The following is a 57168-nucleotide window of genomic DNA, read 5'->3' on the forward strand; positions in this document are numbered from 1 at the left end:
CAAGCGCTCCTGCGGGCCGGGCAGCTGGACGAGATGGAGATCCACCTGGTCCAGGTCCTCCTGGGCGGCGGCCGACGTCTCTTCGACCACCTCGGCGGCAAGCACATCGAACTCGACCTCGTCCGACGACTCGAGGACCGCGACGTCACGCACCTGCGCTATCGGGTACGCCGCCCCGGGGAATCCGCATGAAGACGCTCTTCGTCTCCTACCGCGTAACCGACCTGGACCGCTCGCTCGGCTTCTACACCGCCCTGGGCTACGCCGAATTGGGCAGGGTCGACGGCGGCGACGGCAACCACCTCGTGATCCTCAAGTTCCCCGGCGAACCTGCGGCTTCGCTCGAACTGGTCCACCGTCCCGACGGCGGACGCGTCGATGTGGGCAGCGGTTTCGACCACCTCGCGATCCAGGTGGAAACGCTCGCCACCACCCTGCAACGGCTGACCGACGCCGGTCTGGAGCCGGAACCCGTCCAGTACCCGGGCGGCCCGCACGGGCCGAAGACGTCATGGCTCACCGACCCGGACGGCTACCGGATCGAATTGGTCGAGTGGCCGTCCGGACATCCCGACGGCATCACGGAGGCCGACTTCTCCTGAGGCGCTACCGGTGAGTGGAGTGGGGCATCTCTTCTCCCGACAGGCGGGGATTTCGGTGTGCCGTCTCCGGCCCGGGACACCTGTAGATGCGCAGCCAGCGCGGAGCGCAGGGCCCGGGGCTGCTCGCAGGCCAGGTGCCCGCAGTCGATGATTTCCGGCACGGCGCCGGAGATGCCCTGCGCGAGTTCCTTCGCGTGCTCCACGGGGGTCGCAACGTCGCGGGAGCCTCCGATCACGAGAGTGGGTGCGGAAATCTTCGCCAGGTCGCGGCGCAGGTCACAGGTGGCCAGGGCATCGCAGCAGGCCGCGTAGCCCTCCGGGGCGGCCGAGCGGAGGGTGTCCAGCAGCCGCCCGGCCAAGGGGGTGCCCGCCGTGGCGGGGGAAGCGAACCAGCGGTCCGGGCTGCTCCGCAGCAGGGGAGCGGTGCCTTCCCGGCGTACGAGGTCGGCGCGCTCGCGCCAGGGCCCGGCCGTCCCGAAGTGCGCCGAGGTGCACACCAGGGCGAGGGAGGCTACGCGCCCGCGATGGTGGGCGGCCAGGTGGGTGCCGATGGCTCCGCCGAGGGAGATGCCCGCGTAGTGGAAGCGGTCGCCGCCGTGGTGATCGGCGAGGTCGAGGACCAGCGAGGCGATGTCGTCGACCGTTGTACGGCCCGGCGCCGGATCACGCAGCAGGCCGGTGGGCGAGCCGCCGTGGCCGGGCAGGTCGTATCGCAGCACTCGGAAATGACGTGCCAGGAAGGAAAGATGCGGCTCCCAGATCGCCGTCGACGTGCCCAGGGACGGGCCGAGGAGCAGCAGGGGTGCGTCGGCTGGGCCCTGTATGTGGTGGTGGAGCAGGTGGGGTGGGGGCACGGTGTCTCCTGAGAGTGCCGGTCGGGCGGCCGGGCGCGGGGCGGCTCGGGGGCGGGGTGCGTGCGCCTGGCCGCCCCCGGTTCCTCACTGCGCCGGGGCGTGGGCGGCGAGGTCGGAGGGGTGCTGCGCCAGGGGAGTGACCTCGATCTTCATGAACGGGAACAGGGGCAGTCCCCACAGGAGTTGATGGAGTGCCTCGTTGTCGGCGACGTCGAAGACGCTGATGTTGGCGTACTGGCCGACACACCGCCAGATGTGCACCCACTGGCCCGCCTTCTGCAGATCCTGGCAGTAGGCCTTCTCCCGGCCCACCAGGTCCGCGCGGAGGTCGGGCGCGAGGTCACGCGGGATGTCGACGTCCATGCGTACGGCGAAGAGCACGGTGCATCACGCCTTGTCGAGAACGAAGTCGTAGGTCACTTCGCGGCCCTGGCCGTCCGCGACCGGCGTCGGGGCGAGAATCAGCTCGGGCTTGACGGCCGTGGCGATGTCGTCGCCCACGTGCTCGCCACCCTGGAAGTACAGCTGGGTGGTGATGAGTTGGTGGCCCGGGGCCGCGACTTTGAGGTGCAGGTGTGCGGGGCGCCAGGCGTGCCATCCGGCTGCTTCGATCAGCTTGCCGCAGGAGCCGTCGGTCGGGATCTGGTACGGAGCCGGTTCGATCGTGTGAATCTTGAAGTTGCCCCGGGCGTCGGCGACGACCGTGCCGCGCAGGTTCCACTCCGGCAGGCCGGGGGCGAACTGGGAGTACAGGCCGTCATTGTCGGCGTGCCACATCTCCACGACGGCGCCGGACAGGGGAGTGCCGTCGACGGCGCGGACCTGGCCCCGGAAGAGCAGCGGCGTCCCCTGCTCGCTGTCGCGCGTGGGCAGGGACGCCTCGGCGGCGAAGCGCGGGGAGCCGGGGATGTAGTACGGGCCCTCGATGGTGCCCTTGCTGCCCTCCCTGCTCTCGCCCGCGACCTCCTCGACGGCGTGCTCGATCCACACGTCCAGGAAGAGCGGCCACTCGCCGTCCTCACCCACCTGGATCAGCCACGCCTTGAGCGCGTCGTACTCGGCGTACGTCACCTTGTGGCGGCGGACGATGTCGTGGGTGGCGGCGAGGAGTTCGGAGACCAGCGTGTCGACGCGCTCGGTGTCGGCCGCGGTGTTCTCGGTGCGCTGCTTGCTGCGGAACTGCTCGGTGGCGGCGGCTCCGGAAGCGGCCGCGGTGGCCTGCTCGGTGATGAGGTCGGTCATGATCGTCCCGTTCTGTTCGTCAAGTCCGTGCGGTTTGTTGAAGAGGTGCCGTTCGCTGAGGCCGTGCAGTGTGTGGAGGTCAGCGGTCCTGGCGGTAGCGCGCCAGTTTGCCGGGGTCGATGTCGATGCCGAGTCCGGCGCCCTCGCGTACGCGCAGGGTGCCGTTCTCGATGGTCAGCGGCTCGGTGAGGAGGTCGTCGGTCATGTCGAGGAAGTTCGACAGCTCGCCGGCGTGCAGCGAGGCGGAACGGTGGGCGGCTCCGAACGCGGCCGCGCACAAGGTACCGATCTGCCCGTCGATCTGATTGCCCATCACCACTTCGACGCCGAGCGCCTCGCAGGTGTGCAGAACGCGCTGGGAGGCCGTGAAGCCGGTGCGGGCCGTCTTGATGCTGATGGCCGTGGCGGAGCCGCCCAGGAGTTCGCGGGTGACCTCGGCGGCCCGGGTCGCGCTCTCGTCCGCGATGAAGGGGACCGGGCTGCGGGCGACGAGCCAGCGGCGCCCCAACACGTCGTCGGCGGGGCAGAGTTCCTCGGCGAAGGTCAGGCCGAGGTCCTCCATGTCGCGCAGCGCGCGGGCCGCGTCGGAGGGTGACCAGCCGCGGTTGCCGTCGATGTAGAGCTCTACGCCGGGTCCGAGGGCCTCGCGCAGTGCCCGGCATGCGGCGACGTCCAGTGTGTACGGCTGACGGCCCACCTTCACCTTGAACGTGGTGATGCCGTACGTGTCGCGGATGCGCTGGGCCTCGGCGACCATCTGCTCGGCGGGTGCGAAGCCCACCATGTGGCTGACGCGCATGCGGTCCGTGCAGCCGCCGAGCAGTCCGTTCACCGGTAGGCCGGCACACTGGCCGAGCAGGTCCCACAGGGCCATGTCGAGGGCGGCCTTGGCGGTCGGGTTGCCGACGGTCCGGTCCAGGTGGGCGTGGATCGCCTCGCGTTCCAGTGCCGACATGCCCAGGAGCTGCGGGGCGAAGATCTTGCCGATCACCGCGATGATCGACTCTTGGGTCTCGCCGTACGTGAAGGGGCGCGGCGGTGCCTCGGCGGTGCCGGTCAGTCCCTCGTCGGTGTGTACGCGGACCAGGACGTGCTCGGCGGTGTGCACGGCGCCGCTGGCGAACTCCAGGGGTTTCGCGTAAGGAATGGCGAAGGGGATGGCCTCCACCTGAACGATCTTCATGTCAGTCCTTCGGTGGCAGGGGGAAGGCGTCTGCCTCACGTGAGCCGTCCGCCTCGCGTGGCCCGTCCGTTGCGAGGAAGGCCCCGTTTCGTTCCAGCACGTCCAGCAGGTTGCGCAGCAGCGGTGAGGTGTCATCGGCCCGCCAGGCCAGGACCAGGGGCACGCTGAGCGCGTCTTCGATCGGTTTGCACACCACGCCCTCGCGCGGTGCGGAGCGGATGGAGTCGGGGAGCACGGCGATGCCGAGTCCGGCGGCGACCAGTGCCAGTGCGGCAGAGGTCTCGGTGATCTCGTACGCGCGGTGCGGATAGAAGCCGGAGGCCAGACAGCTGCGGACGACGGCGTCGTTGACGACGGAGCCGAGCGCGGCACCGTACATGATGAAGTCCTCGTGCCGCAGCTGCTCGATGCGCAGGGATTCGGCGTCGGCCAGCCAGTGCTCCTCCGGTACGGCCGCGATCAGCGGCTCGTCGGCGAGGCGCCGATGCGCGATGCCTTCCTGGCGGGTCGGCGGGCGCAGCAGTCCGACGTCGAGGCGCCGCTCGGTCAGTGCGAACTCCTGGGCGGGTGTGAGCATCTCGGTGTGCACCTCCAGCATCACGTGCGGCATTTCCCGTTTGACCATCCGTGCCAGCAGGGGCAGTTGGCGATACGAGGCGGAACCCGTGAGGCCGACCCTGAGCACCCCCTCCACTCCGGCGCCGAACCGCCCCACCCGTGCCACCGCCTCGTCGACGGACTTGAGGATGCGTTCCACGTCGGTGCGGAACACCTCGCCGGCGCCGGTGAGGGCGACCTGGCGTGTGGTGCGGGTGAACAGCTCCACCCCCAGTTCCTTCTCCAGTCGGCGGATTGCCTGGGAGAGCGGGGGCTGGGCCATGTGGAGGTGTTCCGCGGCCTTTCCGAAATGCCGGGTCTCGGCTACGGCGGCGAAATAGCGGAGGTGTCTGAGTTCCATCGGGCTGCCCCATTTCCTGTGTCCGGGGCCCTCGAATGCGCTTCAGCGTAGGGAGCGAACCCCATACTCCACAAATATCCGCTCACACCGTATTGAGACGGCAGGGATATCAATACCCCCCTGGGTCAACCCCGGGGAAATACCCGGGGCCGTCTCTTCACCGCGCTGCCATGGTGCTGAAAAGCACTGGCAACGCGGCCGCCGTCCAGGCAGGCCCGGTCGAGGCGAAAGGGACGCGAACATGGCGGAGGACTTCAGCCGCGCACGGACCATCCTCGAAGGCGCCCTGGTGGAGGACCCGGAGCAGGGGGTCCACCGCATCAGGCGAAACGTCTTCACCGACGAGGAGCTCTTCGAACTGGAGATGAAGCACATCTTCGAGGGGAACTGGGTCTATCTCGCGCACGAGAGTCAGATTCCCGGGATCGGCGACTACTTCACGACGTACATAGGCCGTCAGCCCGTCGTCATCTCCCGTGACAAACAGGGGGAGTTGCACTGCCTGATCAACGCGTGCAGCCATCGTGGCGCGATGCTGTGCCGCAGGAAGACGGACAACCGCACCACGTTCACCTGCCCCTTCCACGGCTGGACGTTCAACAACAGCGGCAAGCTCCTGAAAGTGAAGGACCCGCGCGGGGCCGGCTATCCCGAGCAGTTCAACACCGACGGTTCGCACGACCTGAAGAAGGTCGCGCGCTTCGAGAGCTACCGCGGCTTCCTCTTCGGCAGCCTTGCCCCGGACGTCAAGCCGCTGCGCGAGCACCTCGGTGACGCGGCGGTCGTGATCGACATGATCGTCGACCAGTCCCCGGACGGCCTGGAAGTACTGCGGGGCGCCTCCACGTACGCCTACGACGGCAACTGGAAGCTCCAGGCGGAGAACGGCGCCGACGGCTACCACGTCTCCGCCACCCACTGGAACTACGCCGCGACCCAGGCCCGGCGCACCTCCGGGGAGTCGAAGAACGACACCAAGACGATGGACGCCGGCGGCTGGTCCAAGCAGAAGGGCGGCTTCTACTCCTTCGACCACGGCCATCTGCTGCTGTGGACCCGCTGGCTCGATCCCGCCAACCGGCCCCTGTACGCCAAGCGCGCGGAACTGGCCGCCGAGGTCGGAGAGGACAAGGCGGACTGGATGATCGGCGTCTCCCGCAACCTGTGTCTCTACCCCAACGTGTACCTGATGGACCAGTTCAGCTCGCAGATCCGGCACTTCCGCCCGGTCTCCGTGGACCGGACCGAGGTCACCATCTACTGCATCGCCCCCAAGGGCGAACCGGCCGGGGACCGCGCCCGGCGCATCCGCCAGTACGAGGACTTCTTCAACGCCACCGGCATGGCCACCCCGGACGACCTGGAGGAGTTCCGCTCCTGCCAGAAGACCTACCAAGCCCGGTCCATGCCCTGGAACGACCTCAGCCGCGGCGCCGTGCACCAGATCGAGGGACCCGACGAGGACGCCAAGAAGATCGGCATCAACCCGATCGCCAGCGGGGTGCGCACCGAGGACGAAGGGCTCTATCCCATCCAGCACAGCTACTGGCTCCAGACCCTGCGCACGGCTCTGGACGCGGAGGGGGCCAAGTGAACACCGCGACCGAAGCGAGCACGGCGGTGGCCCAGGAGACCACCCTCGAAAGCATCCGTCAGTTCCTGTACCGCGAGGCCCGCTACCTCGACGACCGCGAATTCGAGAAGTGGCTGGAGTGCTACCGCCCCGACGCCGAGTTCTGGATGCCCGCCTGGGCCGACGACGACGAACTCACGCGTGACCCGCAGACCGAGATCTCCCTCGTCTACTACTCCAGCCGGGCGGGCCTTGAGGACCGTGTCTTCCGCATCCGCACCGACCGCTCCAGCGCGACCAGCCTCCCCGAGCCGCGCACCGGCCACAACATCACCAACGTCGAAGTCACCGGCAGTGAGGGCGACGTGCTCTGCGTGCGCTTCAACTGGTTCACGCTGTACTACCGCTACCAGACGACCGACACGTACTTCGGCACCTCGTACTACACCCTGGACCTGTCGGGCCCCGAGCCGCTCATCGCATGCAAGAAGGTCGTCCTGAAGAACGACTTCGTGCATCACGTCGTCGACATCTACCACGTCTGAAGCGACGCCGCTCCCCGCCCGCTTTCCCGCTCGCCCGCACGTCGAAAAGAGCACCCGTATGTCCTTCCAGGTCGCCCTGAACTTCGAGGACGGCATCACGCGGTTCATCCAGTGCAGCCCCGATGAGACCGTCGCCGAGGCCTCCTACAAAGCACGTATCAACATCCCGCTGGACTGCCGCGACGGCGCCTGCGGGACCTGCAAGTCGATGTGCGAGTCCGGCCGTTACGACGGCGGTGACTACATCGACGAAGCACTCACCGACGACGAGGCAGCCTCAGGCCTCTGCCTGCCCTGCCAGATGACCCCGCACAGCGACCTCGTGCTGCGCGTTCCCTCCTCGTCGGCCGCCGCGAAGACCGCAGCGGCCACACACCGTGCCACCCTGGCCGCCCTCACGCACCACTCCGCCACCACCGTCGAGTTCACGCTGGAAGTCGAGGACCGCGAGGCACTGGACTTCCTTCCCGGCCAGTACGTCAACATCGCCGTCCCCGGCACCGACCAGGCCCGCTCGTACTCCTTCAGCTCCGGCCCCGGCCAGCAGCGGATCTCCTTTCTGGTGCGCACGGTCGACGGCGGCGCGATGTCCGGCTATCTCACCGACCGCGCACGGATCGGCGACCGCCTCGACGTCACCGGACCCATGGGCAGCTTCTACCTGCGCGACATCGCCCGCCCCGCACTGCTCCTTGCGGGCGGCACCGGTCTGGCCCCGCTGCTGTCGATGCTGGAACGGCTCGCACAGCACCCCGCCGCCCACCCCGTGCACCTGATCTACGGCGTCACCACCGACCAGGATCTCGTCCACCTGGACACCCTGGAGGACTACGCCGGCTTCATCCCCGGCTTCACCTTCGAGCACTGTGTCGCCGACGCCGCAAGCACCGCCCGCAACAGGGGCTTCGTGACCGGCCTGATGGACGCCTCCACCCTCCACGACGGCGATGCCGACGTATACCTGTGCGGACCGCCCGCCATGGTCGAGGCCGTGCGCGAGCACATCGCGGGGCTCGGCATCGCCCCGGCGAGCTTCCACTACGAGAAGTTCACCCCGGCCGCCGCGCGCGAGACGGCCCGCGCCGCATGAGCGCCCACCCCGACCGGTTCGCCGGCAAGACCGCTGTGGTCACCGGCGCCGCGCAGGGCATCGGGCTCGCCGTCGCCCGGCGGCTGGCCGCCGAGTCCGCCCGCCTGACCCTCGTGGACCGCTCGGAGCTGGTCCATGAGGTGGCCGCCGAGCTGGGCGCCCACTCCGTCACCGCCGACTTGGAGACCTACGCGGGCGCGGAGGACGCGCTCACGGCGGCACGCGAGCACCACGGCCACATCGACGTCCTCGTGAACAACGTCGGCGGCGCGATCAACTTCAAGCCGTTCACCGAGTTCACCGCGCAGGAGATCCAGGCGGAGCTCACCCGTTCCCTGCTGACGACCCTGTGGGCCTGCCGCGCGGTGCTGCCCGCCATGACGGCACGCGGGCACGGAGTGATCGTCAACGTGTCCTCGGCCGCGACCCGCGGCATCCACCGCATCCCGTACTCCGCGGCCAAAGGCGGCATCAACGCGCTCACCGCCTCGCTCGCCCTGGAGTACGCCGAGCACGGCATCCGCGTCGTGGCCACCGCCCCCGGCGGAACCGACGCGCCCGCGCGCCGTATCTCCCGCGGCACGCCGCCGCAGCGCACCGACCAGGAGAAGGCCTGGTTCCAGGCCCACATCGACCAGACCATCCGGTCCTCCCTCCTCAAGCGCTACGGCACCCTGGAGGAACAGGCCGCCGCCATCTGCTTCCTCGCCTCCGACGAAGCGTCCTACATCACCGGCACGGTCCTGCCCGTCGCGGGCGGCGATCCGGGTTGACCGATATCCGGCCGCGACCGCGCGTGGGCACACACCCACGACGTCCGGATGGCCGCGTCGGGGGCGGTGCTAGCGTGCGAGCCCATGGATGACCGCCCTGAGCTGCAGCGCAGCCTGATCGGGCGGGCCGGTGAGAGTGCCCTGCTGGCCCGTGCGATCACCGCCGCCCGCTCCGGTCGCCCCCAGCTGCTCCTGGTCGAGGCCCCGGCGGGCATCGGCAAGACGGCACTGGTCGAACACGCGCTGGCGCAGGGGGACTGCGACACCGGCATCGTGCGCGTCGCCGGAGTGCCCTGGGAAGCGGGCCTGCCGCTGGCGGTCGCCGACCAGATCGTCCGCGCCCACGGCAGCGCCGCCGACCTGCCCGATCCGGCGGCACCCGACGCGGTGCTGGACACCGGCAGCCTGCTGTATCGCCAGTGGTCGGCGCGCCAGGAGAGGCAACCCGTGATCGTCGTCGTCGACGACGCCCACTGGGTCGATGCCGAGAGCCTGCGGGCCATCCGCTCGGCGCTGCGCCGGATGTCCACGCAGAGGGTGCTCGCGGTGCTCGTCGCCCGGGACGAGGTCGACGACGTCCCGGACGGGCACAGCCACCTGTCCGAGCCGTTTCTCGCCACCCAGGAATTCCTCGACGGCTGCCGCGACCATGCCCTGCGGCCACCGCCGCTCACGCCGCCGGAGGTGGGCGCCCTGGCACGCGAGACGGCCGGGCTCACCCTGGGCCTGCCCGCCGCCCGCGACTTGTGCCGCCACACCCGGGGCAACCCGCGCCACACCATCCGGCTGCTGCGCGAGCTGCCGGGGGAGACCTGGCAGGACTGGCGCCCCGAACTTCCCGCTCCGGCGCGCTACGCCGCCACGGTCCGCCACCGTCTCGCCGGATGCGGGCCGAGCGCCCGGGCCCTGGTCGAAGCCTGCTCCGTGCTCGGCCAGGACACCACGCTCGCCGAGGCCGCCGCCCTGGCGGGCCTGGATACGCCGCTGCCCGCCGTGGACGAGGCCCGTGCGGCCGGGTTGCTGGCCGTGACGCTCAAACCGGCACGCCCCCAGCTGGCCTTCCCGCACCCGCTCACCCGGGCGGCCGTCCTCACCGGGATCGACCTGCCGCGACGGGCGGCGTTGCACACGCGTGCCGCGCGGATCACCCCGGACCGGGGGCGGCAGCTGACGCACCGGGCGGTCGGCGTCATCGCGGCCGACGAGGATCTCGCGGACGAACTCGACCGGTATGCCGTCGAGCGCGCGTCCGCGGGGGAGTGGTCGGCCGTGGCCGACGCCCTTGTGCGTGCGGGCCGGCTGAGCAGCGGCCGCAGGGCGCGCGAGGAGCGGCTGCTGCGCGCCGTCGACGCGATGATCGGGGCGGGCGATGTGCCCCAAGCGGCCGCGTTCGCAGCGGAGTTGGAGAGCTTCGCGGCGACGCCCCTGCGGGACGTGGTGCTCGGCTATCTGGCCATCATGCGCGGTCGCCCGGCGGAGGCCGAGTCCTTCCTGGCCGCCGCGCAGGAACACATCGACCCCGAAAGCCAGCCCGAACTGATGGCGAAGGTCTGCCAGCGCCGCGTGCTGCACGCCTTGGCCCGCTGGGACGGCGAGGCGCTTGTCGCCTGGGCCCGGCAGGGCGTCGAGCTGGCGCAGCAGGACGATCCCTCGGGCATCGAGTCAGAGGCGGTGCTCGGTCTGGGCCTTGCGATGGCGGGCCGCACCGACGAGGCCCTGGCCGCCTATGACCAGGCGGCCGCCGGCTTCACCCGAGGGGCGCAGCCGCAGCGCTTCCAGCTGGGCCGCGGCTGGGTCGATCTGGCCATAGACGAACCCGAGGCGGCCCGCCGCCGCCTGGAGGCGGCCGTCCCCACCGGCTACCGGATGGGCTCCACCCGCATCTCGCTGTGGGCGCAGGGCTGGCTGGCGCGCACCCAATTCGCCCTGGGCGCCTGGCCCGAGGCCCTGGACACGGTGCAGCGGGCCGGCGCCCGGCTCGCGGACGTCCGTATCGAACTGGTCCGCCCGCTCGTGCACTGGACGGCCGCGCAGATCCACGCCCTGCGCGGCGACTGGGAACTGGCCGACCGGCACGTGGACGAGGCCACGGCCGACCTGCACCACTACGAAGCCATGCTGGCCCCGGCCTGCCTGGCCCGCGCGCAGGTGGCCGAGGCGCGCGGCGACTACGAACGCGTCATCGAGGCGCTGTCTCCGCTGGTGCAGCTCACCCCCCGCGGCTCCCTCGACGAGCCGGGGTTCTGGCCGTGGCCGGACGTGTACGCCAACGCGCTGGTGATGACCGGCCGGCTCGATGAGGCCGATGCCTTCCTCACGCCGCACGAAGAGCGTGCGGCGTGCCGTGAGCGCCGCTCCGCGCAGGCCCGCCTGGCCCTGGCCCGCGGGCGTCTCACCGCCGCGCGCGGCGACGTCGAGGCGGCCCGCGGGCAGTTCGAAGCGGCTCTGGCCCGTCTCGACCACCTCCCGCTCCCGTTCGACCGGGCCCGGGTCAACTTCGCCCACGGGCAGACCCTGCGCCGCGCCGGCAAACGCCGCGAGGCCGACACGGTCCTGAAGAACGCACGGGACGCCTACGCCACGCTGGGCGCCCGGGCCTACGTGGAGCGCTGCGACCGCGAACTGCAGGCAGGCGGAGTCCACCTCAGCCGCGCCACGACCGGGATGACCCGGCTGACCCCGCAGGAGCAGGCGGTGGCGGTCCTCGTCGCCGCGGGCGCCACCAACCAGCAGACGGCGCTGGAGCTGTTCATCTCGGTCAAAACCGTGCAGTACCACCTCACGCACGTCTACTCCAAGCTCGGCATCCGCTCCCGCAGCGAACTGGCCGCCACCTTCCGGGACGCACCCCCCACCGCCTGACGGTGCCACCGCCCCGGACCCCGGGGGCGGACCGCGCGCCCGCGGTCAGATGCCGCTCACGCTCTGCTCGATCACGGCGGCCACCTGCTCGGACGCGGGGGAGTTGCGGTGCGCCCGGCGGGCGAGGAGCAGGTCGACGGATTCGGGTTCTTCCAGCGGTACGTAGGTGACGCCCTCGAGGCTGAGGCTCTGCACCGACTGCGGCACCAGAGCCACGCCGTGACCGGCGGCCACGAAGACGACCAGGGTGGCCGTCTCCCCGACCTCGGTCAGCGAGGCGGGCCGGAACCCCGCCCGCTCGCAGGCGTTCAGCACCCGGTCGTACATCGAGGAGCGGGACTGCGAGGGGTGGACGACGAACGGCTCGTCGGCCAGCGCGGCCAGTGCCAGGCTCGGGCGGCCCGCCAGCGGGTGGTGCGAGGGCAGCACGGCCACCAGCGGCTCGGACCGCAGCGGCGTCAGGCGGATGTCCGGGTCGGTGACCGCACCGCGGATGACCGCGAGGTCGTAGGTGCCGGCCAGCAGCCCCTCGACCAGCTCGGGGGCCAGCACCTCGCCCCGCAGGTCCATGGTGATCCCCGGCAGCTCGGCGCGTACGGTGCGGGCGACCTGCGGCAGCACGTCGTAGGTGGCCGTCCCGATGAACCCCACGGCGACCCGTCCCGCGTGCCCGGTCGCCAGTTCCCGCATGCGGGCGCGGGCCCGCTCCTCCTCCAGGACCACCACGCGCGCGTAGCCGGTCAACTCGCGTCCGGCCTCCGTCGGTTCGACGCGGCGGGTGGTGCGCGTGAAGAGGTCCACCCCCAGCTCGCGTTCCAGCTGCTTGATCTGCTGGGACAGCGCCGGCTGCGCCACGTGGAGTCGGGCGGCCGCGCGGCCGAAGTGGCACTCCTCGGCCAGCGCGAGGAAGTACCGGAGCTGACGCAGTTCCATGCACCCACCCTAACCGCATTCATAAATCGTGCTTATTAATTCATGCGAACTAGGTCTTGGACGTGATGAAGCGTGCGCTCCTACCGTGAGCGTGTGACCGACAGCTATCTGTACGCAGCAGCACGCACCCCCTTCGGGCGGTTCTCCGGGGCCCTGGCGAACGTACGCCCCGACGACCTCGCCGCCTCCGCCATCACCGCAACCCTGGCCAAGACTCCCGGCCTCGATCCGGCGGAGATCGGCGACGTCGTGTGGGGCAACGCCAACGGCGCCGGCGAGGACAACCGCAACGTCGGCAGGATGGCCGTCCTCCTGGCCGGGCTGCCGACCTCGGTCCCGGCCACCACCGTGAACCGGCTGTGCGGATCGTCGCTGGACGCGGCGATCATCGCTTCACGCGCCGTCGAAACCGGCGACGCGGACATCGTGCTGACCGGCGGGGTCGAGTCGATGACCCGGGCACCCTGGGTCCTGCCCAAGCCCGCCAAGGAGTTCCCGGCCGGCGACATGACGGCTGTGTCCACCACGCTCGGCTGGCGTCTGGTCAACGCGCGCATGCCCAAGGAATGGACCGTCTCCCTGGGCGAGGCCAACGAGCAACTCGCCGAGCGCTTCTCCGTGACCCGCGGCCGGCAGGACGCCTTTGCCGCCCGCTCCCACCACCTCGCCGACGACGCCTGGAACACGGGCTTCTACGACGACCTGGTCGTGCCCGTCGCCGTGGACGCCAAGGGTGCCGTGCTCGACCGGGACGAGGGCATCCGCCCCGGTTCCACGCCCGGGAAACTCGCCGCCCTCAAGCCCGTGTTCCGCCCCGACGGCGTCATCACGGCCGGCAACGCATCCCCGCTGAGCGACGGCGCCTCCGCGGTCCTGCTCGGCTCGGGCGCGGCCGCCGCACGTATCGGCACCGACCCGATCGCCCGTATCGCCGGACGCGGTGTGTCCGCACTGGACCCGCAGCAGTTCGGCTACGCCCCCGTGGAAGCGGCGAACCGGGCCCTGAAGCGCGCGGGCATCGCCTGGTCCGACGTCGCCGCCGTCGAGCTGAACGAGGCGTTCGCCGTCCAGTCCCTGGCCTGCGTCGACGCCTGGGACGTGGACCCGGACATCGTCAACGCCAAGGGCGGCGCGATCGCCCTGGGCCACCCCCTGGGCGCCTCCGGAGGACGGCTCCTTGCCACCCTCGCCCACCGGCTGCGCGAGACCGGCGAGCGGTGGGGCGTCGCGGCCATCTGCATCGGAGTGGGCCAGGCGCTCGCCGTGGTCCTGGAAAACGTGACGGGAGACGCCCGATGACCGCTGTGACATGCGCCGACGCCGACGAGGCCGTGGACGGCATCGAGGACGGATCCACCGTCCTGGTCGGCGGCTTCGGCATGGCCGGCATGCCCGTCGACCTGATCGACGCGCTCATCCGGCAGGGCGCCAAGGACCTCACCGTGGTGTCCAACAACGCCGGCAACGGCGACACCGGCCTCGCCGCGCTGCTGGCCAAGGGACGGGTCCGCAAGGTGATCTGCTCCTTCCCGCGCCAGACGGACTCCTGGGTGTTCGACGAGCTGTACCGCGCGGGCCGCATCGCACTGGAGGTCGTCCCGCAGGGCAACCTCGCCGAACGCATGCGGGCCGCCGGAGCGGGCATCGGCGCCTTCTACTGCCCCACGGGCGTCGGCACGCTGCTCGCCGAGGGCAAGGAGACCCGCGAGATCGACGGGCGTGCCTACGTCCTCGAATACCCGATCAAGGGCGACGTCGCGCTGATCGGCGCCCACCGCGCCGACCGCATGGGCAACCTCGTCTACCGCAAGACCGCCCGCAACTTCGGGCCGGTCATGGCCACCGCGGCGACCACGGTCATCGCCCAGGTCCGCGAGATCGTCGAGACCGGCACGCTGGACCCCGAAACCGTCGTGACCCCGAGCATCTATGTCGACCGAGTGGTACAGGAGGCGGCCCGCGCATGACCCCCGCACACCGAACGACGACCGAGCAGGGCCCGCTCAGCAAGCACGACATCGCCGCCCTCATCGCACGCGACATCCCCCAAGGCGCCTACGTCAACCTGGGCATCGGCCAGCCGACCCTCGTCGCCGACCACCTGCCCGCCGACTCCGGCGTGGTCCTGCACACCGAGAACGGCATGCTCAACATGGGGCCCGCCGCACAGGACGACCAGATCGACCCCGATCTGACCAACGCGGGCAAGGTCCCCGTCACCGAACTGCCGGGAGCCGCGTACTTCCACCACGCCGACTCCTTCGCCATGATGCGCGGCGGCCATCTGGACATCTGCGTCCTGGGAGCGTTCCAGGTCTCCGCCGCGGGCGACCTAGCCAACTGGCACACCGGCGCGCCCGACGCCATCCCCGCCGTCGGCGGCGCCATGGACCTGGCCATCGGCGCCAAGCAGGTCTACGTGATGATGACCCTCTTCACCAGGGACGGCGCCGCCAAGCTGGTCCCCGACTGCACCTACCCGCTCACCGGCCCGGGCTGTGTCGACCGCGTCTACACCGACCTCGCGGTCTTCGACATCACCCCGCAGGGCGTCAGCGTCGCCCGCACCTTCGGGATCACCCCGGACGAACTCACCGCCCGCCTCGACATCCCCCTGACCTTCGCCTGACGCTCGCATGGGCATGGGCATGGGCATGGGCATGGGCACGGGCAGGCCCCGTAGGAACTGAGGCCGGGGGAGAGTCGACCCGGCGTGCGGGACCTACGGGGCATCCGCCTTGGCAAGCACCACGGACGGCGGTCCGTCCGGATCGGGATGGAGCTCCACCACCTGCGAATCCTTCGGGTAGAGCTGGATGCCACCTACCTTGCCGAGGCCACCCTCCTTGATCGTCAGATAGACGAAGTCGCTGGCCTCGTCCCGGGCGACGAACTCCCATCGGCCGCTGAAGTCGATGGGGTCGGTGTCTCCGCTCCCCGTGGCTTCGTCCGCCGAGATGTCAGTAGCGGTGAACGTTCCGTCGGAATCGAGCCGGATCTTCCCGCCCGTCTTGTCGCTGCGGTACACGCCGGGCAACTCATCGGCGTCGACCGAGGTCGCGCACCCCGAGGTGAGTACCGCAGCAGCGCTCAATGCGGCGACGAACCACCGCCCGCCTATCCCCCTGATGATCACGGCGCCAGCATAACGGCAGCACTCACAGCCGAACCCGGCCGCTCAGAAGTAGCCGTTGTCGTCCTCCCGCTCTTCCTCGGGGGTCCGCCGGATACGCCACGCGGCGAAACCGGCTCCGAGAGCCCCGCCGACGAGAGCGGCCACGCCTCCCCACAGATCGCTGTGCGAGAGCCCCACGACGAGCAAGCCGGCCACCAGGGCTCCGGCCATCAGATACATGACGACGATGAAGCCCGCGGCGAGATACCGGTCCCGCAGCGGCGGCAGGCCCCCGCTCACCGGCCCCGCCCCTCAGCGGCGTGAGAGGCGGGGGCGTTGACCCGCCTGAAGTACTGGGTGCGACGGCTTCGTTGCATCAGGTCCCCGATTCATGTCCGGTCATGTCCGGCTCGCCTTTCTGCCGTATGACCCGAAACAACCGAGCCAACCGCCGAAGCACGCCGCTGGATCCCCTCCCGGTATCTCCGTTGATCGCGGTCGGGGCCGCGCCGGTAGAGTCGACTGGACGTCAGAACCCGGGGGGACTTGATGACGGCAGCGGATGCAGTGCCCATTGTTTTTGTTCACGGGACGCGCTTCAGCGCGGGACAGTGGAGCGTGCAGGTTGCCGCGCTCCGGGACGAATTCCCGGTCGTCGCCGTCGACTTGCCCGGTCACGGGAAGCGCTCGGATCAACCTTGGAGTCTGACCAGCGCGACCGAGATCATCGATTCCGCGGTGCAGTCGCTCGACCGCGGACCGGCGTTGGTCGTCGGGCACTCGCTGGGCGGATACGCCGCGCTGGAGTTCGCCCGGCGCCGTCCCGAAAAGCTGCGCGGGCTGATCCTCGCGGGAGCCAGCGCCTCGACCCGCGGCTGGGGCGCAGTGCCCTATCGACTGGTCGGCAGGCTGGTCCCTCGCATCCCGGCGGACCGGCTGGCCCGGTGGAACGACCGGATGCTGCGGCGGCTGTATCCGCCGGAGGTCGTGGGGGAGACCATCGGGTCCGGCTACGCCTTCCACACACTGCCCGCGGCCTGGGACGAGGTACTGGGACGCTTCGACGCGGACGCGATGCGCTGTGTGCAGGCCCCGGCACTGATCCTCAACGGCGAAAAGGACACCCTGTTCCGGTCCGGCGAGGCGGACTTCGCCCGGGCGCATCCAGACGCCCGGATCGAGTTGATCCCGCGAGCACGGCACCTCTCGAACTTCGACGCCCCGGACGCCTTCACCGACGCCGTCCGCCGCTTCGCCCGCCAGCTGGCATCGAGACGTACAGCAGGGGCGTAGACCGCTTCGCCGTGTCGAGACCGCCTCCCCTCTGCCCGGGCGCACGCAATTCGACAGGTGTGCGGAAGCATCGGGTCGAGGGGAGGTAGACGGGCATGGAGATTGCCGGCATTCCGCAGCCGGGGCCGTCGCGCGTCGCGAACGCTTGTGGAAGGCCCCGGGCGGCGGGCGGGTCAGGCTGCCGGATACAGCAGACAGTCCTCGGGCCGGATCAGCACGTTGATCTCCTCTCCTGTGTGCCGCACCGCGCTCTCGGCGTGGACGTCCAGGCCGCCGATGGACAGTTGGTACTCGAAGCGGGCGCCGGTGTACGAGCACTGCTTGATCGTCGCGCGCAGGACGTTGATTCCTTCCGCGGGCGCGTCTGCGTGTTCGGTCAGGGCGATGCGCTCGGAGCGCAGGCCCACCGTGGCCTCCGTGCCCGAGGCGGCGCGCGCGTTGTGCGTGCGCCGCACGTACAAGTGCTGGCCCGTGGAGCCGAGTTCGACCCGGACCGTCCGGTCGTCTGCGGTATCTATGCGGCCCTCAAGCAGGTTGCAGCGACCGATGAACCCGGCGACCTCCGGCGTGGCAGGGGTCTCGTAGATCTCGGTGGGTGTGCCGACCTGCTGGAGGCGACCGTGCATGAACACGGCGATCCGGTCGGACAGCGACATGGCCTCGACTTGGTCATGGGTGACGTAGACCGTGGTGATGCCGACCTCACGCTGCAGATCCTTGAGCCAGATGCGGGCCTGGTCGCGCATCTTCGCGTCGAGGTTCGACAGCGGCTCGTCCAGGAGCAGCACACCAGGTGAGTACACGATGCCGCGGGCGAGGGCGACGCGCTGCTGCTGGCCGCCGGAGAGCTGGTGCGGATAGCGGTCGCGCAGCTGTGTCATGTCGACCTTGGCGAGCACGTCGTCGATGAGTCGGCGCTGCTCATCGCGGGGCACCTTGCGCAGCTTCAGTGGAAGCGCGAGGTTGTCGGCGATGGTCATGTGCGGCCACAGCGCGTACGACTGGAAGACCAGGCCCAGGTTGCGGCCTTCCGGCGGGACGGTGCCTCGTGGGCTTCCGTCGAAGAAGACCTGGTCGCCGACGCGGATCGTGCCGGAGTCCGGGTCCTCCAGCCCTGCCACGCACGAGAGGGTCGTGGATTTTCCGCAGCCCGACGGTCCGAGCAGGGTGAAGAACTCCCCGTCGGCGACGGTGAAGTCGATGCCCTCCAGGACGGTATTGCCGTTGAAGGACTTGGTGATGTTCTCGACGGCCAGCTCAGGCACGGTTCTTCTCCTTCTTGTCCTTCGTGTTGACCTTTGTGTCGCGGTTCTTTTCGCGCAGCAGGAGGCCTGCCAGGCCGGCGACGAGGGCGGTAACGGCGATCTGCAGGGTGGCGAGCGCGGCAACCGAACCGGTTTCGCCCTGTGTCCACAGGTCGATGGCGGTGGTGCCGATGACCTGTGATTCGGCGCCGGCCAGGAACATGGCGGGCGCATACTCGCGGATCATCTGCGTCCAGATGAGCAGGAACGAGGCGAGCATCGCCGGGACCAGGAGCCGGATCAGGATGCGGGAGACCGTGCGCCACCAGTCGGCGCCGGCGACCCGTGCGGCGTTGTCGAGTTCTGAGCCGAGCTGCATCGTCGCCGGGGAGATCGCCCCGTAGGCGGAGGGCAGGGCGCGTACGCCGAAGGCGATGATCAGGGCGAAGAGTGTGCCCCGGAGGGCGTCGCCGCCGGGCATCCAGGCGAACGCCCAGAAGAATCCGATACCGATGATCAGGCCCGGCACCGCATGCGGTGACTGCGCGGTGTTCTCCAGAAGGCGGGCGTGGCGGAAGTCGGAGCGGCGGGCCACCAGGACCACGACGGTGCCGAACAGAGTGACCGCGACCGCACCGATGAACGCGATGGTGATGCTGTTGGTAATTGACTCGGTGTAGGGGGCGTAGGCGAAGATCAGCCGGAAGTTGTCCAGGGTGAGCAGGCTGAACGGATTGACCAGCGGCGTGAGCAGTGAAGTGAACGCCCGCATGACCAGCGCGATCATCGGCAGCAGCGCGCCGAAGATGACGTAGATCCCGACGAAGGCGAAGCCGGCCCACTTCCAGCGCCCGATGTCCAGGAGCCCTGACCGGTTGGCCTTGCCGCGTACGGACACGAACCGCTGTGCCTGTTTGAGCAGGCGGGCCTGCACCACGACCAGGCCGATGGTGGTAAGGAGCATGAAGGTGGAGGCTGCGCCGAGCATGCCGTAGTCCGGGCTGACCGAGTCGATGCCCTGCTCGTAGAGGAAGCTGGAGAAGAGCGTGATCTCCGCGGGCTGGCCCAGGATGAGCGGGATGGAGAGGGTCTCGATCGACGTTCCGAAGATCAGCAGTCCCGCGTAGAGCATGGGAGGGCGCAGCATCGGTACGACGACCGAGCGCAGGATGCGCAGCGGTCCTGCGCCGACCGTGCGGGCGGCGTTCTCCAGTGAAGTGTCGGACGAGGCCAGGGCATTGGCGCAGAACAGGTAGGCAATGGGCACTTGCGCGACGGCCTCGACGAATGCCATGCCGGGCAGGGAGTACAGGTTCCACGGCACCCAGCCGAAGGACTCGCGGACGGTGGTGGTGAGGAAGCCCGCGGGGCCGTAGACGACGATCCAGCCGAAGGCGAGGACCAGCGGTGAGATATAGATGGGCCAGCGCAACACCTGTCCGAACAGGCGGGCTGCCGGGAAGCGGGTGCGCTGCAGGAGGATCGCCATCGGTACGGCGATAACCAGGGCGAACACCGTGGTGAGCGCGGCGAAGAGCAGGGTGTCGAGAATGATCGAGCCGAAGCCCGCCTCGGTGAACAGGTGGGTGTAGTTGGAGAGGGTGAAGGCGCCGCCCGCCGCGTACAGGGGTTGGTTGCGGACGGACTGGTAGAGGATCGGGATGACCGGTGCGAGCACCAGCGCCGCGGTGATGAGGAAGGTCAGCCAGTGAATGGTGACTTCGCGGCCGGCACCGAACAGGCGTCGGTACTGCGGCGTGCGCGGCGCGCCGGCGTGCGGGGGGCTAGCGGGCGCCGGACTCGGCGCCTGGGGGGACTGGATGGCCATGGCGACTCCAAGCGAACAGGCCAATGGGGAAAGGGGAGCGGGGGAGGGGAGGGCTGTCAGCCCGCCGCCTTCTCCCAGCGGGCGAGGTACGCCGTCTGGTGTTCCTCCGGGACCCGCTCGTAGCGGTAGACGTGGACGTGGTCGGCGCCGAGCTTGCGCTGCATGTCCTGCAGGCTGTCTGTGGCGTCCTGCCGCACCCCTGGCCGGTAGGGCACAAGACCGCCGTCGGCCACGGCCTTCTGGCCGTTCGCCGACAGCACGAAATCGAGGAAGAGGCGCGCGGTGCTCGGATGCGGCGCCGTCTTCACGATGGAGATGCCACGCGGCATGACGACGGTGCCCTCCTCGGTGTAGCTCCAGCCGAGCAGGCCGCCGCTGCTCTCGGCGGCGGGGATGACGACGCCGCCGCTGAGATTGATCGAGTAGTCGTACTCGCCGGACACGACCTTCTCGACGAGCGCGCCGGAGGAATGGTCGGAGCGGGTGAAGGGCAGCAGTCGCCGGAAGGTGTCCCAGCCGTCGGGGACCATGCTGGTGTAGCCCTGATTGCTGGCGTAGCCATAGGCGTTCGACGGGTCGTACACGCCGATCCGCCCCCGGAAACGGGACGGCTTGGCCTCGACGATGTCGGCCAGTGCCTTGAGGCCGGTGGGGTACTGCGACGGGGAGAGGGTCTTGCGGTTGTAGAGGACGACGACGGGGTCGGTCGACATGAGCCAGACGCCGGGGAGCATCTCGCCCCAGGAGGGCAGATGGTCCTTCTCCGGCGAGCGGTAGTCGGAGGCGACGTTCCGGGTGGCGTAGTCGCCCCACAGCGGACCGCCGTTGTTGACGAGCAGGTCGACGGGGGAGGCGCCGCCGGCGTTCTCGCTGTAGTAGCGCTCGTAGACCGCGGAGCCGCCCAGGTTCGTGGCCCGGACATCGGAGATCCACGGATAGCGGTCCGTGAAGGCGTCGAAGACCGGCTGCCAGTTGGTCTGGGAGGTGTTCGAGTAGATGAGGAGTTTCTTCTCCCGGCGGGAGGCGTCGATCAGCTTGTCGTAGGCGGGCGGGTAGTAGGCGGGCGTCGACGGGGTCGCGGCGTTCGCCTCGCCGCCGGAACAGCCGGAGAGCGCACCGGCGCCGGTGGCGAGGAAGCCTGCGGCCGCGGCACCGCGCAAGAGGCTGCGGCGGGCCGTGCGGGGGCCTGAGGGAAGGGGAGACATGGAGGGCTCTTCTCGGGTAGGGCGCGACGGCGCTGTCGGCAGCTTCGAGAGACGTACTTCGAGAGATAGAGACGGGGGGCAGGACTCAGGACGTCGCGACCGCGCGGCGCGCCACGTAGGGCAGGAGTCCGCCGTGGCGGAGATAGGCCAGTTCCTGGCGGGAGTCCAGGCGCAGGCGCAGGGAGGACGTCGCTCGCGAACCGTCGGTCCGGGCGAGGTGCAGGGTGACGCGGTTCATTCCCACGTGCAGGTCGTCGAGGCCGGTGAGGGCGAGGTCCTCTTCTCCGGTGAGGGCGTACGCCGATGCGTCCTTGCCCTCGTCGAACTCCAGCGGAAGGACGCCCATCCCGATCAGGTTGCTGCGGTGGATGCGCTCGTAGGACTGGGCGATGACGGCCCGGACTCCGAGCAAGGCCTGTGCCTTGGCGGCCCAGTCGCGGCTGGATCCGGCCCCGTAATTGCGGCCCGCTACGACCACCAGGTCGCAGCCCGTCGCGCGGTAGGTGAGCGCTGCCTCGTGCACGGGAACGACGGCGGTGCGATCGGCGGTGTGGGCGTGGGCGCCCCGGGCGCCCCGGGCGGCGTGCGTGCTCGCGTCCGCGTCGAGGAGACGGTTGGTGACGCCGGCATTGGTGAAGGCGCCGCGCAGCATGACCTCGTGGTTGCTGCGACGCGTGGAGTACTGGTTCAAGTCCCTTGTGGCGACGCCGCGTTCGGCCAGCCAGCGCCCCGCGGCGCTGCGCGGCGGGATCGCGCCGGCCGGGGAGATGTGATCGGTCGTGACGTCGTCGCCGAGCAGCAGCAGTACTTTGGCCCGGTCGATGCGCAGCCGGTCCGGGGCCGTGGCAGCCAGGCCGGTGAGGTGCGGCGGGCGCCGGATGTACGTGGACTGAGGGTTCCAGGCGAACCGGGTGCCGCCGGGCGACTGGATGTCACGCCAGGCCGGGGTGCCCTCGCGCAGGCGCGCGGTGTTTGCGCGAAAGAGCTCGGGGCGCACGGATGCGGCGACACGGGCGGCGACCTCCTCGTCCGTGGGCCACAGGTCCTTGAGGAAAACGGGGGTGCCGTCGTCAGCGGTTCCCAGCGGATCACGTTCGAAGTCGTGCAGGATCGACCCGGCCAGGGCGTAGGCGACGACCCGGGGCGGCGAGGCCAGATAGGACTGGCTGATCTGCGGGTTGACGCGGCCCGCGAAGTTGCGGTTCCCGGACAGGACGGCCACCGGGTCGACCGCGTCGTCCTGCGCAAGCCGCTCCAAGTCCTCCTGCAGAGGGCCTGAGTTGCCGATGCAGGTCATGCAGCCGAAGCCGACGATGTGAAAGCCGGTCCGCTCCAGCGCGGTGAGCAGCCCGCCCTGGCGCAGATAGTCTTCGACGACCCGCGACCCGGGCGACAGGGATGTCTTCACCCAGGGCTTGGTGTCGAGCCCGGCCGCCACCGCGCGCTCCGCGAGCAGCGCGGCCTGCACGATCAGTGCGGGGTTGGCCGTATTGGTGCAGCTGGTGATCGCCGCAATGGCGACCGGGCCTTTCGGCAGCGGCTCTCCGAACGCCTCGTCCGCTACGGGAGGCCTGCCGCCGGCGGCAGGCCGGAAGGAATCCGGGACCCGGGACAGCGGAAGGCGCTGGTGGGGAAGGTCGGGTCCCGCGAGGCTGGGCTCCACCGCGGTCAGGTCGAGGTCGATGAGGTGGTCGTAGCGCGGCTCGGGCCGGTCGGCAGTGCGCTTGAGTCCCTGCGCGGCGAGGTAGGTGTCGACGAGCCGTACATGCTCCTCCTCGCGTCCCGTCAGCCGCAGATAGGCGGCGGTCTCGTCGTCATAGGGGAAGAAGACGCAGGTGGCGCCGTACTCCGGGGCCATGTTGGAGACCGCTGCCCGCTCCGCCCAGCCGAGTGCGTCCAGGCCCGGGCCGCAGAACTCGACGAACTGGTCCACCACTCCCTGCGCGCGCAGCAGTTCGGTCAGCGTCAGGGCGAGGTCGGTGGCGCCGACGCCGGGGCGCAGCTGCCCGGTCAGGCGTACGCCCACCACGCGTGGGAAGGGGATGGTGACCGGCTCGCCGAGCATCGCGGCCTGCCCCTCCAGACCGCCGACGCCCCAGCCCACGACACCGAGGGCATTGATCATCGGGGTGTGGCTGTCGGTGGCGACGAGGACGTCGGGGTGCAGCCACGGCAGGCTGCCGTCGTGGTGCTCCTCCTCCCGCCAGACGACGCGGGCGAGGGTCTCCATGTTGACCTGGTGGATGATGCCGGTGCCGGGCGGGACGACCCGGAAGCCCTTGAGGCTTTGCTCGGCCCACTTCACGAACTCGTAGCGCTCGCCGTTGCGGCGGAAGTCGATGAGCAGGTTGCGCTCGACGGCGTCGGGGCTGCCGTACTCCTCGACGATGACCGAGTGGTCGACGGTCAGGTCCACCGGGATGGCGGGCTGCAGCCGCTCCGGGTCCCCGCCCAGCTCGGCGACGCTGTCGCGCAGCGCGGCGAAGTCGGCGAGCGCGGGCAGGCACGTGGTGTCGTGCAGCATGACCCGGTTGGGGTGTACGGGTACTTCGCAGAGGCCGCTGCCGCTCGTCGCGCGGTCGAGCACGGCGTCGAGCGCGGCGGGGGATCGGCGGGCGACGTTCTCCACCAGGACGCGTATCGCATAGGGCAGCTCGTCGAGCCGTGCAAGCGGCAGGAGCCGCCTCAGGGGCAGGTAGTGGTATGCGCGGCCGTCGACGCTGAGGACGCCGGGGCGGGTGTGGGCACGGGTGGGGTCTGCGGTCATGATCCCTGCTGTCGTTCCGGGACGGGCGAAGTCCGCGGCTGCCACGAGGGCGGCGCCTGCGGCTGCCGGGCGCGGCCAGTATTGTCTCAAGGTGCTTATTGATACAACCGTTGGAACGAGGGAACTTCTGGAGATCGCCGCGAAAGGGTCGCCCGGGCGGCCCCGCTTCTGTGATGGCCTGATGTCAGGAGCGGAGCGGCTTGATGGTGGGAGCGGCCGGTCAGCCGCCGGTCTTGATGATCCTGACCGCGTCCAGGTGGCGGCGCAGGAACTCCGCCGCCTCTTCGAGGCGGCCGCTCTCGACCATGTCCAGCATCTGCAGGTGTTCGCGGGCCTGGCCCGCGAGGCGGGATCGGTCCACCTGGTGCCGGTACTCGATCAGGCGGCGCAGCCGGTGCTGGCGGCGGGCGGCGTCGAGGAGGAACTGGTTGCCCGAGAAACCGACGAGCATCTCGTGGAACGACGCGTTGACGTGGAACAGTTCGGCGCGCGGGAGCAGCAGGATGTCACCGCGCAGCAGCGCTTCTTGTTGCCTGCGGTGCTGGGCCGCCACTGCCGGATCGACGGTGAAGCCCGGCTCGAGCAGGGCGCTCGGTTCGATGATCATGCGGAAGCGGTAGCTCTGGGCGTGCGCCTCGACCGTCGAGAGCACCTGCTGGAACTCCCAGCCGCGCCCGCCCGGCCTGCGTCGCACCAGGTCCTCGGAGTCCATGCGGGACAGGACCCGATCGGCCTGACGGGGCGTGAGGCCGTAGGTGCGGCTGATGTCGGCCGAGGTGAACGGCCCGCGGAACCGGCCGCCCACGTAGTCGTCGGCGATCCGGAAGTAGGCGTCCTGTTCGGTGTCCGCGCCCTCGCCCAGGTCGGTCCGCGTCAGCGTGGCGGCACTTCGGTCGAGGAAGAAGCCGCGGTTGGGCTCGCGCCGCAGGATGCCGACCTCCGTCAGGAAGAGCATGGCCTTGCGGGCGGGAGTGCGGGAGACGTCCAGTTCGTCGGCCGCCCACTGCTCGGTGACGTGAGCCCCCTCCTCGAGGCCGCTGTGGCGCAGCAGGTCCACGAGGCGAGTGGCGATGGAGGTGGTGAGGTTCGGCCGCGACATCAACCTCTGCGCTCTTCGGGTGGGGGGCGTGGGACGCCTCATCCTAAGCGGCGCGAGACCCCAGGAGGATTGTATTTAACGTCGATCTGATACAAACTCTCGATGCGCTCCCGTAAGGGCGGGCGCGGTAACGCGAGGCCACTGAGAGGTATCTATGCAGACCACGCCCGTCCCCACCGCCGACCTCGCCGATAAGTACGGCGAACAGCTGCGTGTCTGCGACGTGCAGTTCACCTCGTTCGGGGCGCGGGGGTCCTTCGCGGGACCCGTGCGCACCGTCTCCTGTCGCGACGACAACGCGCTGGTGCACGAACTCCTGCACACCCCCGGTGAGGGCTGCGTCGTGGTCATTGACGGCGGGGCCTCCCTGCACACCACCTTGTTCGGCGACCGGATGGCCGCCCGCGCCCTGGACAACGGATGGGCTGGCCTCGTGGTGCACGGGGCCGTTCGTGACTCCGCCGCCCTGGCGGGGATGCACCTCGGAATCCAGGCGCTCGGCACCAACCCGCGCAGGAGCGCGAAGGCGGGAGCCGGTGAGGTGGACGTGCCGGTGACGTTCGGCGGCGTGACGTTCGCCCCCGGCGACGTCCTGCACGCCGATGGCGACGGGGTGGTTCTCCTGCCGCGGCTCTGAGCGCGGGAATTGGCCGACGGCAACATGGCGCGGGTTTCCAGTTCCCCTGATGGCCGCGGACGACCCGTCGCTCGGCCGGCCCCGGCCCCTCTCAGCGGCGCGCAGGCAGGGTGATGCCGTAGGCCCGCATTTTGCGGTAGATCGTCGTACGGGAGATGCCGAGCCGCTGTGCCGCAAGGAGTTTGTTGCCGTCCGCCGCCAGCAGGGCCTGGACCAGGGTGTCGCGCTCGGACGCCTCCCAGGCGCTCAAGGACCGGCTGCCCGCGCTGTGCAGGGACGGCGGCAGGTCGCGGAGTTCGACGCGGTAGGTGCGGCGGCCCGCGGCGGCCTCGCGCAGGGCGGTGTCCAGCTGGCGGATGTTGCCGGGCCAGTCGTGCCTGCGCAGCAGAGGCAGCACCTCCGGTGCGCACTCGATGTCCGCGCCGATGCGTCGCAGCAGACAGTCGACGAGGGCCGGGAGGTCGGCGAGGCGGTGGCGCAGGGCGGGCACCGCGGCCGCCTCGGTGAAGCAGCGCCTGAGGGGCTCCGGTACGCCCGGTGCGCGGTGGAGGGTGCCCACGATCCATGTGCCCTGTGCCGCCGCCGCATCCAGTGCGCGGGCGACGGCAGGCCCCTGCTCGGGGGCCACGGCGTCGACGTTGCGCAGGACCAGGGCGCGGCCCGGCCCGGTGGGCACCTCGCGCAGCGCGGTCGGCAGGTCGGCCTCCGCGTCGGCCCCGGCGACCCTGGCGGGTCCGGCAGCTCCGGAGGCCAAGGCATCCACGATCACGGGAGCCGAGGCCGCCCCGGTCAGCGCGTGTGCGGCATGGACCAGCGCGGATTTCCCCGTTCCGGTCTCGCCGTGGAGCAGCAGCGGTGTGCGTTCGCGGGCGCAGCGGGACACCGTACGGGAGACGGTGTTCCATGCCGGGTCCGTCCCGGCAAGGCCGGGCAGCGGCCAGGGGCGGGCCGCGTCCTGCGCCTCCCGGGAGCGCGAGCCGTAGCTGAGTCCGGTGCGGGGGCGGGCCCGGTCGGCGGGGCGGTCCGCGAAGGCCAGCTCGAGGAGGTATCCGGCCGTGCCCGCGGAGCTGTCGACCTGGCGGCAGCGCATCAGGACGGTCTCGCCGCCGGACAGTTGCACCTGCTTGCGGGTGCGCGGCGCGTGACCCAGGTCGGCGGCGGCCTCGTGCAGCAGCCGGTGGTCGTCGCCGGTGAGCCGCGCGGAGGCGGCGGAGTTGGCGAGCACGAGATCCTGGCCCAGGCAGAGAACTGGCCGGTCGCCGTAGTGGTTCACCTGCTGGAACGCTTCGAGGAGTGCCCGCTGGTGCGAGCTGCTGAACTCGTACATCACGCGCTCGATGTCGCTGGCGGCTTCCTGTACCAGGGCTGCCATCAGCGTGCGGGCCGGGCCGTTCCAGCAGGTCAGGTTCATGGCTCCTTCGACCCGTCCGGTGACCGAGTTACGGATCGGGGCGGCCGCGCAGGAGACGTTCTGCAGACGTTCGTTGAAGTGCTCGGTGCCCAGGACCACATTGGGCTTGCGCTCCTCCAGGGCGACCCCGATGCCGTTCGTGCCGACGAACTGTTCGGCGTAGTTGAAGCCGGGCGCCAGGTGCACGCGATCCAGGTGCGCCGAGAGCCGCTTCTCCCCGACGCGGCGATCGCGGACCCAGCCCTTGCGGTCCGTCACGATCACGCAGGCGTCCGAACCTGCCAGCGCCTGTTCCAGACGGTCCAGGACGGGCGATGCGGCGCGGACCAGGCGGCTCTGCCGGTCGTAGTCCGGCTGGTAGGGGACGACCACCTCGTCCGTGCCGACCCCCAGGTACTTCGAACGCTGCCAGGAGTTACGGATGCCCTCGGGCACGATCGTCGCAGGCGGTTCCGTGTTCGCGAGGAACTGCAGGCGTGCTCGCGCGATGTTCCGGTCCCGCTCTGTGCGATCAGTGAGCATGGCGCCTCCGATGAGCGTGTTTCCGCCATATTACGAACGCGTTTGCAGCTGTCAACGGGGGATTCGACGCCACTTTTCCGTGCGTTCTCCGTGCCCTGATCAGGAGACGGGCCCGGTGTGTTCCACATTGAAAAACTCGACGGCACTCCCGGCCCCGACGCTGATGGTCGGCGCCGCACGCAGGGTGCGGCCGCCCACCGTCGAGCACAGGAGCACCCATGACGTCCGCCGACAACGCACCCCGTACCGCGATCGTCACCGGCGCCGCCCGCGGTATCGGCCGCAGCATCGCCGAGCGCCTGGCCGCAGACGGGCTCGATGTGGCCGTCGCCGATCTCCCCACCATGGGCGAGGAGTTGAGCGAGGTCGCGGCCGGGATCGAGAAGACCGGCCGCCGGGCCCTGGCCGTGCACGCCGACGTGAGCAGCAAGGAGCAGACCGACGCGCTCGTGGACGCGGTGGCCGGTCACTTCGGCAGGGTCGACGTCTACGTGGCCAACGCGGGCATCGCCAGGGTCACTCCGCTCCTCGACACCGGGGTCGAGGAGTTCGAGCAGATCATGGCCGTGAACCTACGCGGTGTCTTCCTCTCCTACCAGGCCGCCGCCCGGCAGATGATCGCCCAGGGCGGCGGCGGCAAGATCATCGGCGCGGCGTCGATCGTCGCCTACCGCCCGTTCGCCCTGCTCGGCACCTACTCGGCGTCCAAGTGGGGCGTACGCGGACTGACCCAGGCCGCGGCCATGGAATGGGCGCAGCACGGCATCACCGTCAACGCCTACTGCCCGGGCATCGTCGGCACCGACATGTGGGACCTCATCGACGAGCGCCTCGCGCAGGAGGAGGGCCTGCAGAAGGGCCGGGCCATCAAGAAGTACGCCGAGGCCATCGCGCTGGGCCGCGTCGAGGAGCCCGCCGACGTCGCCTCCTTCGTCTCGTACCTGGCCTCGCGGGACTCGGACTACATGACCGGCCAGTCCGTCATGATCGACGGCGGAATCCAGTTCTCCTGACGCGCGGCGTCGAACACCCCGCCCGGCCGACCCCCGCGAAACCCGCGACCCCCGCGAACCGAGGAGAGAGATGTATTCCAAGGACGGCGAGAACTACTTCATCGTGGACGCGCACATCGCGCTCTGGGACGCACGCCCCGAGAACCAACTCAACATCCACGGCAAGCAGTTCATCGACTGCTTCTACGACTACCACCGCAACCTCAGCCCGGAATCCGAGCTGTGGCCGTACGAGGAGTACCTCTACTACGGCGGCGAGCGGCTGATGAAGGACCTCTTCGTCGACGGGTACGTCGACCACGCCATCTTCCAGCCCGCACGCCTGGGGGCGTTCTACCGCAACGGCTTCGGACAGACCGAGGAAGCCTTCGCGCTGACCCGGCAGCACCCGGACAAGCTGACGTACAACCACTCCTGGGACCCGCGCTACGAGCAGAAGGGACTCGACCAACTGCGCCGCGACGCCGAACGGTTCCAGCTCAAGGGCGTGAAGCTGTACACCGCCGAGTGGAAGGGCGACAGCCGCGGCTACAAGCTCGACGACCCGTGGACCTACCGCTATCTCGAGGTGTGCCAGGAACTCGGCATCAACAACATCCACCTCCACAAGGGCCCGACGATCCGGCCGCTCGACCGGGACGCCTTCGATGTCGCGGACGTCGACAAGGTGGCCACACAGTTCCCCGAGATGAACTTCGTCGTCGAGCACTGCGGACTGCCCCGCCTGGAGGACTTCTGCTGGATCGCCACGCAGGAGCCCAACGTGCACGCGGGCCTCGCGGTCGCCATCCCCTTCATCCACACCCGGCCGCGGTACTTCGCGCAAATCATCGGCGAACTGCTCTACTGGCTGGACGAGAACCGCATCCAGTTCTCCAGCGACTACGCCCTCTGGACGCCCCGCTGGCTCATCGAGCGGTTCGTCGACTTCCAGATCCCCGCGGACATGACCGAGTACGCGCCGCTCACCGTGGCGCAGAAGAAGAAGATCCTCGGGCTGAACGCGGCCGCCATGTACGACATCGAGGTCCCGGCCGGACTCGGCGTCACCGAACCGGCGGTGGCCTGAGATGTCCGCCGACTGCCGGGAGCAGTCCGCCCGGGCCGCGCTGAGCACGGTCTTCGACCCGGAGCTCGACGAGCCGATCACCGACCTCGGATTCGTACGCTCCGTGCTGGTGACCCCCGACGGGGCGCTCACCGTCCGTCTCAGGCTCCCCACCTCGTTCTGTTCGCCGAACTTCGCGTACCTGATGGCCTCGGACTCCAAGGACGCGCTGACGGCACTGCCCTGGACCCGGGACGTCGTGGTGCTGCTCGACGACCACCACGACTCGGACCTCATCAACCGCGGCCTGGCGGCGGACGCGGGCTACCGCGGCACGTTCGGCGCCGAGGCGGAGAAGGACCTCGAAGCGCTCCGGCTGACGTTCCGCCGCAAAGCCCATGCCGCGGCGATGGAACGGGCCCTGGCGCTCGTGCTGCGCGAAAATCCGGACCTCACCGAAGAAGCCCTCCACGACGTCCTGCTCGGCGACCTCCCCGACGCCGCGGCCTCCCGCGCCCTGCTGCGGCGGCGCGCGGCGCTGGGACTCGGGACGGCACCTGCCGACCCGGTCCTGGTGGACGAGGACGGGCGGCGCTACCCGCCGGGCGAGATCCCGCTCCGGCTGCGCTTCGCCCGCGCGGTCCGGGTGTCGATCGACGGCAACGCGCACTTCTGCCGGGGCCTGCTCCGCACCCGCTATCCGCAGTCCGCGGCCGACCAGTCCCCGCGCGCGGAGGAGCCCGTACACACCACGGGAGAACTCCTCCACCTCACCGCCCCGCCGAAGGAGAACATCTCGTGAAAGCAGTCCAGGTCGTGGGCTACGGCCAGCACCTCAAGATGGCCGAGGTCCCGGCTCCCGAGGTCACCGGACCGTTCGACGTCATCGTCAAGATCGGCGGTGCCGGCGTGTGCCGCACCGACATCCACATCCTGGAGGGGCAGTGGGCGCAGAAGTCCGGGGTGACGCTGCCCTACACGATCGGACACGAGAACGCCGGCTGGGTCCACGCGGTCGGCAGCGCCGTCACCAATGTCCGCGAGGGCGACAAGGTCATCGTGCACCCGCTGATCACCTGCGGACTGTGCCGGGCCTGCCGGGCCGGTGACGACGTGCACTGCGAGAACAACCAGTTCCCCGGCATCGACACGGCCGGCGGCTACGCCGAGTACCTCAAGACCTCCGCGCGCAGTGTCGTGCGCATCGACGATTCCCTGGAACCGGCCGATGTCGCGGCGCTCGCCGACGCGGGCCTGACGGCGTACCACGCGGCGGCCAAGGCGGCCCGGAAGCTGCGGCCCGGTGACCGCTGCGTCGTGATCGGTGCGGGCGGGCTCGGGCACATCGGGGTGCAGGTGCTCAAGGCGATCACGGCCGCCGAGCTCGTCGTGGTCGACCGCAACCCCGCGGCGGTGGACCTGGCCGTCTCCATCGGCGCCGACCACGGCGTCGTCGCCGACGGCGGACAGGTGGACCGGGTACGCGAACTGACCGGCGGGCACGGGGCGGAGGCGGTCATCGACTTCGTCGGCGAGGGCGGCTCCACCAAGGACGGCGTCGGCATGCTGCGCCAGGCGGGCGACTACCACGTCGTCGGATACGGCGAGAACATCGACGTGCCGACCATCGACATCATCTCCGCCGAGATCAACTTCATCGGCAACCTCGTCGGCTCCTACAACGACCTGTGCGAGCTGATGGTCCTGGCCGCGCAGGGCCGCGTGCGCCTGCACACCGCCAAGTACCCGCTCGACCGCTTCCAGGACGCCCTGGACGATCTGGAGAGCGGCCGCATCCGGGGCCGGGCGATCCTCACCCCGTGACCCCCCACGCGTACGACACCCGAACGACCGAGGAAGTGGCCCCTTGATTTTCATCACCGCTAAGTTCCGCGTCCTTCCCGAGCACGCCGACCGGTGGCCCGAGGTGGTGGAGGAGTTCACCCGGGCGACGCGGGCCGAGCCGGGATGCCTGTGGTTCGACTGGTCCCGCAGCATCGAGAATCCGGCGGAATACGTCCTGGTGGAGGCCTTCAGGGACGACGAGGCCGGTGCGGCGCACGTGGACTCGGCGCACTTCAAGGCGGCGCAGCAGACCTTGCCGCCCCACCTCGCCGCGACACCTCGCATCGTCAACGTGACGGCGCCCGGGGACGACTGGTTGCTGCTGGGCGAGATGACGGTCCCCGACAACTGACGCCGGTCGCGAAGGCACAGAAAGGGCCGAAGCCCGTTCCCCGGGCTTCGGCCACTCTTCGCGTATCCGGCGGCTGCGGCGCCGACGGCTCAGTTGTGCTCTTCGTCGATGGTGACGGCGATGCCGTTGTCGAGCTTGACGACGACGGCGACACCCTTCTTGGCGGCCGCTTCGAGGTCTTCCTCGCTGCAGGGCGTGGTTCCGCCCGCGGCGTCGCCGCAGATCCAGCCGGCCCCGTTGACGGCGGTCTCGGTCGAGGTGAAGAACGCGCGCTCGGTGCCTTCGCTGTCCACGAGGGAGTACTTCCCCGGCGCCATGTATCCGAGCTTTCCGCTCCAGGTGCCGGTCGTCTTGCCGCTGTCGCTGCCGCCGTCGTCACTGCCGGAGTGGTCCTCGACGACACTGACGGCGATGCCGTTCTTGAGCTTGACCGTGGCGGAGACGCCCTTCTTGGAGGCGGCCTCGAGGTCTTCCTCGGCGCAGGGGGTGGCGGCCTGGCCCTTCGCGTCGCCGCAGATCTCGCCGGCACCCTGGATGTCGGTGTCGGTGGACGTGAAGAACTGCTGCTCGGTGTCCTTCAGGTCGGTGACGGTGTACTTGCCGGGCGCGAGGTAGGAAACGGTCCCGAACCAGGTGCCGGTCACCTTCTTGCCGCCCGGCTTGCCCGCCGCATTGTTGTCGGCCTGTGCCTCCGTACCGCTTCCGGCCTCGTCGTCGTTGCCGGACTTCCCCTTGGCGTCCGAGCCCGAGCCCGAGTCCGAGGCCGCGGAAGAGGTCGACTTCTTGCTGTCCGAGTCCCCGTCCTGGCAGGACGTGAGCAGCGCGGTCGTCGCCATCAGGGCGGCGGCGGTGAGGACGGTCTTGCGGTGGCTGCGAAGCATGTGTGTCTCCCCGTGGGTGTACGGCCGGCCGGTCGGCTGGGCTTGGCCGTGCTGTGCACTTGGTCGATCACCACCCTGCCCACCGCGGCGATCGCGGGGGAAGGGCGGTTACGAGGTGATGACATGCCTGACGTGATCATGAGACGCGCGGGCACAACAAAGTCACAACCTGCCCTTTCCGGTCACACGTCCCGCCCTGTTCCGGGCAGGGCCGCTCCTCGCCGACGGGACGAAGAAATTCCGTCGAGGGCCTGTGGCGTGCTCTGTTAGGGTCCTTTGGCCGGCCGCGGGACTCCGGTGCGACTTCCGGAACCTGCCTGTAAAGCAATGATTCGCAGCTCGTGCCCCCATTCCCCGGCCGGCATCCGTGCTTACGAGGGAAGAACGCGATGGATTCGTACGGGGACCTCGTCGCCGCCGAGGATGTGCTGCTGTTCGTCAACGCGGCGATCACTTCTACAGGACAGCGTGAATTCCGCAGCGACGCGGACGAGCAGCGGCTGTCCTTGGACTTCCTGCATGCCTACATGCTGGGCAACTACCGCGACCTGTACGCCGGAGTGCTCGCGCTCGACATCAACGACCACAACGCCGTCCTCGTCATCCGACGGCTGCTGGAAACAAGCCGTGAGGCCTCTGCCGACCAGCGGCGCAGCGAGGGCCGGCTGATCGCGTCCCGTCTGGCGATGCTGCCGCCGCAACGCGTGTACGGGCTGTTCGGTGCCCTGCGCCAAGCCGGGGTGAACAACCGCCGCACCCGCGCGATCATGCGCGACTGGCTGTCCGCCCGCCCGGACCCGGCGTTCGACGCCGTGAAGTACCGCAGCGGCCTCAAGCGAGCCTTGCGCCACGCACATCTGGCCCCCGCCACCGAAGAGCTGGGTACGTTCGTCTTCGCGCCGCTGACCCGCAAGCACTATGCGACACCCCTCCTGGAGGCGTGGCGCCGCGCGCACTACGAGCAGGCCGCCCTGTACGAGCTGCCCTACACGGCGGCCGAGGGCTTCGCCGCCAAGCACGGCATCCCCCGCAACGTGTTCCTGGAGCGCATCGCCCCGCGGATGACCCGCTTGGAGACCCTGCGGTTGCAGGAGTCCGCCCACAAGAACGGGGTCACAGCAGTGCGGGCAGACCTGGCCCGGATGCCGCTGACCCGGTTGGCGACCTACGTGCTTGCGCTGCCGGTCGAGGAGCGCCTGCGCCGACGCGCCGAGCTGACCCACGCCCTGGAATCGGCCGCCGACCGGGTGGCGGGCCCGCACCGGGGGAGCTGGGGCAAGGTCAGTGCCGTCCTGGACGACAGCTTCTCGGCCTTCGGTTCGGCTCACAAGCGTCGGCGACCGCTGGCCGTGGCACTGGCCTGCCACTATCTGCTCGCCGCCCTTGCCGGCAACTACACCGGGCTGTGGACCTCGGGGCGGACCGACGCACTGCTGACGTACCCGTATGGGCCGACGCCGGTGGGGCGGCGGATTCTCGACGCGTTGGACACCGCCCCGTCACGGCTGGTGATCGTCTCGGACGGATGGGACAACGCGCCTCCCGGCCTGGCCGCCGAAGTGCTGCGCATCTGGCGGACGCGGCTCGATCCCGAGCGTCGCACCAGCATCGTGCATCTCAACCCCGTCTACGACGCGGCCGACTTCGACGTGCGCCGGCTGGCCGCGACGGTGCCCACCGCGGGTATCCGTGACGCCGAGGACCTTCCCGCACTGGTGGAACTCGCCCAATTCGCGGAGGGCCGCACCGGCCTGGCCGAACTGATCACCTACATGAACACCCGTGCCGCTCGCATGCTGCGCGGACAGGGGCAGGAGCAGGCGCGATGACCACACTGGACCTGACCGGCCTGGTCGCCCGCCCTGCCCAGGTCTGGGGTGCCGTCCGTCTGGTGCCGCTCGTACGTGACGAGCCGGTCGGGGATCTCCGCCTGGCCTCTCGGCCCTACGGCGATGGGGCGGGTCTGGTCGAGGTCGGCCCACGCCAGGCCTATGTCTCCTACATCCCCCATGGATTCGTCGCCACCTGGACTGACGACGGCATGCCGGCCGCCGCCTACGGCACCCAGCTCTCTGCCGACAGCAACGCGGCTCCCGCCGCCACCATGGGCCTGCACCTCCACCGCAGAATGGCCCGCCGCCAGGCCAAGGACCGGCTGCGGTTCCTCCCCATGCATCTGGCGCTCGAGGGCTACCTGGCGCTGCACTTCGGCGGCCCCACGCTCGCCTGGGAGGAGTGGTCGCAGCGCGCCATCCGCCAAGGGCTCTCCCCGCGCGTCGAGGAAGCCTACGCGGGCGCCGAGGTGCGCGGACTCGCCGACGCACTGCGCATCTTCGAGATCCACCCCGACCAGTGCGGTGTGATGGTCTATGTCGCCGATGCCCTTGCCGCGGCATTCGCGGTCCCGCATCCCGACGACTACCGCGCGCTGCACCCGACGCTCCTTCAGGACCTGTACGGGGAACTGATCCACCACTACGCCACGCTGATGCCGCCGGTGCCGGACTTCCGGGCCCGTATCTCCGACGCGCGGATCCGCTCCCTGGCCGACCTGCGCACGGCAGTTGCCGAACAGGAGGATGCCTGGACCCATTTCCACGACACGACCATGGCGACCGGCCTGCTGGAGCACGCCTATACCTGGCAGTCGGTGTACCGGATGGGGCGCTTCACGCTTTCCCGCTTCCTGCCGCCGTTCCGTCCCAAGCAGGACAACCACATCGGCGAGGCCATCACCGACGACAGGGGCAGGGTCGCCTACCTCAAGACGTTCCGTCTGTCGGAGACCCAGGTCCGTCGCGGTCACCTGCTGAGCAGGCTTGCCGCCCACGACTGGCACCTGGCCGACACCGCAGCCGATCTCGGCTTCAGTGAAGCTCAGTTGGGGCTTCGCCTGGAGTCCGCCGGCTTCGGTTACCTGCTTCGCCAGGATGTCTTGGACGGATACCGCAAGCAGGGACGAACCCGGGCCCGATGAGCACGGCTGGCCCGGGGCGTTCAACACGCAGAAGTCGGCCTCACGGACGATGAGGCCGACTGCCAGTGGAGTTGCCCTCCCGTGCGGCGGGTCCGCTTACACGTTCTCCGGCGACGTGCGCGGGCGCGGGCCCCGGCTTGCGTAAAGGGCGAGTCCGGCGACGGTGGGCACGGTCGCGACCACGGCGGCGGGCCGGCTGTCGGGCGCCTGGGTCTGCCAGGTGAGGGCTTCCCCCACACGGCCCGTGCGCGGGAACACGGCCGCTGCCAGTGTCCAACCCAGCGGCAGGAACCACGACCGAGCGGTGCCGAGCGTGGTCGCCCCCAGGGCGGTCAGTCCCAGCAGGCCGGTTACGTCGCGGACGACACATCCGAACGGTCCGAACCGTGTGCCGGTGAGCAGCGTGGCCAGCAGGAGAACGAGGGGGAAGCCCACGGCCGCGGCCAGGTGTGACGTGCGCAGCCAGGTCCAGGGTCGAGCCGCCGTGCGGTCCAGGGCGTCGTCGGGGCCGCCGAGCGTGGGAGCGACGACGGACACGAGGAGGAGCACCGTCAGGACGAGGACGGTGCGGCTGACCTCGCCGGTGCCGCTGAAGGCCGTCGTCAGCAGCCACGCGATGGCCGTGCCCGCGGCCCCGGCGCCGCAGGCCGCCGGCACCCGGCGTGAGTGCAGGTAGAGCGTCAGTCCTCTCATCGGGTGCCTCGCGTCAGGATGCCGTTGGTGTCCCGGCACTTCTGGGCGGCCCGGTGGACGGCGGTCACCCGGGCGTCTGCCTCGGCCCGCGGCAGTTTCTTCAGGCTCTTCCAGAGAGTGACGGTCCCGGGGTCATCGAGCGGGAAGCCGTCGAGACTGTCGCTCGGTTTCAGGTCGAGCAGCCAGTAGGCCGTAGCGACGGCGACCGGGAAGTTCTGGTTGTCTTCACAGCTGTACGGGCCGGTGAACGCCCCGACGAGCAGGGACAGTTCGAACTCGTCCGCGTCGGCGAGGTGACCGCGCTTGTCGACCGAGACCTTCATCAGGGCGGTGTCGGACCGCGGTGTCGGTGCGGTGGGGGGAAAGAAGGTGGTGGTGTCCTCGTGTGCCTCGGTGACCGGTGTCTTGGACAGCAGGTCCAGTGCGTGCCGGGCCTTGGGGGCCACTTCGGGCAGCAGCCCTTTGTGCGCCCGGCTGACGCAGACGCGCGGGGCGTCATCGGTGCACACCAGTTCCTGGGCGACCGTGTCGAGCGTGCTGCGGTCATAGGCGGCGCCGGTCGGGACGACCAGTGCCGTGACCGTGGCCCCGACGGCCAGGGGCAGCAGTGCGGTGAGGCCGAGCACGCGCTTGCGGACGGCGAAGAGCACGACCGCGGCCAGAGCGACCGCGGCCATCCACAGCGCCTGGGCGGTGCTGACCGCGCCGCCTACGGTGTCGTAGTCGCTGAACATGCTGGTCCCCATCGGGGAGAACGCCACCGAGATTCCGCCGTCGGGAAGGGCGTGGGGTGCGAAGACCAGCAGGACGAAGCCCGCGACCGCGAGCGCGGGGGCGGTGGCCAGCGCCGGCACCATGCGTCCGACGGCTAGCCCGAGCCAGACCGAGGCGATCATCGTGAGGACACCGACCGCCACGACGGCGTACGCGGCCGGTGGCAGGTAGCGGGCCGTGCCGGCGATCCGTGGCCCCGTCGCGAGGAGCGTGAGCAGGTAGGCGGCGAGCACTGCCAGGGCGGTTGCGGCCAGGATCGGCACGATGCGCTGCGGTCGCGGACGGGGCACGCCGGCGAACAGTTCGGCGACGTTCGCCCGGTGCTCGCGATAGGACTGCCAGGCACCGGCGGCCATCGCCAGGGGCGAGAGGACCGCGAGGTACTCGCGCTGCGTCGTGACCAGCGCCATCCACCCGGTGGACCAGCGCCCCGCGGTGGCGTGGAAGACGATCGCGCCGACGGCGATGATCAGCAGGGCGGCGCCGACGGAGACCGAGCGCCGCAGTTCGATGCCGAGGATACGGATCATGCGTTGCTCCGGTGCTTGCGCAGGAGGGCGGAGTAGCCGCGCTCGGCTGCACTGTCGCCCGCATCGTTTTGGCCGCCGTGCGCGATCAGCTCGTCGGGAGTGCCCTGGAACAGGAGGCGGCCCTCGTGGATGAGGAGGACGTCGGTGCAGGCCGCGACGACGTCCTCGACCAGGTGGGTGGAGACCAGCACACAGCTGTCGGTGCCGAGGTCGCGCAGCAGATCACGGAAGTCGATGCGCTGTTCGGGGTCGAGCCCGACCGTCGGCTCGTCGAGCAGCAGCAACTCGGGGTCGTTCACGATGGCCTGGGCGATGCCGACCCGGCGCAGCATGCCGCCGGACAGCGTCTTGAGCTTCGCGTCGGCCCTGGCGGTCAGGCCCACCCGGTCGATCGCGCGCTGTACGGCGTCGGGTGTCGCCGCTTTGGGCATCTCCTTGAGCCAGGCCATGTACGCGACGAACTCGCGGACGGTGAAGCGCGGGTAGTAGCCGAACTGCTGCGGCAGATAGCCCAGTCGACGACGTACCGTGCGCAGGTCGGCGCGGCCGTCGGCGGGTGCGCCAAGGAGTTCCAGCGAGCCGCCGGCGGGCTTGGCGACCGTGGACAGCGCGCGCATCAGCGTGGTCTTGCCGGCGCCGTTGGGGCCGAGCACACCGTGCACACCGGCCTGCAGCGACAGGTCAAGGCCGTCGACGGCCAGGTGCCGGCCGGCCCGGACACGCAGATCTCGTGCCTGGACGAGCCAGGGATGAAGGGTGGGGGCCGTTTCGGCGGGTTGCACCGCACGCATGGGTCTCTCCTGCTGGATCGAGGGTCAGTTGCCGCTGGTCAGGCGGCGGAAGCCGGTGGCGGCGAGCGGGGTGAGCGCGGCCAGGGCCACGGTGGTCACCGCCCAGACGGCGGTGCTGTCCGGCTGCAGTGCCGGGGAGAGGGATCGGGCCGCCACGCTGGGCAGCAGCACGGCCAGGGACCAGGCCGCCGCGAGGCCGATCGCCGCACGGCGCACGCCGATGAGGCTGCCGAGCACGAGGGTGGCCGCGGTGAAGGCCAGCGAGGGCAGCAGGGTGAGGGCCAGGGACGTTCCCGTGCTCACGCCCGCCACAAGGAGCGCCGGAAGGACGACGGCGAGTACCGCGAGCGTGCGCCGCAACACCATCGCCAGACCGGATGCGGGGGTGGTGGCGGCCAACTCCCGGACCGGGTCGGTGCGCCGGCTCCAGGCCACCGCGACGCCGGGCAGCGGCGCCACCGGGGCCAGCAGCAGCACGAGGGAGGGCAGGCGGGGTGCGGCGGAGTCCAGGAGCGCGCCGCAGCCAAGGACCGCGACGGTCATCACGAGCCAGGGCAACAGTCGCCAGACGAGCCAGCGCCGGTGCACGGCTCCTGCACGGGGGGAGTGGCGGACCGGCGCCGGACCCGCTGCGATCGACTGGTCGAGCGCGATCGCGACACGGTCGAGCAGCTCCGCCGTAGCGGGGGTGGCGTGGTGCGCCAGGCCCGCACGGCAGGGGGCGCATGTGTCGAGGTGGGCCTCGATCGACCAGAGTGCGGCGTCATCGAGCCCGCGGCCGCCGTCCGCGTAGCGGGACAGGATCTGGGGGGTGGGATGAGTCATGACAGGGCCTCCCGCAGTGCGATCCGGGCCCGCCGCGCGCGGGTCTTCACCGTGCCCTCCGGCATGCTCAGCAGGACCGACGTCTGACGGACCGACAGGCCGTCGAGCACCATGGCCTGCAGGACCTGGCGCAACTCCGGGGGCAGCCGCAGCAGCGCCTGTTCGAGGTCCTGGTCGACGCGGCTCGCCACCACTTCGTCCTCCGCCGCCGGCGCGGTCCTCTCGGCCAGGGCGATGGCCGGCACCCGTTCCTGGCGGGCGCGTCGCCGCAGCGCGTCGACGAGACGGTTCGCTGCGATCTTCCAGAGCCAGCCGACCGCACTGCCCCCGGTCACCGCGCCCGCGTAGCTGCCGGCGGCGCGCCAGACGGCCAAGTAGGTCTCCTGGAGCACGTCGGCGATGACGTCGTCGTCGGCGCAGCGGCGGCGCAGCCGCACCGTCAGCCAGGGCGAGGTACGCCGGTACAACTCGTCGAACGCCGCCCGGTCGCCGTCGGCGACGCGACGCACAAGTTCTGCCTCGTCGAGGTCTGCCACTCTTTTCACGATCAAGAAGACGATGCGAGTGTCGATTCAGGTTCTCCGCGACGGGCGGGTGCCCGGGGTCAGGGCGAGTTCGCTGGAGGCGTGCAGGCGATGGTGTCCCTCGCGGACGGTTACGGCACCGGCAGCGTCACCTGGAACACGGTCGGGCCCGGTCGGTCGTCGAGGGTGACCGTGCCGCCGTGGGCGCGGATCAGGGAGCGGGCCACGGACAGGCCGAGGCCGCTGCCGCCGCGGTCGCGGGTGCGGGCCTTGTCGACGCGGTAGAAGCGGTCGAAGACCTTCTCCCGGTCGGCGGGCGGAATGCCGGGCCCGGCGTCCTCGATCCGCACCACCGCCGTGTCCCCCTCACCGTCGACCTCCACCGTCACCGGCGTACCGGCCGGAGTGTGCACGGCCGCGTTGGTGAGCAGGTTGTCCAGGACCTGCCGGATGCGCTGCGGGTCCATGCGCAGGGCGAGCGGCACCGACGGTGAGGTGACGGCGAGCGGGTGATCCGGGTGGGCGGCCCGGAAGGCGGAGGCCGCGTCCTCGACCAGCTCCACGAGATCGGCGTCCCGCAGCCGGAGCGGCGCGTCCACCTCCGCCGCGTCCAGGCGGGCGAGCAGCAGCAGGTCGTCCAGGAGCACGCCCATCCGGGCGGCCTCGGCGCGCAGTCGCCTCAGGTGCTTGTCCCGCTCCTCGGGGGCGTTGGCGGCGGCGTACTGGAAGAGGTCCGCGTAGCCCCGTACGGACATCAAAGGTGTGCGCAGCTCGTGTGAGGCGTCGGCGACGAAGCGGCGCAGGCGCTGCTCGGCCTCCGCGCGCAGGGCGAGCGAGTCGTCGATGTGCTCCAGCATCGTGTTGAAGGCCGTGCGCAGTTCCTCGACCTCCGGACCGCCGCCTTGTTTGTCGGCGCGCAGCGGCAGCCGGGCCGCCGACTCGGTCAGGTCGTGCGAGGTGATGCCGTGGGCGGTGTGCGCCATGTCGCTGAGCGGGTTCAGGCCCCGGCGCAGCATCCGGCGGCCGAACTCCACGAGCACCGCGAGCGCCAGGGCGAAGGCGATGACCTGCACCCCGATCAGGCGCCGCATCGTGTCGTCGATGTCGTCCGTCGGCGCCGCGCTGACCAGGACCACACCGAGCTCCACCGCGCAGGCGCGCAGCCGGTATTCGCCCTTGCCCGCCAGGTGCACCGTGCGCAGCACCTCGGTGTCCTCGGATATCTGCTGCTTGGCCAGCGAGGTGAGCGGGGCGATGTCCCGGGGCTGGTCGCTGCTCTCCTCGGGCGAGCGCAGCTTGGGGGCGCGACCGGAGACGTCGTACACGGCGTAGTACCAGCGGTAGTACTTCTTGCCCTGGAGGGTGCCGCTCTGGGCGATGCTCTTGGACTGGGCGACCTGGGCGAGCCCGAGCTGGTCGTCGAGCTGGTTGGTCAGGTAGTCCCGCATGTACGTGGTCAGGGCCGTGCCGACGACGGCGAACACCACCAGGGACAGGGCCCCCAGACCCAGCGCGAGACGAGTGCCCAGGCGCAGCCGCCGGAACGCGAGGCGCAGCTTGCCGATCACCGGCTTCTCTCGCTCGCTTGGCGGATGACGTATCCGAAGCCGCGCACCGTCTGGATCAGCGGCGCGGTCGTCGTGCTCGCGGTCAGGCCTGCGTCGGAGGGGACGTCGAGCTTGCGGCGCAGCCGGCTGACGACCAGCTCCACGACGTTCGAGCGGCCCCCGAAGCCGTACTCCCACACATGGTCGAGGATCTGCGCCTTGGTGAGCACGGTCGGCGACTTGCGCATCAAGAAGCGCAGCACCTCGTACTCGGTGGGCGTGAGGGTCAGCAGCCGCTCGCCGTGGCGCACCTCGTGGGTGTCCTCGTCCATCGACAGATCGCCCACCCGCAGCACGGACCGCTGGAAGTTCGGCCCGGCGCTGCGCCGCAGCACGGTGCGCAGGCGCGCCATCAGCTCCTCCACCGCGAACGGTTTGACGAGGTAGTCGTCGCCGCCCCGGGTCAGCCCCGCCACCCGGTCGGCGACGCCGTCGCGTGCGGTGAGGAAGACGACGGGCACCATCGTGCCCGAGCCGCGCAGCCGGTCCAGGACACCGAAGCCGTCCACGTCCGGCAGCATCAGGTCGAGCACCACGATGTCCGGACGGAACTCGCCGGCCAGCCGGAGCGCCTCCTCGCCGGAGTTCGCGGTGACGGCGTCCCAGCCCTCGTAACGGGCGACGGTCGCGACGAGATCGGCTATCGGAGGGTCGTCGTCGACGACCAGGAGGCGCACTTTTTCCACCCGTTCATAGTGCGTCACGCGGCAGCCCGGACCATATGCCCCGGCTCACAGCGGGCGCATTGATAAGGACTTGTCAGCCGACCGACAGGTGATCGACAGCTTCCCCCGGTGAACCTTGGAGTCCCACGACCCGACCGAGGAGCTGCCGCCCCGTGACGACCGTCCAATCACCCCCCGCGCCCTCCACGGCGATACGCCCGAGGGTGGTGGCCCGCACGGGCCTGTACGCGGTGCTCGCCGCCAACGCGGCCGTGGTCGCCTACTTCTTCGCTCAGGCGGGCTTCGCCTCCAACGCCCTGATCGTCATCGGCCGCCTCACCGGCCTCTACAGCGCGCTGATCATGGCCTTTCAGCTGGTCCTGGTCGCCCGGCTGCCCTGGCTCGATCGCCGGATCGGCATGGACCGGCTGACCAGCTGGCACCGCTGGACCGGCTTCGCCCTGCTGTGGACACTGCTCGCGCACGTCGTCTTCATCAGCTTCGGCTACGCCGACGGCGCGGGCGTCGGCCCCGTCACCGAGCTCGTCGACCTCGCCGAGACGACCGAGGGCGTGCTGCGCGCGATCGTCGCGTTCGGCATCATCCTCACCATCGGCGCGGTCTCGGCCCGCTACGCCCGCCGCCGCCTCGCCTACGAGACCTGGCACTTCCTCCACCTGTACACCTACGCGGCCGTGGTGCTCGCCTTCACGCACCAGGTCGCCGTCGGTACGACGTTCACCTCCTCGCCCGCCGCGACGGCCTACTGGTACGGGGTGTGGGCGGTGGCCCTGGGCGCGGTCCTGACCGGGCGCGTCGTCCTGCCGCTGTGGCGCAACGCGCGTCACCGGTTCCGGGTCGCGGCGGTCGTCCCCGAGTCCGACGACGTCGTCTCGATCCACATCACGGGACGAGACCTGGACAAGTTGCCGGCGCAGGCAGGCCAGTTCTTCCTGTGGCGTTTCCTGACCAAGGACCGCTGGTGGCAGGCCAACCCCTTCTCCCTGTCCGCCGCGCCCGACGGCCGCGGCCTGCGCCTGACCGCCAAGGCGGCCGGAGAGGGCAGCGCGGCCCTGCGCCACCTGAAGCCCGGCACACGCGTGTTCGCCGAGGGCCCGTACGGCGCCTTCACCACCCTGCACCGCACCCGCACCGACGCGCTGCTCATCGCCGGTGGTGTCGGAGTCACCCCGATCCGGGCGCTCTTGGAGGATCTGGAGGGCCACGCGGTCGTCATCTACCGGGTGGCTTCCGAACGCGACGCGGTCCTCTACGACGAGCTGCGCGACCTGGCGCTCGCCAAGGGCGCCGAACTGCACCTGGTGACGGGCAGCCCCACCCCCGACAAGCTGGCGCCGCGTGAACTGCGGCGGATGGTGTCCGACATCGCCGACCGTGACGTCTTCCTGTGCGGGCCGCCCCCGATGATGAACGCCGTCCTCGGCACGCTGGACCAACTCGGCGTCCCCAAGCAGCAGATCCACTTCGAGCGCTTCAGCCTCGCCGGCTGAGACAGACGAGGACAACACCGTGAAGCGAGCCATACCTGTCGCCGCCCTCAGCATCCTGGGCCTGATCTCCGTCTGGCGCTACCAGCCGTCCACCGGCCCCACGCAACCCACCGCCGCGGCCCCGGCCCCGGCACCCTCCGCGTCCGCCTCTGCGGGGTCCTCGGGTTCCTCCTCATCCAGCACGGTCGTCAAGGGGTCGACCATCACGACCGAGAAGGGCCCGGTGCAGGTCCAGGTGACCTTCAAGGGCGACAAGATCACCGCGGTGACGATGGTGCAGCAGCCCAATCATCCGCAGACGAAGGCGGCGGTGCCGAAGCTGATCGCGCAGACGCTGGAGGCGCAGAGTGCGGACGTCGACACGGTGACCGGCGCGACGATCACCAGCGACGGCTACCAGCAGTCCCTGCAGGCCGCGATCGACGCCAAGGACGCCTGAGATGCGGCGCGTTGAGCACATCATGGGGTTCCCGGTCTCGCTGCGCATCGACGACGAGGGCGACGACAAGGGTGACGGTGAGGGCGAGGGCGTGCCGGATGAGGCCGCGGACGCGGTGTTCGCCTGGCTGCGCGAGGTGGACGAGCGCTTCAGCCCCTTCAAGCCCGGCAGCGAGGTCTCGCGCTACGGCCGCGGCGAGCTGGCACGGCACGAGCTGAGCGAGGACCTTGTGGAGGTGCTCGACCTGTGCGAGCGCTACCGCCTGGCCACGGGCGGCGCGTTCGACGTACGGCTGCCGGGGCGCGGGTTCGATCCGTGCGCGGTGGTCAAGGGCTGGTCGGTGCAGCGGGCGGCCGAACTGCTGCGGGCGGCCGGTGCGCGGCGCTTCTGCCTCAACGCCGGCGGCGACGTGGTGGTCTCCGGGGGGCCGTGGCGGGCAGGGGTACGGCACCCCGAACACGCCCACCAACTGTGCGCCACACTGGAGTTGACCGACAGCGCGGTCGCCACCTCCGCCCGCTACGAGCGCGGCGACCACATCATCGACGGCCGCACCGGTCGCCCGGCGACGGGGCTGCTGAGCATGACGATCGTGGCACCCACTCTGACCGAGGCGGACTCGGTCGCCACCGCGGCCTTCGCGATGGGTGCCGAGGGCATCGAGTGGGCCGCGTCCCTGGCGGGCTGTGAGGTGTTCGCGGTGACCGCCGGGGGACAGGTACTGAGGACAGCCGGCGTCCCGGTGGCCGAGGAGATGGGCGAGACGCCGCCGTCGGCCGCGTGATCGGTGGGCCCTGACAGCGAGTTCGCCCGGCGACAGGGACACGAGAGGCGGCACCGCCCTGGCCACCCGCGGCGGCCATGAGGGGCGCCGATAGGCTGATCTTCATGGAGACCGAGAGGGCCGGAGAGGCGCCGGGCGTGGCGTGCCCCGGGTGCGGCGGTGTCGAGGTGCGGACCGTCGAGCAGGCGCGCGGCGGCAAGGGCGCGATGCGTGAGGATCTGTTCGGCCGGCTGGCACCGGGGCCCGACAAGGGCGGCGACGGATGCCTGCACTTCGCCGAGGGGATCGTGCTGACCGGTCTGGGCGTCGCCCTCGCGTACACGGGCGTCCAACAGGACAAGCCGCTGTACACGGTCGGCGGTGCCGCCCTCGCGCTGATCTGCCTCCTCGGTACCTTCGTGGTCGTACGCGGCGACGGACGCGAGAAGGCCGCCGCCGAGGCAGGCGCGGCCCGCGCGAACCAACTGTGGCAGCCCGCGCACTACTGCTATGGCTGCACCTCGGTGTTCTGTCCCGGCGGCACCCCCTGGCAGGGAGTGCTCACGCCGGAAGCGTTCAAGAAGCTGGTGTGGACCGAGGCGGACTACGCCGACCAACTCCTGCCGGGGGACAAGGCGAAGGACGCGAAGCTGCCTTCGGGCGTGCTGCGGGAACTGCCGTAGGGGCCCGGCGGGTCCACGGAGTCCGGATGGGTAAAGCTCTGCCGGGGCCACTGCTCACCCGCTGGTGATGCCGCAGTGGCGGCGGGCTGCTGAGGGCGGCCGGGCTTCAACGCCGGGGCCACGGCTGCGATGTCAGTGCCGACTGGCACGATCAGGTCATGACCAGCCCCACCGACGCTCCCGTCCCGCTCCCGGCCAACCACCACATCTCCGAGACCTACGCCGACTGGGCGCGCACCCGTGATCCCGGCGCCGAGCCCACCGCGCGCGCCGTGCTCGACGAGGCCGACCACAAGCGGGGGCGTGCCTGGGAGAAGCCCGGCCGTTTCGTGGACGACATGGAGCGCCTGGCCCGAGGCGTGCCGACAGCCCATCTGCCCTGGTTCTGGGACACCATCGGCCACTGGCTGTTGGAGACGCACCGCCGCTCGGCCGCCCGCGCCTACGGCCAGGCGCGCGCCGCCGAACGCGACCATCAGCTGCCCGTCGACCCCGACTGGCGTCGGGCAAATGTGGCTCTGTTCGCCCGGTTCGGCGCCCTGCCCGCCACCGAACTCAGTGGTCACCGCACCTGGCTGGCCTCGATCCTCGAACCCGGCGACGCACACGACGAGTTCGCCCGCCTGCTGACCACCTGGGCGGCATCGCCCGGCGAGCTCCCCGCAGACCTGGCCCGCCGGGTCCGCGACTCGGCCCGCGCAGCCGGCCTCGGCACCGAGGAGGAAGCCCGGGTGCTGGGCGGGCTGCTGGCCGCAGCCCGGGGCAAGGCCGTACCCGACCGGCTGCTCGATGCCGCCGCCGGACCGCTCACCGCGCACCCGCCGACGGACGACCAGGCCACCGGGCTGCTCGACCTGTTCCCCGAGTCGAAGAACGACGCGGCTGCCTGGTTGCGGCTGCTCATCCGCTGCGGCGTCGCCGACGCGGCGGCGGCCGGCCGGATCGCCCCCGAAGGAGGCCTCGGCGACTGGCTGCGCCGCTACTCCGCCGGCTATTCGCACCGCACCGTCGCCGGTGGCGGGGTGACCGGCCAGCCCATGCCGGCCGAACTCCTGGACCTGGTAGGGCGGTTCGCGCCGCTGCTGCGTGCGGCCGGCACCCCGGTCCGGCTGCACGAGGACCGCTACCGGTGGCAGCACCTCGACGCGGACCTGCTGGACCTCTGCCTCGCCGAGTCCATCCCCGTCGAGGACCCCGGCGCCACGATCCCCTTGCAGTTCTGGGGCGAGCGCTCGCGGCGGGACCTCAAGGCGCTCGCCGCCGACCCGGTGTTCGGGCCCCGCCTGGAGGGCACCGTGCACGCCGGGCTCCGCTCCAACCACGGCGGCTTCGTCGGGCCCCGCCCCGGCACCGCCATCAGCAGACTCCCGCACAACGCGGGCGTGGCCGCAGAGGCGCACGCCCGGATCGAGAAGCTGCTCGACGCCCTGCGCGGCGGTGGCCTCGCCGCCGCCGACGAAGCCGTTGACGAACTGCGCGACCTCCTCGACCGGCCCACCGCCATCGCCCTGGACGGCATCGAAGAAGCCCTCGACGCCCTCGATCTCACCGGCCCGCTGGCCCGCACCCTGCGCGCCGGACTGCCCGAGGAACTGGGCTGGCCCGCACTGGAGGCGGCCCTTGCCGAGTTCCCTCCCGACGAGACCGTGCACGTCACCTGCACCTGGCCGGTGCTCACCGTGTACGGGGAAACGCGCGCCATCGCGATCGACCACGAGGGCCGGCGCGGCGATCACACCCTGGAGCTGCCCGACGCCACCCGCTCCCACACCGTGCACTGGGTAGGCGGACGGTTCCTCGTCGCATGGGCAGCGGTCGAGGACGACCAGCCGTCCCAAAGCGCCTACTGGTCCGACCGGCCCGGCGAGACCTTCGAACCCGAGGAGACGTATGGACTGGCGCCCTACGGCGGCAGCATCCAGGGCGGCCTCGGCTATCACTTCGAAACCCCTGACGGCGCTGGGCGCTTCGACGGTGAACGCGTCCTGCGCGCCGGCGGCCGCGAGGGCATCGGTCACCGCGACTACCAGATGAACGACGGGCACGCCCTGTGGAGCTCCGAGGTCTTCGGCTCACGCAGGAACGGCTGGGCCCGCTTCGACCCGGACACCGGCACCCCCACCGACGACCGCACCTTGCCCGCATTTCACCGCCCCGCCGAAACCCCGCCCGAAACCGATTTCTTCGCCGACCACCGGATCCTCGCCGCCCTGCCGCCGGGCGCCCCGTCCTCTCCGCTGGGCCAGGACGGGCGGCTCACCGGCTGCCGGGTCCACTACCGCAGGCCGTATGCCGGGCCGTCGCCCCGCGAATTCGTGCTGGAATCCATCGACGGCCGCACCGCTGCCTACCGCAGCAGCCGCTTCGGCCGCCGCCCCTGGGGCATCCTCGCCCTGCCGCTCGGCGGGGAGGACGCCGTCATGGCCGGGGAGACCACCATCCGCAGCCACGCGGCCGAGGACAACTCCCTGCTCTGGCAGGTCCGGGGCTTCCCGGGCAGCCGTGACCGTTCCCCGGTACGCGCCACTCTCGGCGAGGAGGCCGGGCCGGTGCCGCCGCCCGCCTACTGGCACTTCCTGATTCCCCGCGACGAAACATCCTCCAAAGCCCTGCGGGCCGTTGCCGACACCGACCTGCGCCGGCTACTGCACCCCGGCAGCGACGGCACCGGCAGCGGCGACCACAAGCCCCACTCCCTCCACGGCGTAACTGACCCGCAGGTCCGGGCCGGCGTCGAGCGCGCAGCCCTCCTCGCCGCCGACGTACTGCGGCGCCGCCGGGAACTGTCCCACCGGGTCGCCGTCATGAGGTCCGGGCCGGTCGTCGACCTGCCCGACCCGGCACCCGACATCCGTCTCACCCCCGCCCTGCGCGGCCTGCTGACCGAACCGCGCCACTACGAGGCGCATGGGCCGCAGCCGCACCCCGCCCTCCTCACCGCGGTCGCCGCCGACGGCCGCTACCTGCGCGGCGAGATCGAGGACGAGGTCCGCGTGCTCGCGCTGCCGGCCATCCCGCCCGAGTGGGCGGTACTGACCGGCCGGATCGACGCAGTCGCCTGGCGCGCTGCCACCGCCGCCACCCCCGACACCGAGCGGCAGGCCCTCACCGCCCTGCTCGACGTGTGGAGGCGACAGCCCTTCGCCGAGGCCGACAGCACCTGGCGAACCGGCCGCGCCCCGGAGCGGCGGATCGCCGAACTCCGCGCGGGCGGCGCCCTGATCGCCTCAGGCTGGGACCGCAGCGGCCTCGCCCCCTTCCTTCACCGCGCCGCCGACCCGGCGCCCGCTGACGCCGAGGAGTGCGCGACCCACACCATCATCGGCGACGACACCACCCGGCTGCCCCGCCTGCTGGCCCTCATCGCCGAACACGGCCCGCTGCCGGTGCCCGAGGAGGCAGTGGACCTGTTCCGCTGGCGTACCGGAGTGCCGCGCCCGATCGCCGCCCTGGTCCTCGACGGGTTCCCCGGCAGAGACGACTACGACGAGCACCGCAAGCTGCTCCGCACCAAGCCGTACAAGGCGGACCAGAACACGGTCTGGGCGTACCAGGAGTTCCAGGGGCGGCTCGGCCCGGTCGGCCGGCGCACCGTGCTCGCGGCAGCCCTGCCCGGAGACCCGGCCGAACTGTGGGCGCCCGGCGGTATGACCGCCGCCGCGGAGCGGATGGCCGCCGCCTGGGCCGAACTCCTCGATAGCAGCACGTACACCGACGACGGGAGCCACGCCGCCGCCCTGGCCGCGGACCGCGGCCTCTCCGAGACCTGGGCCACCGCCCTGCTCACCGGTCGCGCCCCGGAGCCCCTGGATGCCGAGGGGGTGCGGGCGGCTGCGACCGCCGTCGCCTGGGCGCTGACCGAGCGCCCGGTCGGCGACCCGGCCGCGGCAGGCGCCCGCGCCCTCGTCGACCGGCTCACGGACGCCCCGGCCGATCTCCATACCGCCCTGCGCCGATTGGCGGACCGGTCCGAAGTCACCCCGGTCCCGCCAGGCCAGTACGAGACCAACCCGCTGTTCAGCGTCCCGGAACTGGTGGAAGAGGCCGGCGCGGCCCTGGGCGTGGGACGCGACGCGGCGGCCCTCCACCTCCAACTGCACGCCCTCGACCGGCCGTCCGACCGCAGCATCCGCCGCTGGAACACCTGGACCCTCGACCACCACCGCGCCATCCGCAAGGAGCTCACCGCCGCCAAGGCCCCCCGCCCCGCGCCGCCCGCCCCGGCGGACGACGCCGCAGTGGCCGCCATCCCGATCCCCGTCCACCAACGGTTCGCTCGAGCCCGGGCGGACCAGGCGCAGCCGTAGCCGCGTCATGGCTGACGCATCCTGAGAACGCCCGTCCCCGCTCAGTGAGCGGGGTTCGTACGAAGGTGGGCGGCGCCCGAACGCACCGCCCAGCCGAAGACCGCGAAGGCCACGACGCCCACCACGAGCGAGTCGTAGGGCGCGGGCAGATGCCCGGAGCCGCCGAACGTGCCCAGCCACGACAACAAGGCAAGCGCCGCCAGGTGGAACACCAGCCAGGCGCCCTGACGCAGTTCCTCGGCCGGGGGGCCGCCCGCCGTCCTGCGTCGTTGCAGCAAGAACAGCGGGACACCGATCAGGACGAGCGGCAGGGCGAGCCGCAGGTCGTCCCAGCCCGACCAGTAGACGAACTCGGTCGCCACGGCGAAACTGACCGGTGCGATCCAGCGCACCCCCGGCATGCGGCCCTCCGCCAGGGGCACGCCACGCTCCCGGTCGTGCGCCCGGAAGGACGCCACGGCCACCGCCGAGGCGGCATAGATGATCAGATACATGTCACCCATCACGCTCACGATGTCCTGCCAGCCGCCGAACGGCAGCATGAAGAGGACGATGACCGCGAGGTTGAGGACCAGGGCGCGGCGCGCGATGCCGGAGCGGGGATCGATGCGCATGAAGAAGCGGGGGAGCAGGCCGTTCTTCGACAGGGCGTAGGTGTGGCGGGCGTCGATCGCGACGCCCACATAGGCGGAGCCGCCGGGGGAGACCACCGCGTCGGCGTAGAGCAGGGTGGCAAGCCAGTGCAGGTTGAGGACGAGGGCGAGCTGACCGAACGGCGACTCGAAGTTGACCCCCTGCCAGCCGTGCGCGAGCAGTGAGTCGGGCACCGTGTAGAGGAAGGCGAGTTGGAGCCCGAGGTAGACAAGGACCGCGAGGCCGATTCCGGTCAGGACGGCGGCGGGTACGTTGCGGCGTGGATTGCGGGCTTCCCCGGAGAAGTCCAGCGGGGCCTGGAACCCGTTCACGGAGTACACGATGCCGCCGCCGGCGAGTGCGGTGAGGCAGGCCGCGTATCCGTACGGGGCGAACCCGCCGTGGTCGGTGAGGCGGCCCGAGTGGGTGCCGGACAGGAACAGGGCGACCACCGTGAGCAGCGGAACGACGACCTTGAACACCGACACCAGGTTGTTCATGCGGGCGAACATCCGCACCGCGAACCAGTTCAGCGCGGTGAGCAGCACGCTCAGCGCGGTGGCGACGCCCAGGCCCGCTGCGGTGATGCTGCCTTCGCGGTAGAGCCCGGGTACGTAGTGGGCGGCGTACTGCATGATCGCGCTGATCTCGGCTGCGGTACCGCCCACGGAGAGCATGACGGACCAGCCGACGACCGTGCCGACGAGCCGGCCGTTGGCGTACAGCGGCCAGCGGACTGTGCCGCCGCCTTCCGGCCTGGTGGCGCCGAGTTCGACCATGACCAGGGCCACAAGCGCGCAGAGCAGGCCGGCCGCGATCCAGGAGAGCAGCGCGGCGGGTCCCGCGGTCTGGGCGGCGTACATGGCGGCGAACAGCCAGCCCGAGCCGAGGATGTTGGAAAAGCCGATCGCCGTCAGGGCCCAGAACCCGAGGTCCTTGCGCAGCCGGCTCTCCTCGGCGCGGACGTCCGGGGCGACGGCAGTCTCCGCCGGCTGTTGCTGCGCCACGTGGCAAACCTCCTCGACGATCACGGACCCACGGGGGTCAGCGTGCCACGCGGTGCGCCGTGTATGCCGAAGGGCGCTGCGCCCGGCGCTGTCGGGGCGGGCCGCGTACGCAAGTTGCCGCCGCGCCAACCGCCGCGCGGAGCGGCCTGCGGGTCCATCGCCGCACGTCCGGCGATGGGCTCAGCGGCTCAACCGCTCGTCCTCGATGGAGATCGCCTCCCGCACCAGTTCGCGGGCGTGGGCCAGAGGCAGGGCGCCGGTGAGCCAGCGCGTGCTGAGGCCTTCGAGGAGGGCGGTGAGACGCTCGGCGGACGCCGTCAGGGCCGGTGCAGGAGCTGTCGGCCGGGTGCGGCCGAGGAGCTCCGCGACGTCGTGGATCCAGGCCAGCGTGGCTTTGGCCAGATCTTCTCGCAGCTCGGGTTCGAAGATTGCGCTGGCGCGCAACTCGCCCCACGCCGTGCTGTTTTCGCGGACTTCGGGGGTGTCCTGGAATTCCAGGAGGAGGGACTGCTCCAGCTCCTGCCGGGCGTCCTGCGGTTCAACGGCGACACCTGCGCCGGATGTGTACCGCTCGGCCCGGTCGTTGATGAACTCCAGGGTGTGGCGCAGGGTGCCGGCCCGGTCTTTGAAGTGGTAGTAGATCAGTGCGGTGGACACTCCGGCTTCGGCCGCCAGCTCCTCCATGCGCAGCCCGCGGACCCCCCGCCGGGCTATGACGCGGGCGGCACCTTCCAAGATGGCCCTTCGGCGGTCCGTCGCCACGTGATCCCCTCCCGGGTGGTCTGAACCAACAGTGTCACACATTGACTGAATGTTTAGTTAGCTACGGCTCTCGGTCTGCCCCCGTCGCTGGAGGCATCTCTCCGGGCAGAAGGGGCCGTATAGGGTTCGGGCCATGGCGTCTCGCAGTACCCAGATCCTCGAAGCCGCCGCACGGGTGATCGCCCGGCGGGGCGTCCGCGGCCTGCGCGTGGAGGAACTGGCCGCCGAGGCGAACGTGTCCACCGCGCTGATCTACTACCACTTCGAAGACCGCTCGGGGATCCTGCGTCACACCCTGGAGTTCATCAGCGACCGTGCCGGGCGCTACACGACTCGACGCGATCCTGACGCCGAGCCGTTGAGCCCGCGCGAGGAACTGGAGCAGACCCTTCTGCTGGAACTCCAGGACACGACCGAGGTCAGGGAGAACAGCAGCGCCTGGGGCGAGCTGCGGGCCAGCGCCGTCTTCGACGACAACCTGCGTGAGGAGTTGGCGAGAGCCACCCTGGTCTGGGTCCAGGAAGTGGCGGGCCTGCTGGGCCGGGTCTGCCCGACGGCCCCCGCGGCCGCCCTCGCGGCGTCCGCCGAGCGCCTCACCGCCCTCTTGGAGGGCCTGAGCATGCGCTGGCTCAGCGGAACACTCCGGGTCTCCCGCGCCCGCACGCTGATGAGCGAAGCCATCGACTCCGAGGCCGACCAGCTGCGTAACTGACCGTTGGTCGCTGGACCACTCGACCGAAGTTCCACCGCGCGGCGGCACCCCCGCACCCGGCCCTGAAGCCCTCCCGATTGGTGAAGCCCCTCCATGGAATCCGGAAGGGCCGGGCGACGCCTGTTGACTGAAGATTCAGTCAGTGCCACAGTGTGCCGCACTTCCCCTTCTGGCAGTCCGGAGAAAGGACGCGACACCATGCCCGTGACCAGGCCCGCGAGCCAGGGGGCGCCATGCCTCTGACCCCCACTGAGAAGGACAGGCTGATGCTCTTCACGGCCGCCGAGCTCGCGCGCACGCGTCTGGGGCGCGGGCTGCGTCTCAACGTGCCGGAGGCGACCGCGCTGATCGCCGACACGGTCTGTGAGGCCGCGCGTGACGGTCTCCGCCTCGCCGATGCCCTCAAGCGGGGCCGCGCCGTGCTCGGCCCGGACGACGTGCTGCCCGGCGTCCCCGACGTCGTCACGGAGATCCAGGTCGAGGCGGTGTTCGACGACGGCACCCGGCTGGCCGTCATCAGCGCCCCCTTCGGTGACGCGGTGCACGACGATGCCGCCCCCGGCGCCGTCCTGCCCCACGCGGACGCGCTGCCCGAGCCGGAACCGGCGATCATCTTCTCGGTCCGCAACACGGCTCCGGTGCCGGTGAGCGTGACCTCGCACTTCCACTTCTTCGAGGCCAATCCCCGACTGGACTTCGACCGGGCCGCCGCGTACGGCATGCGGCTCGCGGCCCCGGCCGGGTCGTCCACGCGATTCGACCCCGGTGCCGTCGTCGAGGTCGGGCTCATGCCGATGGGCGGCGAGCGGATCGCGATCGGGTTCGCGGGCCTGGTCGACGGGCCGCTCGACGCGCCCGGCGCGAAGACGCAGGCCCTGCGGCGCGCCGCCGCCTGCGGCTACCTGGGAGCGGAAAGGGCAGCGGGATGAGCAGGCCCACCAGACACAGCGACCACTGTGCGCCGGGCGGCAGCCGGCACATCGACCCGCAGGAGTACGCCACCGTGCACGGCCCCCGTGCGGGCGACCGGGTCCGGCTCGGCGACTCCGGGCTCGTGGTACGCGTGGAGTCGGACTCCCAGGCGTACGGCGACGAGTTCCTGGCCGGGTTCGGCAAGACGGCCCGGGACGGAATGCATCTGAAGGCCGCAGCCGTCCGTGACACCTGCGACGTCGTGATCACCAATGTCCTGGTGATCGACGCCGTCCAGGGCATCCGGAAGGTGTCCATCGGGATCAGGGCGGGGCGGATTCACGCGATCGGGCGAGCGGGTAATCCCGACACCCTCGACGGCGTTGACGTGGTCGTCGGCACCGGCACCACCATGGTCTCGGGCGAGGGCCTGATCGCCACCGCCGGTGCGATCGACACCCATGTCCACCTGCTCTCCCCGCGGATCATGGAAGCGTCGCTGGCCTCCGGCGTCACGACGATCATCGGCCAGGAGATCGGGCCGACGTGGGGCGTCGGAGTGAACTCCCCGTGGGCGCTGAAGCTCGGGTTCAACGCCTTCGATGCCTGGCCGGTCAATATCGGTTTCCTGGCCCGGGGTTCCGCCTCCGATGAAGCGCCCCTGGTCGAGGCGCTCGCCGAGGGTGGTGCCTGCGGATTCAAGGTGCACGAGGACATGGGCGCGCACACGCGGGCTCTGGACACCGCGCTGCGGGTCGCCGAGGAGCACGACGTCCAAGTCGCCCTGCACAGCGACGGGTTGAACGAATGTCTGTCGGTCGAGGACACGCTGAAGGTGCTGGAAGGGCGGACGATTCACGCCTTCCACATCGAGGGCTGCGGCGGCGGTCACGTACCGAACGTCCTGAAGATGGCGGGCGTACCGAACGTCATCGGGTCGTCCACCAACCCGACCCTGCCCTTCGGGCGGGACGCCATCGCGGAGCACTACGGCATGATCGTCTCCGTCCATGCGCTCAAGACGGACCTGCCCGGCGACGCCGCCATGGCGCGCGACCGCATCCGGGCCGGGACGATGGGCGCGGAGGACGTGCTGCACGACCTCGGTGCGATCGGCATCACCTCGTCCGACGCCCAGGGCATGGGCCGGGCGGGGGAGACCATCCGGCGCACGTTCGCCCTGGCCGGGAAAATGAAGGCCGAACTCGGTCCGATCGACGGCGACGGCGAGCACGACGACAACGCCCGAGTCCTGCGCTACATCGCCAAACTCACCATCAACCCCGCCCTGGCCCACGGCCTCGCCCACGAGGTCGGCTCCATCGAGGTCGGAAAGATGGCGGACATCGTGCTCTGGCGCCCGCCGTTCTTCGGGGCCAAACCGCAGATGGTCCTCAAGTCCGGATTCCCGGCCTACGGCGTCACGGGCGACCCGAACGCGGCCACCGACACCTGCGAACCCCTGGTCCTGGGGCCGCTGTTCGGCGCCCACGGAGCCGCTCCCGCCGACCTCTCCGTCGCCTTCGTCAGTCGCGCCGCCGCCGAATCAGGCTCCCGGGGCAGGCCGCACGACGCGATGGCCACCCGGCGCAGGCGCGTGGCCGTACGGGGAACCCGCGGGATCGGCCCGGCCGACATGTTGCACAACGCCCGCCTCGGGCAGGTGGACGTCGACCCGCGCAGCGGACTCGTGACGCTCGACGGGGATCCGATGCGCTCCGAACCGGCACAAGAGGTCTCGCTGAGCCGTCTGTACTTCCTGTAATCCCTGCCTGATTTCCTGTAGTCCCCGCCCGCTGACTGAATTTTCAGAAGTGCGTCTTTTCTCTTGACTGAATTTTCAGTCGAGACCAAGATGCTGTTCACACCGCGTACCCGTCTTCCGCTGGCGCCAGGCTGAGCCGGCCCCCGCCGACGGGTACCTCTGGCGAAACGAAGAGAGACCCGTGATGACTGCATTCCGTATGCCTGCCGAATGGTCCGAGCACGAGGGGTGCCTGATGGCCTGGCCCGTCCGTGAGGATCTCTGGGGCAGCGTGCTGAACGACGTCAAGGAGGAGTACGCGAACGTCGCCCGCGCGATCGCCGAGTTCGAGCCGGTGACCATGGTCGCGCCGCCCGGCTTCGGCGAGGACGCCCGCAAGAGGTGCGGCCGGGACATCACCGTCGTGGAGATCGCACAGGACGACTCGTGGTTCCGCGACTCCGCCCCGCTGTTCGTGCTCGACGGCGACGGCAACCGCGCCGGGGTGGACTTCCGCTTCAACGCCTGGGGGCGCAAGCACCACCCGTACGACGCTGACGACCGGATCAGCGGCCTGCTGCTCGACCGGCTCGGGGTGGAGCGCATCCACTCCGACATGATCCTCGAGGGCGGGTCGATCACGGTCGACGGCGAGGGCACGCTGATCACCACCGAGCAGTGCCTGCTCCACCCGAACCGGAACCCCGGGATGGACCGGGACGAGATCGAGGCGGAGCTGAAGTCCCGGCTCGGCGTCGCCAAGGTCGTCTGGCTTCCCTACGGCGGTCTCCTCGACACGGAGACCGACGGGCACGTCGACGGGGTGTGTGCATTCGCCGCTCCCGGCAAGGTCGTCGTCTCCCTGCCCGACGACCCCGCGCACCCCGACTACTCCCGCATGCGCGCCAACCGCGCCGTTCTCGAGGCGAGCACCGACGCCCGCGGCCGGCGATTCGAGATCGTCGACGTCCCCCAGACCGCGTTCGTCGACATGGCCGACGGGCAGGTCGAGGTGTCCTACCTGAACTACTACGTGGCCAACGGCGGCGTCGTCGTCCCGGTGGCCGGCCTGCCCGGGGACGAGGAGGCTCTCGCGGTCATCGCCTCGGCGCACCCCGGCCGCAAGGTCGTCGGCGTGCGGGCGCTCGCGATCGCGTTCGGCGGCGGCGGAGTCCACTGCATCACCCAGCAGATCCCCTCCGCGCCCGCCACCGCCTGACCCGAGAACGGACTGCTCCCGGCGGGCCGCCCAGCGGCCCGCCGGCCCCGGAACTCGCACGGAAAGAGAGCGCGACGATGACCGCACCCCCGCCCCCCGGCGACAGACGCCCCCGCCACCTCCACGCAAGGGCCGCCGTCACGACGGCCGTCCTGGCCTCCCTCGCCGTCCTCGCGGCCTGCTCCGGTCCGCCCAAGAACGACAGCACCACCGGC

Annotated in this window: 53 protein-coding genes (2 of these 53 cut by a window edge); 29 read left to right on the forward strand and 24 right to left on the reverse strand. The window is 70.7% G+C overall.

Annotation, left to right across the window (positions count from 1 at the left end):
• Positions 1-192 carry the 3' portion of a dihydrofolate reductase family protein gene (locus ABZ906_RS19940; protein ID WP_361384089.1) on the forward strand. Its footprint begins 393 nt before the window's first position, so the window shows 192 of its 585 coding nt (coding positions 394-585); the start codon falls outside the window, past its left edge; it ends in the stop codon at positions 190-192.
• Complete coding sequence (locus ABZ906_RS19945; RefSeq protein ID WP_361384092.1) at positions 189-602, forward strand: VOC family protein; 414 nt, start codon at positions 189-191, stop codon at positions 600-602. Before ABZ906_RS19940 ends, ABZ906_RS19945 begins: the two co-directional genes overlap by 4 nt.
• Here ABZ906_RS19945 and ABZ906_RS19950 read toward each other — a convergent pair.
• The 5 genes from ABZ906_RS19950 to ABZ906_RS19970 all read right to left on the reverse strand — a co-directional run bounded on the left by ABZ906_RS19950 (position 533) and on the right by ABZ906_RS19970 (position 4839).
• On the reverse strand, positions 533-1456 hold the full coding sequence (locus ABZ906_RS19950) for an alpha/beta fold hydrolase (protein WP_361384095.1): 924 nt from the start codon (positions 1454-1456) through the stop codon (positions 533-535). The two genes, ABZ906_RS19945 and ABZ906_RS19950, sit on opposite strands and share 70 nt — an antisense overlap.
• An 84-nt stretch (positions 1457-1540) precedes the next feature.
• Positions 1541-1837 carry a muconolactone Delta-isomerase gene (gene catC, locus ABZ906_RS19955; protein ID WP_361187246.1) on the reverse strand — a complete coding sequence of 99 codons (297 nt, stop codon included), beginning with the start codon at positions 1835-1837 and terminating at the stop codon, positions 1541-1543.
• 6 nt (positions 1838-1843) lie between these two features.
• Positions 1844-2698, reverse strand: coding sequence for a catechol 1,2-dioxygenase (gene catA, locus ABZ906_RS19960; protein ID WP_361384098.1), 855 nt, complete (start codon positions 2696-2698; stop codon positions 1844-1846).
• Between the two features lie 79 nt (positions 2699-2777).
• Positions 2778-3881 carry an enolase C-terminal domain-like protein gene (locus ABZ906_RS19965; protein WP_361384101.1) on the reverse strand — a complete coding sequence of 368 codons (1104 nt, stop codon included), beginning with the start codon at positions 3879-3881 and terminating at the stop codon, positions 2778-2780.
• 1 nt (position 3882) lies between these two features.
• The gene (locus tag ABZ906_RS19970) at positions 3883-4839 is read right to left on the reverse strand and encodes a LysR substrate-binding domain-containing protein (protein WP_361384104.1); all 957 of its coding nucleotides are present in this window, start codon (positions 4837-4839) and stop codon (positions 3883-3885) included.
• Positions 4840-5080: 241 nt separating this feature from the next.
• Between ABZ906_RS19970 and benA the strand changes: the two genes are divergently transcribed.
• The 5 genes from benA (at position 5081) to ABZ906_RS19995 (ending at position 11682) form a co-directional block, all read left to right on the forward strand.
• Complete coding sequence (gene benA / locus ABZ906_RS19975) at positions 5081-6433, forward strand: benzoate 1,2-dioxygenase large subunit (protein ID WP_361384107.1); 1353 nt, start codon at positions 5081-5083, stop codon at positions 6431-6433.
• Entirely contained in the window at positions 6430-6957 is a 528-nt protein-coding gene (gene benB, locus ABZ906_RS19980; protein WP_361384110.1) for a benzoate 1,2-dioxygenase small subunit, read from the forward strand. Before benA ends, benB begins: the two co-directional genes overlap by 4 nt.
• A 58-nt stretch (positions 6958-7015) precedes the next feature.
• Complete coding sequence (gene benC, locus ABZ906_RS19985; RefSeq protein ID WP_361384113.1) at positions 7016-8047, forward strand: benzoate 1,2-dioxygenase electron transfer component BenC; 1032 nt, start codon at positions 7016-7018, stop codon at positions 8045-8047.
• The gene (gene benD / locus ABZ906_RS19990) at positions 8044-8820 is read left to right on the forward strand and encodes a benzoate diol dehydrogenase BenD (protein ID WP_361384116.1); all 777 of its coding nucleotides are present in this window, start codon (positions 8044-8046) and stop codon (positions 8818-8820) included. Before benC ends, benD begins: the two co-directional genes overlap by 4 nt.
• Before the next feature lie 84 nt (positions 8821-8904).
• Positions 8905-11682, forward strand: coding sequence for an AAA family ATPase (locus tag ABZ906_RS19995; RefSeq protein WP_361384119.1), 2778 nt, complete (start codon positions 8905-8907; stop codon positions 11680-11682).
• Between the two features lie 45 nt (positions 11683-11727).
• Here the strand turns inward: ABZ906_RS19995 and ABZ906_RS20000 are convergent, their stop codons facing one another.
• Complete coding sequence (locus ABZ906_RS20000; RefSeq protein WP_361384122.1) at positions 11728-12615, reverse strand: LysR substrate-binding domain-containing protein; 888 nt, start codon at positions 12613-12615, stop codon at positions 11728-11730.
• Between the two features lie 93 nt (positions 12616-12708).
• On the opposite strand from ABZ906_RS20000, the gene ABZ906_RS20005 reads away from it, so the two are divergent.
• Genes ABZ906_RS20005 through ABZ906_RS20015 form a run of 3 tightly spaced genes read left to right on the forward strand, consistent with a single transcriptional unit; the run spans position 12709 to position 15244 of the window.
• Entirely contained in the window at positions 12709-13914 is a 1206-nt protein-coding gene (locus ABZ906_RS20005) for a thiolase family protein (RefSeq protein WP_361384125.1), read from the forward strand.
• Complete coding sequence (locus ABZ906_RS20010) at positions 13911-14582, forward strand: 3-oxoacid CoA-transferase subunit A (protein ID WP_361384128.1); 672 nt, start codon at positions 13911-13913, stop codon at positions 14580-14582. The genes ABZ906_RS20005 and ABZ906_RS20010 overlap by 4 nt, the downstream gene beginning before the upstream one ends.
• The gene (locus ABZ906_RS20015) at positions 14579-15244 is read left to right on the forward strand and encodes a 3-oxoacid CoA-transferase subunit B (RefSeq protein WP_361384130.1); all 666 of its coding nucleotides are present in this window, start codon (positions 14579-14581) and stop codon (positions 15242-15244) included. The genes ABZ906_RS20010 and ABZ906_RS20015 overlap by 4 nt, the downstream gene beginning before the upstream one ends.
• 93 nt (positions 15245-15337) lie before the next feature.
• On the opposite strand, the gene ABZ906_RS20020 is transcribed toward ABZ906_RS20015, so the two are convergent.
• Complete coding sequence (locus tag ABZ906_RS20020) at positions 15338-15751, reverse strand: hypothetical protein (protein ID WP_361384133.1); 414 nt, start codon at positions 15749-15751, stop codon at positions 15338-15340.
• A gap of 42 nt (positions 15752-15793) precedes the next feature.
• The gene (locus ABZ906_RS20025; RefSeq protein WP_361384136.1) at positions 15794-16030 is read right to left on the reverse strand and encodes a hypothetical protein; all 237 of its coding nucleotides are present in this window, start codon (positions 16028-16030) and stop codon (positions 15794-15796) included.
• A gap of 249 nt (positions 16031-16279) precedes the next feature.
• Between ABZ906_RS20025 and ABZ906_RS20030 the strand changes: the two genes are divergently transcribed.
• Positions 16280-17023, forward strand: coding sequence for an alpha/beta hydrolase (locus ABZ906_RS20030; protein WP_361384139.1), 744 nt, complete (start codon positions 16280-16282; stop codon positions 17021-17023).
• A 173-nt stretch (positions 17024-17196) separates the two neighbouring features.
• Here the strand turns inward: ABZ906_RS20030 and ABZ906_RS20035 are convergent, their stop codons facing one another.
• From ABZ906_RS20035 to ABZ906_RS20055, 5 genes are all read right to left on the reverse strand, one after another.
• Positions 17197-18288, reverse strand: coding sequence for an ABC transporter ATP-binding protein (locus ABZ906_RS20035; RefSeq protein ID WP_361384142.1), 1092 nt, complete (start codon positions 18286-18288; stop codon positions 17197-17199).
• A complete protein-coding gene (locus ABZ906_RS20040; protein WP_361384145.1) occupies positions 18281-20095 on the reverse strand; it encodes an iron ABC transporter permease in 1815 nt (604 codons plus the stop codon). Before ABZ906_RS20040 ends, ABZ906_RS20035 begins: the two co-directional genes overlap by 8 nt.
• A 56-nt stretch (positions 20096-20151) precedes the next feature.
• The gene (locus ABZ906_RS20045) at positions 20152-21300 is read right to left on the reverse strand and encodes an extracellular solute-binding protein (protein ID WP_361384148.1); all 1149 of its coding nucleotides are present in this window, start codon (positions 21298-21300) and stop codon (positions 20152-20154) included.
• Between the two features lie 85 nt (positions 21301-21385).
• On the reverse strand, positions 21386-24067 hold the full coding sequence (gene acnA / locus ABZ906_RS20050) for an aconitate hydratase AcnA (RefSeq protein WP_361384151.1): 2682 nt from the start codon (positions 24065-24067) through the stop codon (positions 21386-21388).
• A 220-nt stretch (positions 24068-24287) separates the two neighbouring features.
• Positions 24288-25166, reverse strand: coding sequence for a GntR family transcriptional regulator (locus ABZ906_RS20055; protein WP_361384154.1), 879 nt, complete (start codon positions 25164-25166; stop codon positions 24288-24290).
• A gap of 154 nt (positions 25167-25320) precedes the next feature.
• Here ABZ906_RS20055 and rraA point away from each other — a divergent pair, with 154 nt between their 5' ends.
• The gene (gene rraA / locus ABZ906_RS20060) at positions 25321-25803 is read left to right on the forward strand and encodes a ribonuclease E activity regulator RraA (RefSeq protein WP_361187192.1); all 483 of its coding nucleotides are present in this window, start codon (positions 25321-25323) and stop codon (positions 25801-25803) included.
• Between the two features lie 91 nt (positions 25804-25894).
• Here the strand turns inward: rraA and ABZ906_RS20065 are convergent, their stop codons facing one another.
• Positions 25895-27736, reverse strand: a complete 1842-nt coding sequence (locus ABZ906_RS20065; protein WP_361384157.1) for a helix-turn-helix domain-containing protein — start codon at positions 27734-27736, stop codon at positions 25895-25897.
• Positions 27737-27954: 218 nt separating this feature from the next.
• Between ABZ906_RS20065 and ABZ906_RS20070 the strand changes: the two genes are divergently transcribed.
• The 5 genes from ABZ906_RS20070 to ABZ906_RS20090 all read left to right on the forward strand — a co-directional run bounded on the left by ABZ906_RS20070 (position 27955) and on the right by ABZ906_RS20090 (position 31994).
• A complete protein-coding gene (locus ABZ906_RS20070) occupies positions 27955-28749 on the forward strand; it encodes an acetoin reductase (protein WP_361384160.1) in 795 nt (264 codons plus the stop codon).
• Positions 28750-28819: 70 nt separating this feature from the next.
• Positions 28820-29818, forward strand: coding sequence for an amidohydrolase family protein (locus tag ABZ906_RS20075; RefSeq protein WP_361187186.1), 999 nt, complete (start codon positions 28820-28822; stop codon positions 29816-29818).
• 1 nt (position 29819) lies between these two features.
• A complete protein-coding gene (locus ABZ906_RS20080; protein WP_361384163.1) occupies positions 29820-30599 on the forward strand; it encodes an iron-sulfur cluster assembly protein in 780 nt (259 codons plus the stop codon).
• Positions 30596-31621: an NAD(P)-dependent alcohol dehydrogenase gene (locus ABZ906_RS20085; RefSeq protein ID WP_361187182.1), complete on the forward strand. Its 1026-nt coding sequence runs from the start codon at positions 30596-30598 to the stop codon at positions 31619-31621. Before ABZ906_RS20080 ends, ABZ906_RS20085 begins: the two co-directional genes overlap by 4 nt.
• Before the next feature lie 43 nt (positions 31622-31664).
• Complete coding sequence (locus tag ABZ906_RS20090; RefSeq protein ID WP_361384166.1) at positions 31665-31994, forward strand: putative quinol monooxygenase; 330 nt, start codon at positions 31665-31667, stop codon at positions 31992-31994.
• A gap of 89 nt (positions 31995-32083) precedes the next feature.
• On the opposite strand, the gene ABZ906_RS20095 is transcribed toward ABZ906_RS20090, so the two are convergent.
• Positions 32084-32875, reverse strand: coding sequence for a hypothetical protein (locus ABZ906_RS20095; protein ID WP_361384169.1), 792 nt, complete (start codon positions 32873-32875; stop codon positions 32084-32086).
• A gap of 389 nt (positions 32876-33264) precedes the next feature.
• Between ABZ906_RS20095 and ABZ906_RS20100 the strand changes: the two genes are divergently transcribed.
• Both ABZ906_RS20100 and ABZ906_RS20105 read left to right on the forward strand, forming a co-directional pair.
• Positions 33265-34704 (forward strand): hypothetical protein, encoded by a 1440-nt coding sequence (locus ABZ906_RS20100; protein WP_361384172.1) that lies wholly within the window; start codon positions 33265-33267, stop codon positions 34702-34704.
• Positions 34701-35852 carry a hypothetical protein gene (locus ABZ906_RS20105; protein ID WP_361384175.1) on the forward strand — a complete coding sequence of 384 codons (1152 nt, stop codon included), beginning with the start codon at positions 34701-34703 and terminating at the stop codon, positions 35850-35852. The genes ABZ906_RS20100 and ABZ906_RS20105 overlap by 4 nt, the downstream gene beginning before the upstream one ends.
• A gap of 96 nt (positions 35853-35948) precedes the next feature.
• On the opposite strand, the gene ABZ906_RS20110 is transcribed toward ABZ906_RS20105, so the two are convergent.
• From ABZ906_RS20110 to ABZ906_RS20140, 7 genes are all read right to left on the reverse strand, one after another.
• Entirely contained in the window at positions 35949-36545 is a 597-nt protein-coding gene (locus ABZ906_RS20110; protein ID WP_361384178.1) for a hypothetical protein, read from the reverse strand.
• A complete protein-coding gene (locus ABZ906_RS20115) occupies positions 36542-37849 on the reverse strand; it encodes a hypothetical protein (protein WP_361384181.1) in 1308 nt (435 codons plus the stop codon). The genes ABZ906_RS20110 and ABZ906_RS20115 overlap by 4 nt, the downstream gene beginning before the upstream one ends.
• Complete coding sequence (locus tag ABZ906_RS20120) at positions 37846-38640, reverse strand: ABC transporter ATP-binding protein (protein WP_361384183.1); 795 nt, start codon at positions 38638-38640, stop codon at positions 37846-37848. Before ABZ906_RS20120 ends, ABZ906_RS20115 begins: the two co-directional genes overlap by 4 nt.
• Before the next feature lie 24 nt (positions 38641-38664).
• Positions 38665-39465, reverse strand: coding sequence for a zf-HC2 domain-containing protein (locus ABZ906_RS20125; protein ID WP_361384186.1), 801 nt, complete (start codon positions 39463-39465; stop codon positions 38665-38667).
• A complete protein-coding gene (locus ABZ906_RS20130; protein ID WP_361384189.1) occupies positions 39462-40001 on the reverse strand; it encodes an RNA polymerase sigma factor in 540 nt (179 codons plus the stop codon). Before ABZ906_RS20130 ends, ABZ906_RS20125 begins: the two co-directional genes overlap by 4 nt.
• Positions 40002-40120: 119 nt before the next feature.
• Positions 40121-41557, reverse strand: a complete 1437-nt coding sequence (locus tag ABZ906_RS20135; RefSeq protein WP_361384192.1) for a HAMP domain-containing sensor histidine kinase — start codon at positions 41555-41557, stop codon at positions 40121-40123.
• On the reverse strand, positions 41554-42282 hold the full coding sequence (locus ABZ906_RS20140) for a response regulator transcription factor (RefSeq protein ID WP_361384195.1): 729 nt from the start codon (positions 42280-42282) through the stop codon (positions 41554-41556). Before ABZ906_RS20140 ends, ABZ906_RS20135 begins: the two co-directional genes overlap by 4 nt.
• A gap of 152 nt (positions 42283-42434) precedes the next feature.
• Here ABZ906_RS20140 and ABZ906_RS20145 point away from each other — a divergent pair, with 152 nt between their 5' ends.
• The 5 genes from ABZ906_RS20145 to ABZ906_RS20165 all read left to right on the forward strand — a co-directional run bounded on the left by ABZ906_RS20145 (position 42435) and on the right by ABZ906_RS20165 (position 49964).
• Positions 42435-43772 (forward strand): ferredoxin reductase family protein, encoded by a 1338-nt coding sequence (locus ABZ906_RS20145; RefSeq protein WP_361384198.1) that lies wholly within the window; start codon positions 42435-42437, stop codon positions 43770-43772.
• A gap of 19 nt (positions 43773-43791) precedes the next feature.
• Entirely contained in the window at positions 43792-44211 is a 420-nt protein-coding gene (locus tag ABZ906_RS20150) for an FMN-binding protein (protein ID WP_361384201.1), read from the forward strand.
• Between the two features lies 1 nt (position 44212).
• On the forward strand, positions 44213-44995 hold the full coding sequence (locus ABZ906_RS20155) for an FAD:protein FMN transferase (protein WP_361384204.1): 783 nt from the start codon (positions 44213-44215) through the stop codon (positions 44993-44995).
• Positions 44996-45099: 104 nt separating this feature from the next.
• A complete protein-coding gene (locus ABZ906_RS20160) occupies positions 45100-45657 on the forward strand; it encodes a hypothetical protein (RefSeq protein WP_361384207.1) in 558 nt (185 codons plus the stop codon).
• Between the two features lie 158 nt (positions 45658-45815).
• Complete coding sequence (locus ABZ906_RS20165) at positions 45816-49964, forward strand: hypothetical protein (RefSeq protein ID WP_361384210.1); 4149 nt, start codon at positions 45816-45818, stop codon at positions 49962-49964.
• A 41-nt stretch (positions 49965-50005) separates the two neighbouring features.
• On the opposite strand, the gene ABZ906_RS20170 is transcribed toward ABZ906_RS20165, so the two are convergent.
• Both ABZ906_RS20170 and ABZ906_RS20175 read right to left on the reverse strand, forming a co-directional pair.
• Complete coding sequence (locus ABZ906_RS20170; RefSeq protein WP_361384213.1) at positions 50006-51604, reverse strand: APC family permease; 1599 nt, start codon at positions 51602-51604, stop codon at positions 50006-50008.
• A 180-nt stretch (positions 51605-51784) separates the two neighbouring features.
• The gene (locus ABZ906_RS20175) at positions 51785-52366 is read right to left on the reverse strand and encodes a TetR/AcrR family transcriptional regulator (RefSeq protein WP_361384216.1); all 582 of its coding nucleotides are present in this window, start codon (positions 52364-52366) and stop codon (positions 51785-51787) included.
• A 133-nt stretch (positions 52367-52499) separates the two neighbouring features.
• Between ABZ906_RS20175 and ABZ906_RS20180 the strand changes: the two genes are divergently transcribed.
• The 5 genes from ABZ906_RS20180 to ABZ906_RS20200 form a co-directional block, all read left to right on the forward strand.
• The gene (locus ABZ906_RS20180) at positions 52500-53078 is read left to right on the forward strand and encodes a helix-turn-helix domain-containing protein (RefSeq protein WP_361384219.1); all 579 of its coding nucleotides are present in this window, start codon (positions 52500-52502) and stop codon (positions 53076-53078) included.
• 233 nt (positions 53079-53311) lie between these two features.
• The gene (gene ureA / locus ABZ906_RS20185) at positions 53312-54007 is read left to right on the forward strand and encodes an urease subunit gamma (protein ID WP_361384222.1); all 696 of its coding nucleotides are present in this window, start codon (positions 53312-53314) and stop codon (positions 54005-54007) included.
• On the forward strand, positions 54004-55755 hold the full coding sequence (locus tag ABZ906_RS20190) for an urease subunit alpha (RefSeq protein WP_361384225.1): 1752 nt from the start codon (positions 54004-54006) through the stop codon (positions 55753-55755). Before ureA ends, ABZ906_RS20190 begins: the two co-directional genes overlap by 4 nt.
• Before the next feature lie 184 nt (positions 55756-55939).
• On the forward strand, positions 55940-56953 hold the full coding sequence (locus ABZ906_RS20195) for an agmatine deiminase family protein (protein WP_361384228.1): 1014 nt from the start codon (positions 55940-55942) through the stop codon (positions 56951-56953).
• Between the two features lie 77 nt (positions 56954-57030).
• Positions 57031-57168, forward strand: the 5' end (the start) of a protein-coding gene (locus tag ABZ906_RS20200) for an ABC transporter substrate-binding protein (RefSeq protein ID WP_361384231.1). It continues 1521 nt past the right edge of the window; only the first 138 of its 1659 coding nucleotides appear in the window; its start codon is at positions 57031-57033; its stop codon lies beyond the right edge, outside the window.

The organism is Streptomyces sp. NPDC046925, from assembly GCF_040644915.1.
Classification (GTDB): Bacteria; Actinomycetota; Actinomycetes; order Streptomycetales; family Streptomycetaceae; genus Streptomyces.

Coding starts and splice junctions, on each gene's coding strand:
- ABZ906_RS19945 (WP_361384092.1), top strand. CDS start 189: ATGAAGACGCTCTTCGTCTCCTACCGCGTAACCGACCTGGACCGCTCG.
- catA (WP_361384098.1), bottom strand. CDS start 2,698: ATGACCGACCTCATCACCGAGCAGGCCACCGCGGCCGCTTCCGGAGCC.
- ABZ906_RS19965 (WP_361384101.1), bottom strand. CDS start 3,881: ATGAAGATCGTTCAGGTGGAGGCCATCCCCTTCGCCATTCCTTACGCG.
- ABZ906_RS19970 (WP_361384104.1), bottom strand. CDS start 4,839: ATGGAACTCAGACACCTCCGCTATTTCGCCGCCGTAGCCGAGACCCGG.
- benA (WP_361384107.1), top strand. CDS start 5,081: ATGGCGGAGGACTTCAGCCGCGCACGGACCATCCTCGAAGGCGCCCTG.
- benC (WP_361384113.1), top strand. CDS start 7,016: ATGTCCTTCCAGGTCGCCCTGAACTTCGAGGACGGCATCACGCGGTTC.
- benD (WP_361384116.1), top strand. CDS start 8,044: ATGAGCGCCCACCCCGACCGGTTCGCCGGCAAGACCGCTGTGGTCACC.
- ABZ906_RS19995 (WP_361384119.1), top strand. CDS start 8,905: ATGGATGACCGCCCTGAGCTGCAGCGCAGCCTGATCGGGCGGGCCGGT.
- ABZ906_RS20000 (WP_361384122.1), bottom strand. CDS start 12,615: ATGGAACTGCGTCAGCTCCGGTACTTCCTCGCGCTGGCCGAGGAGTGC.
- ABZ906_RS20010 (WP_361384128.1), top strand. CDS start 13,911: ATGACCGCTGTGACATGCGCCGACGCCGACGAGGCCGTGGACGGCATC.
- ABZ906_RS20015 (WP_361384130.1), top strand. CDS start 14,579: ATGACCCCCGCACACCGAACGACGACCGAGCAGGGCCCGCTCAGCAAG.
- ABZ906_RS20030 (WP_361384139.1), top strand. CDS start 16,280: ATGACGGCAGCGGATGCAGTGCCCATTGTTTTTGTTCACGGGACGCGC.
- ABZ906_RS20040 (WP_361384145.1), bottom strand. CDS start 20,095: ATGGCCATCCAGTCCCCCCAGGCGCCGAGTCCGGCGCCCGCTAGCCCC.
- ABZ906_RS20045 (WP_361384148.1), bottom strand. CDS start 21,300: ATGTCTCCCCTTCCCTCAGGCCCCCGCACGGCCCGCCGCAGCCTCTTG.
- acnA (WP_361384151.1), bottom strand. CDS start 24,067: ATGACCGCAGACCCCACCCGTGCCCACACCCGCCCCGGCGTCCTCAGC.
- ABZ906_RS20055 (WP_361384154.1), bottom strand. CDS start 25,166: ATGTCGCGGCCGAACCTCACCACCTCCATCGCCACTCGCCTCGTGGAC.
- rraA (WP_361187192.1), top strand. CDS start 25,321: ATGCAGACCACGCCCGTCCCCACCGCCGACCTCGCCGATAAGTACGGC.
- ABZ906_RS20065 (WP_361384157.1), bottom strand. CDS start 27,736: ATGCTCACTGATCGCACAGAGCGGGACCGGAACATCGCGCGAGCACGC.
- ABZ906_RS20070 (WP_361384160.1), top strand. CDS start 27,955: ATGACGTCCGCCGACAACGCACCCCGTACCGCGATCGTCACCGGCGCC.
- ABZ906_RS20075 (WP_361187186.1), top strand. CDS start 28,820: ATGTATTCCAAGGACGGCGAGAACTACTTCATCGTGGACGCGCACATC.
- ABZ906_RS20080 (WP_361384163.1), top strand. CDS start 29,820: ATGTCCGCCGACTGCCGGGAGCAGTCCGCCCGGGCCGCGCTGAGCACG.
- ABZ906_RS20095 (WP_361384169.1), bottom strand. CDS start 32,875: ATGCTTCGCAGCCACCGCAAGACCGTCCTCACCGCCGCCGCCCTGATG.
- ABZ906_RS20100 (WP_361384172.1), top strand. CDS start 33,265: ATGGATTCGTACGGGGACCTCGTCGCCGCCGAGGATGTGCTGCTGTTC.
- ABZ906_RS20105 (WP_361384175.1), top strand. CDS start 34,701: ATGACCACACTGGACCTGACCGGCCTGGTCGCCCGCCCTGCCCAGGTC.
- ABZ906_RS20110 (WP_361384178.1), bottom strand. CDS start 36,545: ATGAGAGGACTGACGCTCTACCTGCACTCACGCCGGGTGCCGGCGGCC.
- ABZ906_RS20115 (WP_361384181.1), bottom strand. CDS start 37,849: ATGATCCGTATCCTCGGCATCGAACTGCGGCGCTCGGTCTCCGTCGGC.
- ABZ906_RS20120 (WP_361384183.1), bottom strand. CDS start 38,640: ATGCGTGCGGTGCAACCCGCCGAAACGGCCCCCACCCTTCATCCCTGG.
- ABZ906_RS20125 (WP_361384186.1), bottom strand. CDS start 39,465: ATGACTCATCCCACCCCCCAGATCCTGTCCCGCTACGCGGACGGCGGC.
- ABZ906_RS20155 (WP_361384204.1), top strand. CDS start 44,213: ATGCGGCGCGTTGAGCACATCATGGGGTTCCCGGTCTCGCTGCGCATC.
- ABZ906_RS20160 (WP_361384207.1), top strand. CDS start 45,100: ATGGAGACCGAGAGGGCCGGAGAGGCGCCGGGCGTGGCGTGCCCCGGG.
- ABZ906_RS20165 (WP_361384210.1), top strand. CDS start 45,816: ATGACCAGCCCCACCGACGCTCCCGTCCCGCTCCCGGCCAACCACCAC.
- ABZ906_RS20180 (WP_361384219.1), top strand. CDS start 52,500: ATGGCGTCTCGCAGTACCCAGATCCTCGAAGCCGCCGCACGGGTGATC.
- ureA (WP_361384222.1), top strand. CDS start 53,312: ATGCCTCTGACCCCCACTGAGAAGGACAGGCTGATGCTCTTCACGGCC.
- ABZ906_RS20190 (WP_361384225.1), top strand. CDS start 54,004: ATGAGCAGGCCCACCAGACACAGCGACCACTGTGCGCCGGGCGGCAGC.
- ABZ906_RS20195 (WP_361384228.1), top strand. CDS start 55,940: ATGACTGCATTCCGTATGCCTGCCGAATGGTCCGAGCACGAGGGGTGC.